Genomic DNA, 57,671 nt, shown 5'->3' with positions numbered 1-57,671 from the left:
CTTGGTCCGCAGCCCCGCGAAGGCGAACGGCTTCACCAGGTACTGCAGGGCCCCGTGCCGCATCGCCGCCTGCACGGTGGACACGTCCCGGGCCGCCGTCACCATGATCACGTCGGTCTGGTGGCCGCGCCGGCGCATCTCCCGGACGACCTCGAGGCCCGTCTCGTCGGGCAGGTAGTGGTCCAGGAGGACCAGGTCGAGCCGGGGCAGCGCGTCCAACTGGCGCAGCGCATCGGCCGCGTTGTGCGCCTCGGCGGCCACATGGAAGCCCGGCACCTTCTCGACGTAGGCGGCGTTGACCCGGGCGACCCGGGTGTCGTCGTCCACGACCAGCACCTCGATCATCCCGCCTCCTCCTCGGCATCGGCCGACACGCGCGCGGTGAGCGCCGGTTCCAGCTCCGGCTCGCTCAGGGCGTCGGGCAACACCACCGTGAACTCCGCACCCCCGCCGTTCGCTTCGCCGACCGTCGCGGCACCGCCCTGCCGTTCGGCGAGCCTGCGCACCAGGGAGAGCCCCAGTCCGCGCTTGCCGTGCGCGGGAGGCTCCTTGGTGGACCACCCCTCCGTGAAGATCAGCTCCCGCTGTTCCGCCGGGATCCCGGGACCCGTGTCGCACACCCTGAGGACGGCCGTACGGCCCTCGGTGCGCAACTCGACCTCCACGCGCGCGTGCGGCGTGCCGCCGACGGCGTCGAGCGCGTTGTCCACGAGATTGCCCAGGACCGTGACCAGCCCTCGGGGGTCGATCAGCCGGTCCGGAAGCCGGGTGCGCTCCGACACCCACAGGGCGACCCCGCGTTCGGCCGCGACGGTCGCCTTGCCGACCAACAAGGCGGCGAGCAGCGGATCCTGGATCTTCTCGGTGACCTGTTCCGCGGTCACCCGGTGGTCGCCGACCACCTCCCCGACGAACTCCACCGCGTCGTCGTACATCTCCAGTTCGAGCAGGCCAAGCAGCGTGTGCATGCGGTTGGCGTGCTCGTGGTCCTGGGCGCGCAGGGCGTCGATGAGGCCGTGCGTGGAGTCGAGTTCGCGGCCGAGCTGCTCCAGTTCGGTCCGGTCGCGCAGGGTGGCCACCGCGCCACCGTCGTCGGTCGGCATCCGGTTGGCGACCAGGACCCGCTGGCCGCGCACGGTGAGCAGGTCGGTGCCGGTCACGCGCCCGGTCAGGACATCGGTGGTGCGCCCTTCGCCCAGCGCCTCGTCGGGGGACCGGCCGACAGCCTCGTCGCCGATGCCGAGCAGGCGCCGAGCCTCGTCGTTCAGGAGACGGATACGGCCGGTCCTGTCGAGGGCGACGACACCCTCCCGGATGCCGTGCAGCATCGCCTCCCGCTCCGCCAGCAGCGCCGAGATGTCCGAGAAGGCCAGGTCCCGGGTCTGCCGCTGGACCCTGCGGGAAATCAGCCAGGCGGCCAGCGCGCCGACCGCGAGGGCGCCGCCCGCGTACGCGAACAGCCCCGGGATCGCGCTGAGCAGCCGGGCCCGCACGCTGTCGTAGGCGATACCCACCGAGACCGCCCCGACGATCCGTTGCTCGGCGTCGTACAGCGGCACCTTCCCGCGTGCGGAGCGGCCCAGGGTGCCCCTGTCGATCTCCATGACCTGCTGGCCGGCCAGGGCCTCGCTGGGGTCGGTCGAGACGTGAGCGCCGACCTCGCTCGGCGTCGTGTGCGACCAGCGCACTCCCCGCCGGTCCATCACCACGATGTACTCGGCGTGCGTGGAGCGCCGGATCCGCTCCGCCTCCCGCTGCACCGGGCCGCCGACGGTCGGCGGCGTGGTCAGGACGCCCTCGGCGATCTGCGGATCCTGGGCCGTGGTCTGGGCGATCGCCAGCGCGCGCCGCATCGCCTCCTGGTCCAGCTGCTTGCTCAGGGGCGCCAGGAAGAGCCCCGTGGCGAGCACCGCCACTCCCGCGGCGATCGCCACCTGCATCAGCAGGACCTGCGAGAACACCCGCCGGGGCAGACCGAGGCGCAGACGGCGTGCGGGAGGCGTGGGGCTCATGCCCACGACCGTACGTGGACGGGCGGGCCCGGCCGTAGGGGGTGTGGCAGGGATCTCTTGATCAAGACTTGAGGGCGGGATGTACGCGGTCCAGTACGGCCCTCAGGGCGCCAGAGGTGTCGACGTCACCTCACGCACCGACACGACGTCCATACGGGCCGGGGCACCCAGCACCGAGGCTCCACAGCTCTCCGGGCGGGGCGGCAGGGAGGCGCCCTGGGCCACGATGACGCGCCAGCGGCGGCCGTTCACGTGGGCGACGGTCACCGTCCAGCGCGGGGCCGCGCCGTCAGTCCGTACGACACTCAGCGCACCCGCCACGTACTCGCCGGCCGCCGACCGCACGGCGAGTTCGGCCGCCTGCCCCGGCTTCTCCCAGGCGGAACTTCCGCGGCAGCCCTCGACGACCACCCGCCCCTCCTGGACGCCGTGCAGGACCTCCTTGACGGCATGTGCCTCGGCCCGACCGTAGGAGTAGCCGTACGGCAGCACGAGCACCGTCGGCGAGAAGCGATGACCACCCAGATGAGTGACCTCCCAGATGCCCCGCACACCGGACGCGGCGAGCTCCGTGGCGAGGGGGCGCCCGAGCAGGGCGCAGCAGCGGTCGCGCTTGCCGTTGGTGCACACGAGCGCGAGCGGACTGCCCGTGTGCGGTGCGCCGCCCAGGGCCGAGCCGAACGTCCGGCGGTCGCCCGCGCCGAGGGCCGTGAAGTCGAGGTCGAGGAGCCTGCGCGGGTCGCGGGTCGTGGCGCTGTGCAGCCATACGTGTCCGGGCACGGTGTGGGCCGCGAACACCTGGCGTATCGGGGGAGCCCCGGGGTCGGCGTGCCGTCCCGGGCGCCGGATCAGCGCGATGCGCACGCCCGTTCCCTCGGCAGCCGCCTCCAGGGCGCGGCCCAGCGAGTGGTCCAAGTGGCTCGATGTGAGCGCCTTGGCGCCCCAAGGGCCGGGCTGTTCCAGCAGCAGCCACGTCGTCGCCGTGGCCGCCGTACCGGAAACGGGCTCGTCGAGGCTCCGGGAGACGGTTGCGCACCTACTCACGGAGGTGAGCCTAACCTGACTTTCCCCGGGGCGACTTCCGGCCTCGCTCGTGTCCTGTCGGGGTGGGGGCTAGGGCACAGGTTGAGGCGGGCGCGGGCCGACGTAGTGGCCGCTGGGACGCATGCGCAGGGGACGTTCGCCGTATTCCTCCAGGGCATGGGCGATCCAGCCCGCCGTCCGGGCGACGGCGAAGATCGTCTCGCCTGCCGTGGCGGGCATCCCGCAGGACACGGTGAGGACGGCGAGGGCCAGGTCGACGTTGGCGTGCAGCGGGGTGTGGCGGGCGGTGGTGGCGACGATGTCCCGGGCCGCGAGCAGGGCCGACTCCGCGCGCGGGACCTGCTCCAGGAGCGCGAACAGGGCACGCGCGCGTGGGTCCTCGCCCGGGTAGAGCCGGTGGCCGAGCCCCGGGATGCGACGGCCCGCGCGGAGTTCCGCCGCGATCACCGGAACCGCGTTGCCCTCCTCCAGCACGTCGAGCAGCAGGCGGTGGGCGAGTCCGCTGGCCGCACCGTGCAACGGGCCCTCGAGGACGCCGAGTCCGGCCGAGACGGCCGCGTAGGCGTGGGCGCGGGCCGAGGCGGCGACCCGGACCGCCAGCGTGGAGGCGGCCAGGTCGTGGTCGACGAGCAGGGCGAGTGCCGTGTCCAGGGCGCGCAGTGACGCCTCGTCGGCCTCGTGCCCGGTCAGCCGGCCCCACAGGCGGTGGGCCAGCGTGCCGTTGTCCTGGTGGCCGAACGGCATGGTCGGCAGGGCGGCGACGAGCGTGGGGATGAGGATGCGCGCGGTGCCCAGTACGGCCTCCTCGGACAGGTCGAAGCGCAGCGGGTCCTCGGCCGCGGCAGCTACGGCTGCGACGCGCAACCGGTCGGTGGGGGAGGCGTGTTCCGGCAGCGCGTTCACGGCACGGCTCGCCACGGCGACGGTGTCCTCGGGCGCGGTGAGAGTGACGCCGGGGGTCAGCCGCCCCGTCCACAGCCATTCGGCGACCTCTTCGTAGGAGTGGCGCGCAGCGAGTTCGATGGCGTCGACGCCTCGGAAGAAGTACCGGTCCTCCTCGATCAGCGTGATCCGGGTGCGGACGGACAGCTCACCGCCGGTGGCGGAACTCGCCGCGCTCTCCCGCCTGTTGCGCCGGGCGAGGGCCTCAACATCGGCGGCGTCGAAGGTGCTGCCGCGGCCGCCGGGTGCGCGTCTGCTGCTGAGCTGGCCGCGGCTCACGTACGCGTACACGGTCTCCGGCTTCACGCCGAGCAGTTCGGCCGTCTCCTTGGTGCTCAGCCTCCGCTCGGGGCCGCCGGGGGCGGGTTCTTGATCGCGCATGGGAGTCACCGTAGCCGCCTCCCGCATGTATGGACTGATGTATTGATTCAATCAATATTGACAGAGAAATAGTCAAGCATGGACAGTCGGGTCAAGTCCAGGGAGGAAGAACATGTCCATCAACAGGGCTGCGGCCACCCTCGTCGACGTGCCACGCGGACTCGCGGGCGTCGTCGTCACCGACACCGAGATCGGCGACGTCCGGGGGCTCGAGGGCTTCTACCACTATCGTCAGTACTCGGCCGTCGAACTCGCGCGGAGCCGCGGCTTCGAGGACGTCTGGCATCTGCTGGTCCACGGCCAGCTGCCGGACGCGGCACAGGGCTCCGCCTTCGCCGCCCGCACCGCGGCGCTGCGCCGGCTGCCCGAGGAGGTGCGGGCCGCTCTGCCCGCCGTGGCCGCGGCGAGCGGGACGTCGGGTCCGCTGGCCGGGATGCGGACGGCGCTGTCGCTGCTCGGTGCCGCGGGGGGATTCCGGCCGGTGTACGACATCGACGCGGACCGGCGTCGCGAGGACACCCTGGCCGCGTGTGCCGCCGTACCGACGCTGCTCACCGCGTTGTACCGGCTCGGGCGGGGGCTCGAACCGGTGGAGCCGCGCGAGGATCTCCCGTACGCGGCCAACTACCTGTACATGCTGACCGGTTCGGAACCGGATCCGTCCAGGGCCCGCGCGATCGAGCAATACCTCATCTCAACCATTGACCATGGATTCAATGCATCAACCTTCACCGCTCGGGTCATCGCGTCCACGGGTGCCGATGTGGCGGCGTGTCTGGTGGGGGCTGTGGGCGCGCTGTCCGGGCCGCTGCACGGTGGGGCACCCAGCCGCGCACTGGACACCCTGGACGCGATCGGTACGCCGGACCGGATCGACGGCTGGATCCGGGAACGGGTCCTGTCGGGCGAGCGGATCATGGGCTTCGGCCATGCGATCTACCGCACGGAGGACCCCCGTTCCCGGATGCTCCGGGAGATCGCGGAGGGGTTCGGCGGGCCGCGGGTCGAGTTCGCGGTCGAGGTCGAGCGCCACGTCGAGGCGATTCTCGCCGAGCTGAAGCCCGGCCGTGAACTCCACACGAACGTCGAGTTCTACGCGGGCGTGGTCATGGAACTCTGCGGCCTGCCCCGCGAGATGTTCACGCCCACCTTCGCGGCGGCGCGGGTGGTGGGCTGGAGCGCGAACATTCTGGAACAGGCGGCGGACTCGAAGATCATCCGCCCGGTGGCGCGATATGTGGGGCTGGAGGCACCGGCGGCGGTGCCTGCCGTGGGGTGACCTGAGCGATTCTCAGCTTTCGGGGATGTCCCTCTTGGCGCGAAGCAGGGTCTCCCGTGTGATGACAACGATGCGCTCGTAGTCGGCTCGTGCGGCGTCCAGGGGGAGCTCGGGGTCGAGTTCCGCGGTGGCTTCGCGCCCGATAACGGCGAAATCACCGTTACTGAGCTCGAAGATGTCGGGGCATGACTGACCGCTGGCACTACCGCGCTCGCGAGGAGAGGCCCCGACACGTCGCACGATCTTCACTGGGAGAACCCGCCTTGTAGCTCAAAGATGATGGGCTCCAGGCGTGTTGATCTCCGGGCGGTGTATCCGTCGGAGTGGAGTGGCTCCGAGCGCAGGGGTGTTCGTCGGAGTGCCCGGAGAGGAGCAAGCGACAAGATAGCGACTTTGTTGCCCGTGTGAGCGAAGGTGACACGAGACACTCGAGGAAAAAGCTCGGACTCCGCCCCGCAGCGAGCCCACGAGGCGTGCGAGGCGGGGTCAGGAAGACGGGTCGTCCGGCGGACGGCCGACCACCCACCACTCGTCCGTGTCGGTGTCGGCGAGTTCCTGGATGAGATCGTCCGTCATACGGCCCAGAGCGAACTCCTCGGAAGTTTCGGGCAGGCTCTTCCTGTGGTGCCGCGTCGCCTCCCAGTACTCACGGAAGAGCTTGTTCTGGCAGATGATGCGCAGGTGGCCGTAGAGCTCCTCCCGGGACAGGGCTCCGATCCTGTGAAAATGCAGTGCGTTGATGTAGAGCGCGTTGGCGAAGAGGTACTGGCGTTGCTTCTCCGGTGGGACGTCGGTCTCGTACGTGTCCAGGACGGCGGCCAGGGCGGGATCGTCCATGGCCTTGCAGAGCAGGTCGAAATGGAGCCGGTGCTGCTGCGTCAGTACGGCCCTCTTGCGATGACGTGCGCTCCGTGTGCTGATGGAATACGTGACGGCCGTGAACCTCGCCTTCACAGCCGAAACGATCCTCCCTATCTCCGAGCCCTGTGTGGCCATGTCAACCCCCGAATCAGGCGGCCGTCCGCCGGTCGTCGGGGTGCGGGTCGACTGCAGGGGACCGGCGAGCGGTGGGCGGCGCTTGCCGTCTCCCAGAGTGTGCCGAGCGGCTCTGATCGGCAGGGAGGCGGAGAGGCGGCGCACGGAGGGAAGCGAGGGTCGCACGCTCCGGCACCTGCCCAACGTCTGCCCCGCAAGCGCAGCTAACAATCGTTCACTTCGCCGTGTTTCTTCCTGCTCGTATCCTGGGGCCGCACTCCATCCTCCGTCGTGCGCCCGGCCATGAGCCGGTGCACGCGTCCGCTCGAGAGAGGTCGCACCTTGGGGCAGCACCGCGGTCGGCAGCAGATCCCGGTCGTCGTGCTCGCCGGATTCCTGGGCTCCGGCAAGACCACCCTCCTCAACCATCTCCTGCACCGCAGCGGAGGCAGCCGTATCGGCGCGATCGTCAACGACTTCGGGAGCGTGGAGATCGACGCCATGGCCGTGGCGGGGGCGCTCGGCGACTCCACCGTCTCGCTCGGCAACGGATGCCTGTGCTGCGCCGTCGACGCGAGTGAACTGGACTCCTATCTGGCGCGGCTCGCCTCGCCCGCCGCCGGTATCGACATCATCGTCATCGAGGCCAGCGGGCTCGCCGAACCCCGGGAACTCGTCCGGATGCTCCTCGCGAGCGAGCACCCCGGGATCGTCTACGGAGGGCTCGTCGAGGTCGTCGACGCCGCCGAGTTCGACGACACGCGCGCCCGGCACCCCGAGATCGACCGGCACCTCGCTCTCGCCGACCTCGTCGTCGTCAACAAGCTCGACCGGGCCGAGGACGGCGAGCGCGTCCTCGGTCTCGTCCACTCGCTCACGGACCGCCCCGCCGTCGTCCCCGCCACCCACGGCCGTGTCGACCCCGAGTTCCTCTTCGACTGCCAGCCCGCCGGGGAGCGCATCGGGCAGTTGTCCTTCGACGATCTGTACGACCACGGCGAGCATGAGCATGCCGGGCATCTGCACGCCGCGTACGACAGTCTGTCCTTCGTTTCCGAAGTGCCACTGGAGCCCCGCCGATTGATGGCATTCCTCGACAGCCGTCCCGAGGGGCTCTACCGGATCAAGGGGTACGTCGACTTCGGGCCGTACGACACCCGGAATCGCTACGCCGTGCACGCCGTCGGGCGGTTCCTGCGGTTCTACCCGGAGCCCTGGCCCGTCGGCGATGCCCGGCTGACGCAGCTCGTCCTCATCGGGTCCGGCATCGACGCCGCCGCCCTCGAGAAGGAACTCCGGGCGTGTCGGAACGACGCCCCACACGCCGATGAACACGGCATGTGGGGCGTCCTGCGCTACGTACGGGATCCCGAGGAGCAGGACGACGGGCGGCCGTACGACAGCGTCGGTTAGAACACCGGCCCCGCCACCACCGACACCGTCTTCGGCAGGGACACGCCCGAGCCGTCGCGGCGCGGGTCGAGTTCGGGCAGGTCGGCCGGAGTGCCGTTCTTCTGGGCCGCCCTCGCCGGGACCGGGCCCGCCCAGGCCAGGGCCAGGCAGTCCTCGCCCTTGAGGAACCGCTGGCAGCGGACACCGCCGGTTGCGCGGCCCTTGCGCGGGTACTGATCGAACGGGGTCAGCTTCGCCGTCGTCTGGACCGAGTCGTCCAGCGTGCCGCGCGAACCCGCCACCGTGAAGACCACCGCGTCCACCGCCGGGTCGACGGCCGTGAACGAGATCACCTTGGCGCCCTCGGTGAGCTTGATGCCCGCCATGCCGCCCGCCGCGCGGCCCTGCGGACGGACCTGGGAGGCCTGGTAGCGCAGCAGCTGCGCGTCGTCCGTGATGAACACCAGGTCCTCCTCGCCGGTGCGCAGCTCCACCGCGCCGACGATCCGGTCACCGTCCTTGAGTGTGATGACCTCCAACTCGTCCTTGTTGGACGGGTAGTCGGGCACCACCCGCTTGACGACACCCTGTTCCGTGCCGAGCGCCAGGCCCGGGGAGGACTCGTCGAGCGTGGTCAGGCACACCACCGTCTCGCCCTCGTCCAGGGAGACGAACTCCGACAGCGGCGCCCCGCCGGCGAGGTTCGGCGGCGCCGCCGTCTCCGGCAGTTGCGGGAGGTCGACCACGTTCACCCGCAGCAGTCGCCCTGCGGACGTCACCACGCCCACCTCGCCGCGCGCCGTCGCCGGGACCGCCGAGACGATCACGTCGTGCTTGGTGCGCTTGGCGTCGGCGTCCTCCGGGAAGGGTTCGCCGTTCGCCGTACGTGCCAGCAGACCCGTCGACGACAGGAGAACCCGGCACGGGTCGTCCGCCACCTGGAGCGGTACGGCCGCCGGCTGCGTGCCGGCGGCCTCCAGCAGGACCGTGCGCCGCTCGGTGCCGAACTTTTTGGCCACCGCGGCCAGTTCGGCGGAGACCAGCTTGCGCAGCTCGGCGTCGGACTCCAGGATCCGGGTCAGCTCGGCGATCTCCGCGGTGAGCTTCTCCTTCTCCGCCTCCAGCTCGATGCGGTCGTACTTGGTCAGACGGCGCAGGGGGGTGTCCAGGATGTACTGCGTCTGGATCTCCGACAGCGAGAAGTGCTCCATCAGGAGCTGCTTCGCCTGCGCGCTGTTCTCGCTGGAGCGGATCAGCCGGATGACCTCGTCGATGTCGATGAGGGCGGTGAGCAGGCCCTCCACCAGGTGCAGCCGGTCGCGGCGCTTGCCGCGGCGGAACTCCGAGCGGCGGCGCACGACGTCGAAGCGGTGGTCGAGGTAGACCTCGAGCAGCTCCTTGAGGCCCAGCGTGAGGGGCTGGCCGTCGACCAGGGCGACGTTGTTGATGCCGAAGGACTCCTCCATCGGCGTCAGCTTGTAGAGCTGCTCCAGGACCGCCTCCGGCACGAAGCCGTTCTTGATCTCGATGACCAGGCGCAGCCCGTGCTCACGGTCCGTGAGGTCCTTGACGTCGGCGATGCCCTGGATCTTCTTCGAGCCGACCAGGTCCTTGATCTTGGTGATGACCTTCTCCGGGCCGACCGAGAACGGCAGCTCGGTGACGACGAGGCCCTTGCGGCGCGCCGTCACGGTCTCCACGGACACCGTCGCGCGGATCCTGAACGTGCCGCGGCCCGTCTCGTAGGCGTCGCGGATCCCGGACAGGCCGACGATGCGGCCGCCGGTGGGCAGATCGGGACCCGGGACGTACTTCATCAGCGTGTCCAGGTCCGCGTTCGGGTGGCGGATCAGATGGCGCGCGGCCGCGACGACCTCGCCGAGGTTGTGCGGCGGCATGTTGGTGGCCATACCGACCGCGATGCCCGAGGTGCCGTTGACCAGCAGGTTCGGGAAGGCGGCGGGCAGGGCCACCGGCTCCTGCTCCTGGCCGTCGTAGTTGGCCGCGAAGTCGACCGTGTCCTCGTCGATGGACTCGGTCATCAGGCTCGTGGCCTCGGCCATCCGGCACTCGGTGTACCGCATGGCGGCCGGCGGGTCGTCGTTGCCCAGCGAGCCGAAGTTGCCGTGCCCGTCGACCAGCGGGACGCGCATGGAGAACGGCTGGGCCATGCGCACCAGCGCGTCGTAGATCGACGAGTCGCCGTGCGGGTGGAGCTTGCCCATGACGTCGCCGACGACGCGGGCGCACTTCACATAGCCGCGCTCGGGGCGCAGGCCCATCTCGTTCATCTGGTAGACGATGCGGCGGTGCACCGGCTTGAGGCCGTCGCGGGCGTCCGGCAGGGCACGGGAGTAGATGACCGAATACGCGTATTCGAGGTACGAGCCCTGCATCTCGTCGACGACGTCGATGTCGAGGATCCTCTCCTCGAACGGTTCGTCGGGCGGCGGGGTCTTCGTGCTGCGGCGGGCCATCGCTGCCGGCTCCTCCTGTTTTCGGGGCGCTCGCCCTGGGGCGCTCTTGCTGAAGCGTGACGCTCTTGCTGAAGCGTGAACAGAATCTGATGCGGACCATTGTGGACCGCGGGACTGACAACCTGGGCCGGGGCCCGGCGTCGACGGCCCGCCCCGGCGCCGGGACGGCTCCGCGGTGGGCCGCTCCGCGGCACGGTTTCGCAGGCTACGCGATCCGCTGTGGGCGTACGTCCCGCGGGAACTTCGCCCAGGGTGCGCAGGCTTGCATACAGTGGCAGGACTGGCAGGAAAACCGCGGTTTCGACGACCGCGTACGCGATCGAAGGGACGTACATGCCCATGGGTCACACGGCCACAGCCGAGGCAGGCTCCGGGGGCCTGACAGCGACCGAGCACCGCCTGGCCAACGGTCTGCGCGTGGTGCTCTCCGAGGACCACCTGACCCCGGTCGCGGCGGTCTGCCTCTGGTACGACGTCGGCTCCCGCCACGAAGTCAAGGGGCGCACCGGTCTGGCTCACCTCTTCGAGCACCTGATGTTCCAGGGCTCCGGACAGGTGACGGGCAACGGTCACTTCGAGCTGGTGCAGGGCGCCGGCGGGTCGCTGAACGGCACCACGAGCTTCGAGCGGACCAACTACTTCGAGACCATGCCCGCCCACCAGCTGGAGCTCGCGCTCTGGCTGGAGGCCGACCGGATGGGCTCTTTGCTGGCCGCGCTCGACGACGAGTCGATGGAGAACCAGCGCGACGTCGTCAAGAACGAGCGCAGGCAGCGCTACGACAACGTGCCCTACGGCACCGCCTTCGAGAAGCTGACCGCCCTCGCCTACCCGGAGGGCCACCCGTACCACCACACGCCGATCGGCTCGATGGCGGACCTGGACGCGGCCACCCTGGAGGACGCGCGAGCGTTCTTCCGCACGTACTACGCGCCGAACAACGCCGTGCTCTCCGTGGTCGGCGACATCGACCCGCAGCAGACCCTGGCCTGGATCGAGAAGTACTTCGGCTCGATCCCCACCCACGACGGCAAGCCCACGCCGCGTGACGGCTCGCTGCCCGACGTCATCGGCGAGCAGCTGCGCGAGGTCGTCGTGGAGGAGGTCCCGGCCCGCGCCCTGATGGCCGCCTACCGGCTCCCCGAGGACGGCACGCCCCCAGCCGATGCGGCCGACGTGGCGCTGACCATCCTGGGCGGCGGCGAGTCCTCCCGCCTGTACAACCGGCTGGTACGGCGCGACCGTACGGCGGTGGCGGCCGGCTTCGGCCTGCTGCGGCTGGCCGGGGCGCCCTCCCTGGGCTGGCTGGACGTGAAGACCTCCGGCGACGTCGAGGTGCCCGTCATCGAGACCGCCATCGACGAGGAGCTCGCCCGCTTCGCCGAGCAGGGGCCCACGCCCGAGGAGATGGAGCGCGCCCAGGCACAGTTGGAGCGCGAGTGGCTGGACCGGCTCGGCACGGTCGCGGGCCGCGCCGACGAACTGTGCCGCTACGCCGTCCTGTTCGGCGACCCGCAGCTCGCCCTCACCGCCGTGCAGCGCGTCCTCGCGGTCACCCCCGAGGAGGTCAAGCAGGTCGCCCAGGCCCGGCTGCGCCCGGACAACCGCGCGGTGCTCGTCTACGAGCCGCTGTCCGCCGAGTCCGCGGAGCACACCGAGGATCCGGGCATCCCCGAGGACCCCGAGTCCGAGGCCACCGTCGAAGCCGGCGCCGACACCACCGTTGACAAGGACCACAACGAGGAGGCGGCCAAGTGACCGAGCTCGCCGCGATGGAGTTCCACCCCCAGCCCCGCGCGGGCGAGGCGAAGCCGTGGGCCTTCCCGGCCCCCGAGCGGGGCACGCTGGACAACGGCCTGACCGTGCTGCGCTGCCACCGCCCCGGCCAGCAGGTCGTCGCCGTCGAGGTGCTCCTCGACGCGCCCCTGGACGCCGAGCCGGCCGGCTTCGACGGCGTTGCCACGATCATGGCGCGGGCTTTCTCCGAGGGCACCGACAAGCACTCCGCCGAGGAGTTCGCCGCCGAGCTGGAGCGCTGCGGCGCCACCCTCGACGCGCACGCCGACCACCCCGGCGTCCGGCTGAGCCTGGAGGTCCCCGCCTCCCGTCTCGGCAAGGCGCTCGGACTGCTCGCCGACGCCCTCAGGGCGCCCGCGTTCGCGGACAGTGAGGTCGAGCGGCTGGTCCGCAACCGCCTGGACGAGATCCCGCACGAGCTGGCCAACCCCTCCCGGCGGGCGGCCAAGGAGCTGTCCAAGGAGCTGTTCCCGGCGACCTCGCGCATGTCGCGCCCGCGCCAGGGCACCGAGGACACCGTCGAGAAGATCGACTCGGCGGCCGTCCGCTCCTACTACGAGCGGCACGTACGGCCCGCGACCGCCACCGCCGTGGTCGTCGGCGACCTCACCGGCATCGACCTGGACGAACTGCTCGGTGAGACCCTGGGCGACTGGACCGGCTCGACGTCCCAGCCGCGCCCCGTTCCGCCGGTCGGCGCCGACGACACCGGCCGCGTCGTGATCGTGGACCGTCCCGGCGCCGTCCAGACGCAGCTGCTCATCGGCCGCGTCGGCTCCGACCGGCACGACCGCGTGTGGCCCGCCCAGGTGCTCGGGACGTACTGCCTCGGTGGCACCCTCACCTCCCGCCTGGACCGCGTCCTGCGCGAGGAGAAGGGTTACACCTACGGGGTGCGCGCCTTCGGCCAGGTCCTCAGGTCCGCCCCGGACGACACGGGCGCCTCGATGCTCGCCATCAGCGGCTCCGTGGACACCCCGAACACCGGTCCGGCGCTGGCCGACCTGTGGACGGTGCTGCGCACCCTCGCCGCCGACGGCCTCACCGACGCGGAGCGCGACGTCGCCGTGCAGAACCTGGTCGGCGTGGCGCCGCTCAAGTACGAGACCGCGGCGGCCGTGGCCGGCACGCTCGCCGACCAGGTCGAGCAGTACCTGCCCGACGACTACCAGGCGACGCTGTACCAGCAGCTCGCCGCCACCGGCACCGTGGAGGCCACCGCAGCGGTCGTGAACGCCTTCCCGGTGGACCGGCTCGTCACGGTCCTCGTCGGTGACGCGGAGCAGATCAGGGAGGCCGTGGAGGCCCTCGGCATCGGCGAAGTGACCGTGGTACCGGCCGAGTAGCGCACGCGCGCGCAGGGGCCCTGGCGACCGACGGATCGTCAGGGCCCTTTCGTGTTTCCCCAGATGTCCGAATTGGGCAGAGGTTGCCTGTCTGCCCTGTGGGATGCGCTACAAAAGCCCGGATGGGTTTGGGGATTGACACTTGTCCCCCTTAGCTTCATCCGGGCTGTTCGTCAGGCAGTGCGCCGCGCCCGCGGCACCGGACAGTCATCGCCGAGTCCCCGTACGGCACGAGCCAGGGGAGCCGGGGACCCACGCAGTCCCTGGGGTGAATCGGACGCCCGCGCGCAGCGAGGGGGTCCGTAGGAGACCTTCCTGCTCCGAACCCGTCAGCTAACCCGGTAGGCGAGAGGGAAGGAAAGGACCAGTCCCTTCATGGCGTTCACCCGCGCCCCCGGGAAGCACCGCCGGCCCAGCCGGACGCGCCGCACCACCGCTCGTGCGGCGGGCGTCGCCGCTCTCGCCACCACCGGCGTCATGGGCACTCTCGCGGCCACTCCTGCGCTCGCCGCCGAGGCCCCCGCCGCACAGACCGGCCTGACCCCCGTCCTCACCCTCCGCGACTCGGTCGCGAAGCAGATCGACGCCCAGGCCGCCGCACAGCAGCAGGCCGCCGAGGAGAAGGCGGCCGAGGCGGCCGCACGCAAGGCCGCCGCGCAGAAGGCCAAGGAGGAGCGTGCCGCCAAGGTGCGCGCCGCTCGTGAGGCCGAGCGCAAGCGCCTCAACACCTTCGTGCCGCCCATCGCGCACTCGTACGTCTCCACCGGCTACCTGACCGGGGGCTCCCTGTGGTCCTCCGGCGCCCACACCGGCGTCGACTTCCACGCGGCCAGCGGGAGCACGGTCCTCGCGGTCGGCCTGGGCACGGTCGTGTCGACCGGCTGGGGCGGGGCGTACGGCAACCAGATCGTCATCAGGATGGCCGACGGGATGTACACCCAGTACGGTCACCTGTCGTCGATCGGCGTCTCTGTCGGCCAGAAGGTCGTCCCGGGCCAGCAGATCGGCCTGTCGGGTGCGACCGGCAACGTGACCGGACCGCACCTCCACTTCGAGGCCCGTACGACCCCGGAGTACGGCTCGGACGTCGACCCCGTCGCCTACCTCCGCAAGCACGGTGTGAACGTCTGACGACGCACGGCGAGACATCGAGGCCCCGGCTCCCCCGAGCCGGGGCTTTCGTCGTTTCGGACGCTCCGCTGTCCAAAAAATATCTATGGATTCCGGCCCCCGTCGGAAATTCCGGCTCATTGCAATAGAGTCGCTGAACACACCGTCGACGTTTCACGGGGATCAAGGCGGAGGTCGGTCATGCGTATTCCGGCGCACTCGGTATGCACGGCGATCCGGGACGACATCGTCGCAGGTGTCTACGAGCGCGGCAGCCGGCTAACCGAGGAAGTCCTCGCACGCCGCTACGGCGTCTCGCGCGTCCCCGTCCGGGAGGCCCTGCGCACGCTGGAGGCCGAGGGCTTCGTCGTGACCCGGCGGCACGCGGGCGCGTGCGTGGCCGAACCGACCGAGCAGGAGGCCGCCGACCTGCTGGAGTTGCGCATGCTCCTGGAGCCGCTCGGCGCCTCCCGGGCCGCCCAGCGGCGCACCGAGGCACACCTCAAAGTGCTGCGCGGCCTGGTCAGACTGGGTCAGGAGCGGGCCAGGAGGGGCAACAGCGAAGATCTGCGCTCGCTGGGGGGCTGGTTCCACGAGACACTCGCGCAGGCCTCCGGCAGTCAGTCCCTGACCTCGGTGCTCACCCGGTTGCGGTACAAGATCGCGTGGATGTACGCGGTGGAGGCGCCCGCCGGCGCTGTGGAGTCCTGGGCGGAGCACGGCGCCATCGTGGACGCCGTGGCGCGCGGCGACGGCGAGCGCGCGCGGGCGGTCACGGCGCTGCACACCGAGCGCGCGACGTCCGCGCACCGGCTGCGGCTCGCCTCCGGCGGGGAGCGTGTGAGGAATTCGCAACACCCCGTAAACATGCCGAGCCTGCGGCATTGACACGGGCGCCGTATACAAAGAGGGGATATTCGGCGAGGTGAATTTCCGTTGCCTTTTTGCGTGCGCCGTGAATTCATGGCGCACGTGTCATTCGTGTGCCCTGCGGCGCATTTGTTCGGCGTGCCGCGAAAGCGCGAAAGCCGCGTCACCCGTGCTGGGCGACGCGGCTTCCCGGTACTGCTCCGGTACGGCTCAGACGGTCTCGGGCAGTTCCTCGAGACCCTCGGCGACCAGCTTGGCCAGCCGGTCCAGGGCGATGTCCGCGCCCTCGGCGTCGGAGGCGAGGACGATCTCCTCGCCGCCCTGCGCGCCCAGGCTGAGGACGGCCAGCATGGACGCCGCGTTGACGGGGTTGCCGTCGGCCTTGGAGATCGTCACGGGGACGCCTGCGGCCGTGGCGGCTCGGACGAAGATGGAGGCGGGGCGGGCGTGGAGGCCCTCGGCCCAGCCGACGTTGACGCGGCGCTCAGCCATGGTGTGCTGCCCTTCGGTGTCAGGGTTGTCTAGACCAGTTTCCCATATGGTGAAGCATGCCCGGAGGGGTCCTTCGACCCACCCGGTGCGGAGTCGGACCGCGGCCTCGGTCCGACTCCGTTCCCCACAGACTGCCTCGCGCCAGTGTCGTTGGCGAGCCGTACTCTGGGGCCCATGCAGACCCCGGCGGACCGGCAGGACCGGCACGAGTACCCCGCCCACTGGGAGGCGGACGTGGTGCTGCGCGACGGGGGCACCGCGCGCATCCGGCCCATCACCGTCGACGACGCCGACCGCCTGGTCAGCTTCTATGAGCAGGTCTCGGACGAGTCGAAGTACTACCGCTTCTTCGCGCCGTACCCCCGACTGTCCGCCAAGGACGTCCACCGCTTCACGCACCACGACTTCGTGGACAGGGTGGGGCTCGCGGCCACCATCGGCGGCGAGTTCATCGCCACCGTGCGCTACGACCGCATCGGCGTCGACGGCGCGCCCGCCTCCGCGCCCGCCGACGAGGCCGAGGTCGCGTTCCTGGTGCAGGACGCGCACCAGGGCCGCGGGGTCGCCTCCGCGCTCCTGGAACACATCGCGGCCGTCGCCCGCGAGCGCGGCATCCGCCGGTTCGCCGCCGAGGTGCTGCCCGCCAACACCAAGATGATCAAGGTGTTCACGGACGCCGGGTACACCCAGAAGCGCAGCTTCGAGGACGGCGTCGTACGGCTGGAGTTCGACCTCGAACCCACGGACCGGTCGCTCGCCGTGCAGCGCGCGCGGGAGCAGCGCGCGGAGGCGCGGTCCGTACGACGGCTGCTCGCGCCCGGCTCCGTCGCGGTCGTCGGCGTCGGCCGCGCGCCCGGCGGGGTCGGCCGCGGGCTCCTCGGCAACATCCGGGACGCCGGGTTCACCGGGAGCCTCTACGCCGTCAACACGGCGTTCCCCGAGGGGCTGAAGGACATCGACGGCGTTCCGGCGTACCGCTCGGTGCGGGACATCGACGGCCATGTCGACCTCGCGGTGGTGGCCGTGCCGGCCGACCACGTGCCCCACGTGGTCACCGAGTGCGGCGAGCACGGGGTGCAGGGGCTGGTGGTGGTCTCCGCCGGCTACGCGGAGAGCGGGCCCGACGGACGCGAGCGGCAGCGCGAACTCGTCCGGCACGCGCGCACGTACGGCATGCGGATCATCGGGCCGAACGCCTTCGGCGTCATCAACACCTCCCCTGAGGTGCGGCTCAACGCCTCGCTCGCCCCGGAGATGCCGCGCGCCGGGAGGATCGGGCTGTTCGCCCAGTCCGGCGCCATCGGCATCGCGCTGCTGTCCCGGCTGCACCGGCGGGGCGGGGGCGTCACCGGGGTCACGGGCGTGTCCACGTTCGTGTCGTCCGGCAACCGCGCCGACGTGTCCGGCAACGACGTCATGCAGTACTGGTACGACGACCCCGACACCGACGTCGTCCTCATGTACCTGGAGTCCATCGGCAACCCGCGCAAGTTCACGCGCCTCGCCCGGCGTACGGCGGCGGCCAAGCCGCTGGTCGTGGTGCAGGGCGCGGGGTCCGCTCCGCAGGGGCACGCGGTGCGGGCGACCCGGTTGCCGCGCGCGACGGTGTCCGCGCTGCTGCGGCAGGCCGGGGTGATCCGGGTCGACACGATCACCGAGCTGGTGGACGCGGGGCTGCTGCTCGCGCGCCAGCCGCTGCCGGCCGGGCCGCGGGTGGCGATCGTCGGGAACTCCGAGTCGCTGGGGCTGCTGACGTACGACCAGTGTCTGGCGGAGGGGTTGCGGCCGTCGCGTCCGGTCGACCTCACCACGGGGGCGACGGCGGAGGACTTCCACCGGGCGCTGTCCGGGGCGCTGGCGGACGAGTCGTGCGACGCGGTGGTGGTGACGGCGATTCCGGCGATCGGGGAGGGGTCGCCGGGGGACGCGGAGCTGGCGGAGGCGTTGAGCTCGGCTTCGGCGGGGGTGCCCGGGAAGCCGGTGCTGGTGGTGCACGTGGAGCTCGGAGGGCTTGCTGAGGCGTTGTCGGCGGCGACCAGTACCGCTCCACAGGCGGTTGCGACGCCACCCGGTACCGCAGGCGGTGCCCACCGTCCCCCACTCCCGGCTTCGCCCGAGCGGGGAGACCCCCGTCGCCCTGCGGAACGACTGTCCACCGCGACAGCAGCTGACTCGCCGGGCGACCGGGAACCCTCCCGGCTCATCCCCGCCTACCCCGCCCCCGAGCGGGCCGTGCAGGCTCTCGGGGAAGCCGTCAAGTACGCGCAGTGGCGGCGGGAAGCTGTCGATCCCGGGAAAGTGCCCGAGTTCGAGGACATCGACGAGAAGGGTGCCGCCGAGCTGATCGACGGGCTGCTCGCGCGCGGCCAGGGGCTGACGCCCGGCGCCGAGGAGACATGCGAGCTGCTGGCGCGGTACGGCATCCACGTGCGCCCGGCGATCGCGGCCCCCACGCCCGACGCCGCCGCCGAAGCCGCCCGCACCCTCGGCTACCCGGTCGCCCTCAAGGCCACAGCCCCGCATCTGCGGCACCGCGCGGACCTGGGCGGCGTACGGCTCGACCTGGCGGACGAGGAGCAGCTGCGGCGTGCGTACGCCGAGTTGACCGAGCTGTTCGGGAAGCCGGTGGAGCTGCGGCCGGTGGTGCAGGCGATGGCGCCCAGGGGTGTGGACACCGTCGTACGGGCCGTCATCGATCCGGCGGCCGGTGCCGTGGTGTCCTTCGGGCTGGCCGGGGCCGCGTCGCAGCTGCTCGACGACACGGCGCACCGGCTGGTCCCGGTCACGGACCGGGAAGCGACCTCGCTGGTGCGTTCCATCCGGACGGCACCGCTCCTGTTCGGCTGGCGCGGCTCGACCCCGGTCGACACGCCCGCCATCGAGGAGCTGCTGCTACGCGTGTCCCGTCTGGTCGACGACCACCCCGAGGTGGTCGCGGTCACCCTGGAACCGGTTGTCGTGGCCCCGCACGCACTGAGCGTCCTCGGCGCCACGGTCCGCCTCGCACCTCCACCGGCCCGCGACGACCTCGGTCCCCGCACGCTCCCCGCCTACTGAGAAGAGGAGGGGGACATGGACGGCGCGCTGCGGCTGCCCGAGGGGAGCTGGTGGGACTGGGAGGTGATCGCCTGGACCGCCGCGGAGTTCCGGCCGGCCGCCGGGTACGACCCGGCCCACCACCACGGCCTGGAGCTCGTCTTCGGTGACCCCGTCCTCGTGTCCTGCCCGTCGTCCTTCCAGGACCCCGTGTTCCGCGCGCCCGCACCGGCCGAGGTGACACAGCTGTGCGGGTCCCTCGGTGAATCGCCGCCCGTCGTGGTCGCCTTCGAGGCCGACGCGGGCGGCAGCGAAACCGTCTCCTGCCTCGTCGCCGCCGGGCGGCTCGAGATCGTGCCGGGGCTCGTCGTCCGGCACACGCGCGTGGACGGTACTCCCCGCGTCCGAGACTGGCCCGGACCCCCCTTGCTCACGGATTAGGATGGTTGCCATGGCCAAGACCAGTACGACGACCCAGGGGCTGCGGGCGGCGATCGAGCGCAGCGGCTACTACCCGGCACTCGTGGCCGAGGCGGTGGAAGCCGCCGTGGGCGGCGAGCCAGTCCGGTCGTACCTGGTCCACCAGGAGACGACGTTCGACCAGAACGAGGTGCGCCGGCACGTGACCGTGCTGGTCCTCACCGGCAACCGCTTCATCGTCAGCCACACCGACGAGCAGGCCGCCGACAGCACGTCCCCGACGCCGTACGCCACGACGTCCACGGAGTCCGTGAAGCTCGGCCGGATCTCGTCGGTCGTCGTCAGCCGTGTGGTCGCCAACCCGGAGTCGTACACCCCGGGCACGCTGCCCCGTGAGGTCGTGCTGACCATCGGCTGGGGTGCCGTCTCCCGTCTCGATCTCGAGCCCGCCGCCTGCGGCGACCCCAACTGCGAGGCCGATCACGGCTACACGGGCAACTCCACGGCCGACGACCTCAGCCTGCGCGTCAGCGAGGCGGGCGACGGTCCGGACACGGTGCGCCAGACGCTCGCCTTCGCCCAGGCCGTCTCCGAGGCGACCGCGGACCTCGGCTGATGTCGGCCCAGCCCACCGTCTGGGAGGACCACCCGGAACCCCTCGCGCTCGGCTCCGCGCCCCTGCCCGAGTACGGCTCCGGCTCCCTCGCCGACCTCCTGCCCACCCTGGCCGCCGGCATGGCCGTACCCGGCATGACCGCCGCCATACCGGAACTGGCCGCGGCCGACCGGAACTGCGTCTTCCTGATCGACGGCCTGGGCTGGGAGCAGCTCCGGGCGCACCCGGAGGAGGCGCCCTTCCTGACCTCGCTGCTCGGCAGCTCGCGGGGCGGCACGGGCCGTCCGATCACCGCCGGCTACCCCGCGACCACCGCGACCTCCCTCGCCTCCATCGGCACCGGCCTGCCGCCCGGCGCCCACGGCCTGCCCGGCTACACCGTCCGTGATCCGGCCACCGGCGAGCTCATGAACCAGCTCCGCTGGCAGCCGTACACCGATCCGGGCGCCTGGCAGCCGTACCCCACCGTCTTCCAGCTCGCCCACGCGGCGGGTGTGCACGCCGCTCAGGTGTCCTCACCGACCTTCGCGAACACCCCGCTGACCAAGGTCGCGCTCAGTGGCGGAACGTTCCTCGGGCGGCTGACCGGCGAGGACCGCATGGACCTCGCCGCCGAGCAACTGGCCGCTGCCGACCGCTCTTTGGTGTACACGTACTACGCCGAACTGGACGGCGCCGGGCACCGCTACGGCGTCGCCTCCGACACCTGGCGCGGTCAGCTCATGTACGTCGACCGGCTGGTCCAGCGGCTGGCCGAGCAGCTTCCGCCACGCAGCGCGCTGTACGTCACCGCCGACCACGGCATGGTCGACGTGCCCTTCGACGAGCAGCACCGCATCGACTTCGACGAGGACTGGGAGCTGCGCGCCGGGGTCGCCCTGCTGGGCGGCGAGGGCCGGGCTCGCCACGTCTACGCGCTGCCGGGTGCCACGGACGACGTCCTGACCTGCTGGCGCGAGGTGCTCGGGGAGCAGTTCTGGGTGGCCTCGCGGGACGAGGCGATCGAGGCGGGCTGGTTCGGTCCGCGCATCGACGACCGGGTGTACGCGCGTCTCGGCGACGTGGTCGCGGCCGCTCACGACGACGTTCTGATCATCGCCTCCGAGCGGGAGCCCAAGGAGTCGGCGATGGTCGGCAACCACGGTTCGATGACCCCTGCCGAGCAGCTCGTGCCGCTGCTCGAAGTACGCTCCTGAAGCTCAGCCGACCGACTCGTTCCCGCCGAAAGGTGCTCAACCTGCCATGCCCGAGCTGGTGTTCTTCTCCGGAACGATGGACTGCGGGAAGTCGACACTGGCTCTCCAGATCGAGCACAACCGCTCGGCGCGCGGCCTGGCCGGCATGATCTTCACCCGCGACGACCGGGCGGGCGAGGGCAAGCTGTCCTCCCGGCTCGGCCTGGTCACCGACGCGGTCGAGGTCGAGGACGGCCAGGACCTGTACGCGTACCTCGTCGACCACCTCTCGCAGGGCGGCCGGGCGGACTACGTGATCGCGGACGAGGCGCAGTTCCTGGGGCCCGAGCAGATCGACCAGCTCGCGCGCGTGGTCGACGACCTGGACATCGACGTCTACGCCTTCGGCATCACGACCGACTTCCGCTCGAAGCTGTTCCCGGGCTCCCAGCGGCTGGTGGAGCTGGCCGACCGGGTCGAGGTGCTCCAGGTCGAGGCCCTGTGCTGGTGCGGCGCCCGGGCCACGCACAACGCGCGCACGATAGGCGGCGAAATGGTCGTCGAGGGCGCCCAGGTGGTCGTCGGTGACGTCGACCAGTCGGCGGACGAGGTCGGTTACGAGGTGCTGTGCCGCCGCCATCACCGGCGACGTATGACGGCCGCGTCGGCCCGGGCGGCCGCCCTGTCCCCGGACGTGCTTCCCGTGTCGCCGTCCTGAGGCTCAGCGCGGGCTCTCGATCACGGAGAAGATCGCGCCCTCCGGGTCCACGACCGTGGCGACCCGGCCGTGTTCGCTGTCGCGGGCCGGTTTCAGGACGTGGCCGCCCAGGGACGGCATCTGACGCAGCGTCTCGTCCGCGTCCTCGACCTCGAAGTACGTCAGCCAGTGCGGGCCCCGGTCCCGGGGCAGTCCGTGCCCCATGCCGTGGATGCCGGCGACCGGGCGGCCCTCGACGAGCAAAGTGACGTAGTCGAAGTCGGCGGAGACCACCGGCTCCTGCTCGTAACCGAACACCGAGTGGTAGAACTTGGCGACGCTCGCGGTCTCAAAGGTGAGCAGTTCGTTCCAGGCGGGCGTGCCGTGCACGCCGGTGACGTCCGTGCCGAGGTGCCGGGCCGCCTGCCAGAGCCCGAACACGGCGCCCGAGGGGTCGGAGGCGATCGCGAGGCGTCCGGCGTCGGCCGCGGTCAGGGGGCCGACGGCCACCGTGCCGCCGCACAGCCGTACCGTGTCGGCCGTCTGGTCCACGTAGTCCGAGGCGAGGTAGGGCGTCCAGGCGACCGGCAGATGACGGTCCGGCGGCAGCTGTCCGATGCCGGCCACCTCACGGCCGCCGAGCAGCGCCCGCACGTAGGGGCCGAGTTGTTGCGGCCCGGGCTCGAACTCCCAGCCGAACAGGGCTCCGTAGAACTCCTCGGTCATGGCCAGGCCGTGCACCATCAGACTCACCCAGCAGGGCGTGCCGAGCGTGTTCCGGGCGGGCGTCCCGCCGTTCGGTCCGGTCGACCCCCGTGCCTCGGTCATCGTCACTCGCTTCCAGGCCCCTCACGGTGGCCGTGTCGACTCTCTCCCCGGCCCCTCGTGGTGGCCGTGTCGCTTCGCTCAACGCACCCGGCTCAGGAGCCGCGCCACGCCCCGTGCCGATGCTCGCACCCTCCGTGGCGCCGAGGGCCACGGCCGCGCCGCCGGCGGCGATACTGCCGAGAGGATGCCTGGTCCGGCGTTTCCCGTCCGTTTCCGGGTCCTTGCCGCCGGGTGTCCATCAGTTGCACAGCATGTGCCCGATCCCGTACGCCTCGTGACCGAGCCCGTCCGGCCGAGCAGACTAGTCGGACCTGGACGAGGCGGCCACCCCTGACGTATGCATGGGGCCATGAAAGCCATCATCACCGCATCCCAACTCGCGGACGACTTGACCGGGGACAACCCGCCCGTACTGCTGGACGTCCGCTGGCAGTTGAGCGTGGCCAAGGCGGCGGGCGAGCCCGGCTTCGACGGCCGGGCGGAGTACGCAGCGGGGCACGTCCCGGGGGCGGTCTTCGTCGACCTGGACGAGGAACTGGCCTCGGCCCCCGGCGAGCGCGGCCGGCATCCGCTGCCCGACACGGCCGTATTCGGTACGGCGATGCGCCGCGCGGGCGTGTCGGCGGCGCGGCCGGTGGTCGTGTACGACGGCGGGCAGGGCTGGGCGGCGGCCCGTGCCTGGTGGCTGCTGCGCTGGGCGGGGCACCCGGACGTGCGGGTGCTGGACGGCGGGTTGCCGGCCTGGGAGGGGCCGCTGTCGACGGACGTACCGGCCCCGGCCGAGGGCGACTTCGAGCCCGCACCTGGGGCGGTGGGCCTGCTCGACGCGAACGGCGCCGCCGCGCTCGCCCGCTCCGGAGTGCTGCTGGACGCCCGCGCGGGAGAGCGCTACCGGGGTGACGTGGAGCCCATCGACCGGGTCGGCGGGCACATCCCGGGCGCCGTGTCCGCGCCGACGAACGAGAACGTCGGCCCGGATGGGCGGTTCCTGCCCGCCGGTGACCTGAGGGCGCGCTTCGCGTCGCTCGGCGCGTCCGGTGAGCCGGAGGTCGGCGTGTACTGCGGCTCGGGCGTCTCGGGTGCCCACGAGGTGCTGGCGCTCGCGGTCGCGGGCATCCCGGCGGCCCTGTACGTGGGTTCGTGGTCGGAGTGGTCCTCGGACCCGTCCCGGCCGGTCGCCGTCGGACCCGACCCGCAGTAGGCACGCGGAGAGGGGGCCGCTCACGGGCCCCCTCTCCGTACGCCCGTACGGGCTGCTACTCCTGCTTCTTGCGCCGCGTCCCGAAGACGATCTCGTCCCAGCTCGGCACGGCCGCGCGGCGCCCGGGGCGCACCCCGTCGGCCTCGGCCTGGCGGTCGGTGGCACCGACGAGACGGTCGCGGTGGCTGCCGACCGAGCGTGGCATGAGCACGTCCGCGTACGCGGAGCCGGCCGATGCCGCCGGAGCGGGGGGTTCCTCCGCCGCGGGTTCGGCAGGGGGCTCCTCCGCGGGTTCCGCCGGGCGCTCGGGGACGACCATGTCGCCGCGGAAGCTCGGCACCGCCTCCAACAGGCTGGTCAGCGAGTCGCGTTCGCTCGTGCTCTCCTCGGCGGGCTCGGACGCCTGCGCGGGCAGGCTCGGCCGGTCGCGATCGAGCCCACGGTCGAGTGCGCGCTCACGCGGCAGCCGGGCGATGCGCGGCACGAACGGAAAGCTCGGCTCCGGTACGGCGAGGTCGTCGGACTCACCGATCAGCGAGCGCGCCTCGTCGTCGACGGCCTGGACGAGTCGCCGGGGCGGGTCGTACGTCCAGCTCGCCGAGTGCGGTTCGCCCGCGACCCGGTAGACCAGCAGGACCTCCCAGGTGCCGTCGTCGCGGCGCCAGGAGTCCCACTGCACGGTGTCCTTCTCGGCACCGCGCAGCACCAGCCGCTCCTGGACGGCCTCGCCGAGCAGCGGACCGGAGTTCTCGCCCGGTCTGCGGACGGGGGTCTTGCGGGCCCGCTCCGCCATGAAAGCGCGCTCGGCCAGCACCGGACCCTCGAAGCGCCGCACCCGGTCGACGGGGATGCCGGCGAGCTGGGCGACCTCTTCCGCGCTCGCACCGGCACGTATACGCGCCTGGATGTCGCGGGGGCGCAGATGGCTTTCGACCTCGATCTCGATCTGGCCGAGGCGGGGGCGGTCGCCGCGCACGGCGGCACGCAGCCGCTCGTCGATCGGAAGGGTGTACTCCGTTGAGTCGGCAGCCTTCAGCACCAGCCGTGTGCCGTCATTCGAGACGGCCACGACACGCAGTTCGGGCATGGGGACCTCCCGGGTGGTGCCTGCCGACGTCACGTGCGTCGCTGCTTCCGCTAGTCGAGTGTGGCCTGCCCGGGTGCAGCCTGCCACAACCTTGCCGAGTTGCCCGGCGTGTCGGGCACGGGCCCTGGATCGCCGTTATGGCACGGTTACCTATTCGCAACGCTAAGTGACCAACTCCGTCACCCTGTGCAACTAGCCCCCTCCCGGCGGTCCGGCAAGGCCCCGGACGCCCCTGGCGGGAGACCGGACCCAGGGCTCGCAACAGTACTCCATTTGGACCACGTGCGTGGATTGGCGCGCCGTCCAACTTCTCGCGAGGGCTGCGACTTGACCGCCCGGAACCGGATTTCCGTGATCAGAAACGTGGCGTACTTCACGAATCGACCGGAAGCGGAATCGTATGTTTCGCCCGTAAGTCCCCTTCTAGTGCGCTTGGTCGGTCAAGTCCGGGAAAAGCGGGCGGGTTTCGGCGTGGCGTCGGTTACGGCCCCAGCACCCTCCGCAAGTAGTCGTTCTGGAACCGCCGTTCCGGATCCAGTCGGTCCCTCAGAGCGGTGAACTCGCCGAAGCGCGGATAGACCCCGGCGAAGTATCCGGCGTCCCGGGTGTGCACCTTGCCCCAGTGCGGGCGGCCCTCGTGCGCCGTGAAGATGCGTTCGGCCGCGGTGAAGTACGCGTGGTACGGCGTGCCCCGGAACATGTGGATCGCGACGTAGGCGGTGTCCCGGCCGGAGGCGGTGGACAGGGTGATGTCGTCGGCGGGGGCGGTGCGCACCTCCACCGGGAAGCTGACCTTGAGGCGCGAGCGGTCGACCATGGCCTTCAGCTCGCGCAGGGTCTCGACGAGCGCCTCGCGAGGGACGGCGTACTCCATCTCCACGAACCGCACCCGGCGTGGCGACGTGAAGACCTTGTAGGGGATGTCCGTGTACGTACGGGCCGACAGGGCCCTGCTGGAGATCCGGGCGATCGCCGGCACGGTCGCGGGCGCAGCCCGGCCGACCCACTGGGCCACCTGGAACACGCCGTTGGAGAGGAACTCGTCCTCGAACCAGCCGGACAGCTGCCCCACCGGCTGCTCCGGGCCGGCGCTGCGGTTGTTGCGCTTGGTGTTGGTGTTGCCGGTGTGCGGGAACCAGTAGAACTCGAAGTGCTCGTTCTCGGTCCAGAGTTGATCGAAGTCGGCGAGGACCTTCTCGAACGGCATGGGTTCCTCGCGTGCCGTCAGCAGGAAGACGGGCTCCACGGCGAACGTGATCGCGGTGACGATGCCCAGGGCGCCGAGGCCGATCCGGGCGGCGGCGAAGACGTCCGGGTTCTCCTTCGCGGAGCAGGTGAGGACCGAGCCGTCCGCCGTCACCAGCTCAAGTCCCTTGATCTGAGCGGCGATCGAGGCGGAGTCGCGGCCCGTGCCGTGGGTGCCGGTGCTGGTGGCCCCGGAGACCGTCTGCTCCATGATGTCGCCCATGTTGGTGAGCGACAGACCCTCGCGCGCCAGGGCCATGTTGAGCCTCTTGAGCGGGGTGCCCGCCTCGACCGTGACGGTCATGGCGTCCCGGTCAATGTTGCGGATACCGGTCAAGAGTTGAGGGCGGATCAAGACACCGTCGGTGGCGGCGATGGCCGTGAAGGAGTGCCCGGTGCCGACCGCCTTCACCTGCAGGCCGTCCTCGGCGGCCCGGCGCACGGCCGCGGCAAGCTCCTGCACCGAGGCGGGCATCACCTCCCGCGCGGGACGCGCGGCGACGTTGCCGCCCCAGTTACGCCACGTGCCGTTCTTCCCGCTCGCTGTGATGCTCAACGATGCCTCCCCGACCCGTGACCGGCCTGCTGAGCCGGCGGTACCCGAGGAAACCGACCGCGACCGCGACGGCCCCGGACACCGCCGGAACCCCGTACCCGGCGCGCGCGCCGGCCGAGTCGATCACCCAGCCGGCGATGGAGGAGCCGACCGCGACGCCGACGGCGAGTCCGGTGCTCACCCAGGTCATGCCTTCGGTGAGCTTCGCGCGAGGTACGTGCTCTTCGATGAGGGACATCGTCGTGATCATCGTCGGTGCGATGGACAGGCCCGCAACGAACAGCGCCACGGCCAGAAGCGGCAGGTTTCCGACCAGTAGGAGGGGGATCATACTCACGGCCATCGCGCATACGCCCAGCAGCCACCGGTGTTCCGGCTTCCCCGAGAGGCGCAGCAGCCCGAAGACCACTCCGGCTGCACAAGATCCCGCCGCGTACAGGGCCAGGACCACGCTCGCGGCGCTCTTGTGGCCGCGCTCGTCGGCGAAGGCGACGGTGACCACGTCGACCGCCCCGAAGATCGCGCCTGTGGCCACGAACGTCGCCACCAGCACCTGCAGGCCCGGGGAGTGCAGCGCCGTACCGCCGCCGTGGTGCTCGCGCGGGTGCGGCTGCGGCTCGGTGGCACGCTGGGCGGTCAGCCAGAAGACGCCGGCCGCCAGGAAGCAGGCGGCCAGCAGAGGCCCCGCCTCCGGGAACCAGGACGTGGACAGCCCGATGGAGATGATCGGTCCGAAGATGAAGCAGACCTCGTCGACCACCGACTCGAAGGAGTACGCGGTGTGCAGCTGCGGGGTACCCCGGTAGATGGCCGCCCAGCGGGCCCGGATCATCGCGCCCAGGCTCGGCACCGAGCCGATCCCGGCGGCGCAGACGAACAGCACCCAGTCCGGCCAGTCGAATTGCGCGGCGAACAGCAGCCCGGCCGCGGAGGCGAGCGCCACCAGGGTCGCGGGCCGCAGCACCCGGCGCTGCCCGTGCCGGTCGACCAGCCGGGAGATCTGCGGTCCGAGCGCGGCCGCGGACAGCGCGATGGTGGCCGACAGGGCACCCGCGAGACCGTAGCGGCCGGTCAGCTGAGAGATCATCGTGACCACGCCGATGCCCATCATCGACAGTGGCATCCGGCCGAGGAAGCCCGCGGCGGAGAAGGCCTTGGTGCCGGGTACGGCGAACAGGGCGCGATAGGGGCTGGGCACGGAGGTCTCCGGATGCGGCTCAGTAAGGTGCGAATGCGGCTGATACAGATTACAAGTTAGGTGAACCTAATGCACCTCGAATTACGGCCGGGAAAAATACTCCAAAACTGACCGAAACAGACTCATCGCCCCACCGTTTCCCGGCTGTCGGCGGCGGGTGGCAGGATCGAGACATGCCAGACGCGCTCGATGCCACCCCCTATGACGCCCTGCTCCTGCTCTCGTTCGGCGGCCCCGAAGGGCCGGACGACGTGGTCCCGTTCCTGGAGAACGTGACCCGCGGGCGCGGCATCCCCAAGGAACGCCTCAAGGAAGTCGGGCAGCACTACTTCCTGTTCGGCGGGGTCAGCCCCATCAACGGCCAGAACCGCGCCCTCCTGGACGCCCTCCGCAAGGACTTCGCCGACCACGGCCTGGACCTGCCGGTCTACTGGGGCAACCGCAACTGGGCGCCGTACCTCACGGACACCCTGCGCGAAATGGTCGCCGACGGCCGCCGACGCATCCTGGTCCTGGCCACCAGCGCCTACGCCTCCTACTCGGGCTGCCGCCAGTACCGCGAGAACCTCGCCGACGCGCTGGCCGCGCTGGAGGCCGAGGGCCTCGAACTCCCCGAGATCGACAAGCTGCGCCACTACTTCAACCACCCCGGCTTCGTCGAGCCCATGATCGAGGGAGTGCTGGCGTCGCTCGCCGACCTCCCCGAGGACGTCCGGGACACCGCCCACATCGCTTTCACCACTCACTCCATCCCGACCTCCGCCGCTGACACCTCCGGCCCGGTCGAGGACCACGGGGACGGCGGCGCGTACGTCCGCCAGCACCTGGACGTGGCCCGCCTGATCGCCGACACCGTCCGCGAGCGCACCGGCGTCGACCACCCCTGGAAGCTCGTCTACCAGTCCCGCTCCGGCGCCCCGCACATCCCGTGGCTGGAGCCCGACATCTGCGACCACCTCGAGGAGCTGCACGGCGCCGGGGTCCCGGCCGTCGTCATGGCCCCGATCGGCTTCGTCTCCGACCACATGGAGGTCCTCTACGACCTCGACACGGAGGCCACGGCCAAGGCCGCCGAACTGGGCCTGCCGGTGCGCCGCTCGGCCACCGTCGGCGCCGACCCGCGCTTCGCCGCCGCGATCCGCGAGCTGATCGTGGAGCGCGCCGGCGCGGAGAGCGGTCGCGCGGTCACGCCCTGCGCCCTCGGCACGCTCGGTGCGAGCCACAACGTGTGCCCGGTGGGCTGCTGCCCGGCCCGTGCCCCCCGTCCCGCCGCCGCGGGCGCCGACAGCCCCTACGCGTGAGGAGCCCCGTGACCGACCCCCTGCACTCGGAACTGCTCGAACTGGCCCAGGAGGCAGCCCGCCGGGCCGGCGAACTGCTCCGGGACGGCCGCCCCGCCGATCTCGCGGTCGCCGCGACCAAGTCCAGCCCTATCGACGTCGTCACCGAGATGGACATCGCGGCGGAGAAGCTGATCACCGACCTGATCGCGCGCCACCGCCCCGGGGACGGTTTCCTCGGCGAGGAGGGCGCGTCCAGCGAGGGCACGAGCGGCGTCCGCTGGGTGATCGACCCGCTCGACGGCACGGTCAACTACCTGTACGGGCTGCCGACCTGGTCGGTGTCCATCGCAGCCGAGAAGGACGGCGAGACCGTGGTCGGCGTGGTCGCCGTGCCGATGCGGGGCGAGACGTACCACGCTGTGCGCGGCGGGGGTGCCCGGGCCACCGGGGCCTGGGAGGGCGAGCGCGAGCTGGCCTGCCGCCCTGCGCCGCCCCTGGACCAGGCCCTGGTCTCCACGGGCTTCAACTACGTCCACGAGGTCCGCGCCCACCAGGCCGAGGTGGCGGCGCGGCTGATCCCGCTCCTCCGCGACATCCGCCGCGGTGGCTCGGCCGCGGTCGACCTCTGCGACCTGGCGGCGGGCCGCCTGGACGGCTACTACGAGCGCGGCCTGAACGCCTGGGACGTGGCGGCGGGCGACCTGATCGCCCGGGAGGCGGGCGCCCTGACCGGCGGACGCCCCGGAGAACGCCCGTCACGCGCCCTGACGGTCGCGGCCACTCCGGGAGTCTTCGAGCCCCTCCAGACCCTCCTGGAGGACTTCGGCGCCTGGCACGACTGACGGCGGATCGCCGCGTCGCATACGCCGGGTCCTGCCGGAGGACACGGCGTGAACGACGCCGCAAGACAGCAGCAGCGGGGCCCGGCGCTGGATTCGCCGGGCCCCGCTGCTGCCCTACGGGCTGTCAGACGCTGGTCGCGCCGACCTCCACACCGTGTTCGGCGGCGAGGCGGCGCAGGTCGTCGAGTTCGGCCTGCTCCACCTCGACGAGGAAGTCGTCGCCCTCGTCGCGAGCCCGCGACAAGTCGGACTCGGTCGTCTTTATGCGCTGCAGAAGTCCTGCGGTGAATGCGTCCATGCTGCGCCCCCTCGTCCTGGGTCGTGGGTCGGTGGCACGGGGGTGTGCCGTTCGGAAGGGGCGATCACGTCGACTGCAGGTGCCCAGCGCTGCCCGGCTGGGCGGCGACGGTGCCGGACACCCACGCCCGCCCTGCGGTAAGCGGATCGTGAGGTACCGCTTGGTGCTGCGGCACATGCAGAGCGTGATCGCGGGGTGTACATGCGGTCCTCCCCCCGCTCCCTTCCGTGGAAACCTCAACCGCGGGAGAAAATCTCGCATTCCCGCCCCGGCGACCGGATCCCTGCGGCCTTTGACCCGCCTTACAGCCGACTTATGGCCGAAAAGGGCAGGATGGAGTCACACCCTACGAAGCCCCCTGCCCGCGCGCGCCCACTGTGAGCCACGCGGGTGGACACAGGAAGGAACTGCGACGTGCGCGTACTCGTCGTCGAGGACGAGCAGCTGCTCGCCGATGCGGTGGCCACCGGACTGCGCCGGGAGGCCATGGCCGTCGACGTCGTGTACGACGGTGCGGCCGCTCTGGAGCGCATCGGCGTCAACGACTACGACGTGGTCGTCCTCGACCGCGACCTCCCGCTGGTGCACGGCGACGACGTCTGCCGCAAGCTCGTCGAACTGGGCATGCCCACGCGCGTGCTGATGCTCACCGCCTCCGGCGACGTCAGCGACCGGGTCGAGGGCCTGGAGATCGGCGCCGACGACTACCTGCCCAAGCCCTTCGCGTTCAGCGAGCTCATCGCGCGCGTGCGCGCCCTCGGCCGGCGCACCAGCGTCCCGCTGCCGCCCGTCCTGGAGCGCGCCGGGATCAAGCTCGACCCCAACCGCCGCGAGGTCTTCCGCGACGGCAAGGAGGTGCAGCTCGCGCCCAAGGAGTTCGCCGTCCTGGAGGTGCTGATGCGCAGCGAGGGCGCCGTCGTCTCCGCCGAGCAGCTCCTGGAGAAGGCCTGGGACGAGAACACCGACCCGTTCACCAACGTCGTGCGCGTCACGGTCATGACCCTGCGCCGCAAGCTGGGCGAGCCGCCCGTCATCGTCACCGTCCCCGGCTCCGGCTACCGGATCTGATGACCGTGGCCACGACACCCGCGCCGCCCCAGGCACCCCCGAAGCCCACCTGGGACCCCAGAAGGCCGCAGCCCCCGTTCCCGTGGCTGCGCCCGACCATCCGGATACGGCTCACGCTGCTGTACGGCGGCATGTTCCTGATCGCCGGCATCCTGCTGCTGTCGATCATCTATCTGCTGGCCGCGCAGGCGATCAACACGGGCAACCAGCCCCTGTTCAAGATCGTCAGTGGTACGGCGATCAAGGTCTCCAGCGACAACTGCCCCGCGATCAACACGACGAGCCTGTCCCTGGACGAGTTCAACGAGGCGATCAGCCAGTGCGTCGACCACCAGCGCCAGGTCGCACTGGACGACCTGCTCAGCCGCTCGCTGCTGGCCCTGCTGGGCCTCGCGGTGATCGCCTTCGCGTTCGGCTACGCGATGGCAGGCCGCGTGCTGACTCCGCTCGGCCGGATCACCCGTACCGCACGCGCGGTCGCGGGCTCGGACCTCTCCCGCAGGATCGAGCTGGACGGCCCGGACGACGAGCTGAAGGAGCTGGCCGACACCCTCGACGACATGCTGGACCGCCTGGAGCGCGCCTTCACGGCCCAGCAGCGCTTCGTCGGGAACGCCTCGCACGAGTTGCGCACCCCGCTCGCGATCAACCGCACGCTGCTCGAGGTGCACCTCTCCGACCCCAACGCGCCGGTGGAGCTCCAGCAGCTCGGCAAGACGCTGCTGGCCACCAACGAGCGCAGCGAGCAGCTCGTGGAGGGTCTGCTGCTGCTCGCCCGCAGCGACAACGAGATCGTGGAGCGCAAGCCCGTCGACCTCGCCGAGGTGGCCTCGCAGGCCATCGACCAGGTGCACGCCGAGGCGGAGGCCAAGGGCGTCCGGATCCGGGGCGAGTGCAGGCCCGCGGTGGTCCAGGGCAACGGTGTCCTGCTGGAGCGGATCGCGCTGAACCTGGTGCAGAACGCCGTGCGGTACAACGTGCCCGAGGCCGGGTGGGTGGAGGTCGGCACCGACGTCCAGCACGGGCAGGCGGTGCTCACCGTGTCGAACACCGGGCCGGTCGTGCCGGCGTACGAGATCGACAACCTCTTCGAGCCCTTCAGGCGGCTGCGTACGGAGCGCACGGGCAGCGACAAGGGTGTGGGCCTCGGCCTGTCGATCGTCCGGTCCGTGGCCCGGGCGCACGGCGGTCAGATCTCGGCACAGCCTCGTGAGGGGGGAGGGCTCGTGATGAGGGTCACCCTGCCTGTGTGATCCGGTCTTGGCCGGGCCCTCGACACACGCGGGGATGTTCGCTTTGCGCGGAATTTTCCAGGAGCCCTACGAGGTTGAGTGTGTGTGATCGATCACATGGGCGTTTTTCCGGCCATCTACTCTCTGTGATCATGTCCAAGGCGGAAAGCCGGGAAAATCCTGGTTTTCGGGGGTCTTGATCACGGGAAGTACAGGGTGAGACCGCCTTTGAGGTGCGACCTTCGGACCGTGTACGGTCCCCATCGCCATCCAAGCCGATCACTCTTGAGGAGTCCGGTTGGGTGTCGATTGAGTAACAGACCTTGATGTGAGGCAAAATCTCCGCCTCAGGTCGGGCACAAGTCCGGCCTCTCACGCGTTACGTGCGCTGGAGACACCGCAGACACCCAGAGGGGGAGAGCGACATGGCAACCGATTACGACACTCCACGCAAGACCGACGACGACGTCGACTCGGACAGCCTTGAAGAGCTGAAGGCCCGGCGGAACGACAAGTCCACCTCAGCAGTGGACGTCGACGAGTTCGAGGCCGCCGAAGGGCTCGAGCTGCCCGGTGCCGATCTCTCGAACGAGGAGCTCGCCGTCCGTGTCCTGCCGAAGCAGCAGGACGAGTTCACGTGCATGAGCTGCTTCCTCGTGCACCACCGCAGCCAGCTGGCCAGGGAGAAGAACGGTCAGCCGATCTGCCGCGACTGCGACTGAGGAGGGGTCGGCCGTGACTGGCTCGACCCCACCTCGGAAGCGCCGCTTCTCCCTGGGGGGAGCGGACCAAGGGCCGTCCGACGGCCCGCACGGAGCGCGTGAGGGCGAGCGGGGCTCATCCGAAGTGGGGGCCTCGCTCGAACCTGCCGACCGGGGAGACCTCCCCGTGCCGGCTGAGCAGCCGCCGCCCATCGCGAGGCGACGGGTCGCGGTCATCGGGGGCAAGGCCCGGGACCTCGCCCGGGACGGTGCCCGTATGGGCGGCAGCCGCGCCAAAGCGGGCCTGTCCTATCTCGCGGACCGGATCATCGACATCGCCCCGCGGATTCCCGTACGGGACCTCGCGACGCTGCGCCGGCAGTTCCCGGGCCTGGGGCCGGAGCAGATCGCGGACAGACTCGTGGCGGGCGCGGCGAACGCGACGTCGACGGTAGGGGCCGGTGTCGGTGCCGCCGCGATGCTGCCCGTGCCGCCCGCGATGCCCACGGAACTGGCCACGGAGATCACCGGGGTCGCGGCGATCGAGCTGAAGCTGATCGCCGAGCTCCACGAGGTCTACGGCCTGCGCCCGCCGGGCAGCCTCAAGGCCCGCAGTACCGCGTATCTGTCCTCCTGGTCGGGGGAGCGCGGGATCGACGTGCTGAAGCCGTCGTCGATCAACTTGGCCCTCGGGGGCCAGATGAAGCGCGAACTGCGCCAGCAGATCATGAAGCGGATGGTGCGTGACCTGCCGAACCTGATGCCGTTCATGGTCGGTGCGGCGGTCGGTGCGGTCATGAACCGCCGCGACACCAAGAAGCTCGCCGCCCGTATCCGCGCCGATCTGCGCAAGGCACAGGTGCCGTGGGACGAACTCCCCGAGCTGCCCCCGCTCGAGCCCCCGGCGGAACCGCTGACGATGGGCGAGATCGGCAAGGAACTGGAGCACTGAGGCCTCCGGCCCTCTCTCCGGACTTTTCGCGGAGGCTACTGAGGCGTTCCGGCCCCGCTCGCGGCGGACGCGCCGACGGCCCTCGGCCCTGTCTTCGCCCCGCGCGGCAGCCCTTAGACCGCCGCCTCCCGCGCCGCCTCGATCGCCGCCGCCAGCTTCTCCGGCTCCCGTGACGACAGGTACAGGTACGGCGTCGGGTCCGCCGGGTCGGTGACCTCGACGCGCAGCGCCCGCGGGATGTACGCGCGCAGCAGCAGGAAGGCGCGGGTGTCCGCCTTGTACGTGCGCCAGGCCCGGGCCTCCTCCGGGTCGAGCACCTCGGAGTCGCCCAGGGCCGTCACCGGGATCTTCGCCTCGCCGGCGATCAGGTGGCCGCCCACGACGCGGATGCGGAGCGAGCCGTACGAACTGGCCACCACCGCGGCCGCCGCCGTGCCGCCCACCAGGCCGCCCAGCAGCGGCAGGGTGCCGAAGGGCAGCAGGATCAGGGCGAGTGAGACGCCGACCAGAAAGCTGATCAGCCACCAGGAGCGGGGGGCGGTGAGGCGTTCTTCGTACGGGGTGGCGGAGAGCTGCATGAAGCCAAGCTTGGCACGGTGCCGGAGTGCGCCGGGAATCAGGGCGGCCTGGCGCGAAGCGCTGTCGGGTGGGGCGGTGGTGGGTGGGTGGTGGGCGGGTAAGGTCTGCGCCTGTGAGTGGTGGTTCCGCAGCTCTTCAGCCTCCCGCCGACGCCGTGAAACCGGTGCGGCATGCCGACGCACCCGCGCCTGGTGAGCTTCTCGGTGCGCATTACAGCCAGTGTTTCGGCTGTGGCGGTGAGCAGCCCCATGGACTGCATCTGGAGGCCAGGGCCGGTGAGGGCGTCAGCCTCACCGCCGAGTTCACCGTGCAGAGCGCCCACCAGGGTGCGCCCGGTCTCGCGCACGGCGGTGTGCTGACCACCGCGCTCGACGAGACGCTCGGCTCGCTGAACTGGCTCCTGCGGACCGTCGCCGTGACCGGACGGCTGGAGACCGACTTCGCGCGGCCCGTGCCGGTGGGGACGACCCTGTACCTGTCCGCCGAGGTGACCGCCGTAGCCGGGCGGAAGATCTACTCCAGCGCCGTCGGCCGGATCGACGGCCCCGACGGTCCCGTCGCCGTCCGCGCCGACGCCCTCTTCATCGAGGTCAAGGTCGACCACTTCATCGACCACGGCCGCCAGGAGGAGATCCGGGCCGCCATGAACGACCCCGACCAGATCCGGCGCGCCCGCGCCTTCGAGGTGAACCCGTGAGCCCCGAGTCCCCCGTGGACGTCCTCATCCGGCGCGTCGACCCGGACGTACCGCTGCCGGCGTACGCGCACCCCGGCGACGCGGGCGCCGATCTGCGCACCACCGAGGACTGCGAACTGAAGCCCGGTGAGCGTGCCGTCCTGCCCACGGGAGTGTCGATCGCCCTCCCGGAGGGGTACGCGGCCTTCGTGCACCCCCGTTCCGGTCTCGCCGCCCGCTGCGGTGTCGCTCTGGTGAATGCCCCAGGGACGGTTGATGCCGGGTACCGTGGGGAGATCAAGGTGATCGTGGTGAACCTCGACCCGCGCGAGTCCGTGCGGTTCGAGCGCTTCGACCGGATTGCCCAACTGGTCGTCCAGCAGGTCGAGAGGGTCCGCTTCCAGGAGGTCGCGGAGCTTCCCGACTCGGCGCGGGCCGAGGGGGGCTTCGGGTCCACCGGCGGTCATGCCGCGGTGGGCGACGTGAGCGGCACAAGCGGTCGGGCCGCCGAAGGTGGCCGGACGGGTGGGAATCGATACGCTTCGGTCGTATCCGACCGGGAAGGACAGTGACGTGTTCGGACGTCGCAAGACGAAGGGTGCCGCCGAGGGCGCGGCCGGCGAGGCCGAGCAGGTCGTCGACAGCGTCGACACCGAGGCGGACGAGGTAGAGGGCGAGCGCGTACGGCTCGAGCCGGAGCCGCGGCCCGATGGGCCCTGGGACGACTCCGAGGTGCGCGACCCGAGCGAGGGCCGCGTGGACCTCGGCGGTCTGTTCGTGCCGGGAATCGACGGCATGGAGCTGCGGGTCGAGGTCGCGGGTGACGCGATCGTCGCCGCGACGGTCGTGCTGCGCGACAGCGCCATCCAGCTGCAGGCCTTCGCCGCGCCCAAGCGCGAGGGCATCTGGGGTGAGGTGCGCGAGGAGATCGGCTCCGGCATCACCCAGCAGGGCGGCATCGTCGACGAGGTCGAGGGTCCGCTGGGCTGGGAGCTGCGCGCCCAGGTCCCGGTGCAGCTGCCGGACGGCACCGGCGGTTTCCAGGTCGTGCGGTTCGTCGGTGTGGACGGTCCGCGCTGGTTCCTGCGCGGTGTGATCTCGGGCCAGGGTGCGGTGCAGCCGCAGGCGGCCGGGATGCTGGAGCAGATCTTCCGCGACACGGTCGTGGTCCGCGGCGAGGGCCCGATGGCGCCCCGCGACCCGATCGTCCTGAAGCTGCCGAACGACGCGCAGATGGTGCCCGAGGGTGTTCAGCAGGAGGAGTCCTCGCGCTTCTCCGGCGGCATGGGCCAGCTGCAGCGCGGACCGGAGATCACCGAGGTCCGCTGAGACAGGCTGAGACAGGAGCGACAAGGGCCACACCCCTCGCGGGTGCGGCCCTTTCTCGTGCGCGGACTCTTGACGGGTCATTGGACTGTACCTATGGTCCACGGCCAACGCCTATGTTCATGAAGGCGCTCCGAGTTCACATACGAGAACGGAGTTGCTGTGCGTCGTTCCCCCCTCCTCGCGGTGGTGACCGCCCTCCTGTCCGGTGTCCTCGTGGCACCCACCGCCGCACACCGCGCCGACGCCGCCCCCACCGCCTTCGTCCACCCCGGAGTCACCGTCTCCCAGGGACAGCTGGACTTCGCCCGCGCCGAGGTCCAGGCGGGTGCCCAGCCCTGGAAGGCCGCCTACGACCAGATGACGGCGAGCAAGTACGCCGACCTGAACCGGACCCCCAAGCCCCGGGCCACCGTCGAGTGCGGCTCGTACTCCAACCCCGACTACGGGTGCACCGGCGAGCGCGAGGACGCGATCGCCGCGTACACCGACGCCCTCGCCTGGTACATCACCCGGGACGCGCGCTACGCCCAGAAGGCCATCCAGATCATGGACGCCTGGTCGGCCACCATCACCAGCCACACCAACAGCAACGCGCCCCTGCAGACCGGCTGGGCCGGCTCCTCCTGGCCCAAGGCCGCCGAGATCATCAAGTACACGTACACGGGCGGCTGGGCGAACTCCGGCCGCTTCGCGACCATGCTCCGCAACGTCTACCTCCCCGTCGTCATCAAGGGCTCCAACTCCAACGGCAACTGGGAGCTGACGATGATGGAGGCCGCCGTCGGCATCTCCGTCTTCCTCGAGGACAAGACGTCGTACGACACGGCCATGGCCAAGTTCCGTACGCGCACGGCCGCCTATGTCTACCTGTCCTCGGACGGCTCGCTGCCGAAGACCGTGCCCAGCCAGAATCTCGACACCCGGGACAAGATCGTCAACTACTGGCAGGGCCAGCCGACCTTCGTCACGGGCCTCACCCAGGAGACCTGCCGCGACTTCGTCCATACCGGATACGGCATCTCCTCGATCTCGCACGTCGCCGAGACCAGCCGGATCCAGGGCCAGGACCTGTACGGCACCGACGTCGGCGAGCGGCTGCGGCAGGCGCTCGGCTTCCAGTCGAAGTACCAGCGCGGCGAGGCCGTACCCAGCTGGCTGTGCGGCGGCTCCCTCAACCTCGGGCTCGGTCCCGTCACCGAGGTCGGCTACAACGCGCTGCACAACCGCCTGGGCATCGCCATGACCAACACCCAGGCACTGACCGAGGCGCAGCGCCCCGCGGGCAGCAACAACCTCTTCGTCGCCTGGGAGACCCTCACGCACGGCGACAACCCCAACTGACCCGAACCCGTTGATCGTCCGGGCGTCAGGCGGCGATACTGGCGCCCGGTCCACGGGAAACCGCGGACGCTGGGACACGGGGAGACAGGGAAGCGGGGGAGGCGCGATGAGCCGGGTGGCCACCGAGACCATGGTGCGCGTCGAGGACGTCCACAAGTCCTACGGCCACGGAGCCGCGGCCGTCCACGCCCTGCGCGGCGTCTCCTTCGACGTTCCGCGCGGTGAGCTGGTCGCCCTCAAGGGACGCTCGGGGTCCGGCAAGACCACACTCCTGAACGTCGTCGGCGGACTCGACACCACTGACCGCGGCCGGATCGACGTCGACGGGCAGGACCTCGCCTCCCTCGGCGAGAACGGTCTGCTGGAACTGCGCCGGGACCGGATCGGTTTCGTCTTCCAGTCGTTCGGGCTGATCCCGATTCTCACCGCCGCCGAGAACGTCGGCGTGCCGATGCGGCTGCGCCGGGCCGACCCGCGCGAGCGCGAGGAGCGCGTCGAGCTGCTGCTCTCCCTGGTCGGCCTCGCCGACCACGCGGCACAGCGGCCCGGCGAGCTGTCCGGCGGCCAGCAGCAGCGCGTCGCCATCGCCCGCGCCCTCGCCAACCGCCCCGCGCTCCTCATCGCCGACGAGCCGACCGGCCAGCTGGACGCCGAGACCGGCCTCGCGGTGATGGAGCTGCTGCGCGCCGTCGTCCACAGCGAGCGGGTCACCGCACTGGTCGCCACGCACGACGCGACCCTGCTCGGCCTCGCCGACCGGGTCCTCGAGCTGAGCGACGGCACGATCGTCGAGCACTGAGCCGCGCGACCCGTCAGGGTTGTGTCAAAGATGCCCGCTGCCCGACCCCGTGTCCCACTTGCCGGAATTGTTGGCCGTAAGGTCGACGCTGCGTAGGCAGCAGTCACCGGAAGACAATAGGACCATGGCACGCGGCAAGCTTCGGATCTACCTCGGCGCGGCACCGGGCGTGGGCAAGACCTACGCGATGCTCTCCGAGGCCCACCGGCGCGTGGAGCGCGGCACCGACTGCGTGGTGGCCTTCGTGGAGCACCACGACCGGCCGCGCACCGAGGTGATGCTGCACGGCCTCGAGCACATCCCGCGCAAGGAACTCGAGTACCGGGGGGCCGTCTTCACCGAGATGGACGTGGACGCGGTGCTGGACCGCGCTCCCAGGGTCGCCCTGGTGGACGAACTCGCCCACACCAACGTCCCCGGCTCGCGGAACACCAAGCGCTGGCAGGACGTGGAGGAGCTGCTGGCGGCCGGGATCGACGTGGTGTCGACCGTCAACATCCAGCATCTGGAGTCACTCGGCGACGTCGTCGAGTTGATCACGGGGGTACGGCAGCAGGAGACGGTTCCCGACGAGGTGGTGCGGCGGGCGGACCAGATCGAGCTGGTCGACATGTCGCCGCAGGCGCTGCGCCGTCGTATGGCGCACGGCAACATCTACCAGTCGGACAAGGTCGACGCGGCCCTGTCCAACTACTTCCGCCCCGGCAATCTGACCGCCCTGCGCGAACTGGCGCTGCTGTGGGTGGCCGACCGGGTCGACGAATACCTGAAGCAGTACCGCAGTGAACACCGGGTCTCGAAGATCTGGGGCTCGCGCGAGCGGATCGTGGTGGGCCTGACCGGCGGTCCTGAGGGGCGGACGCTGATCCGCCGGGCCGCGCGGCTCGCGGAGAAGGGCGCCGGCGGTGAGGTGCTGGCGGTCTACATCGCCCGCAGCGACGGACTGTCGGCCGGCTCCCCGAAGGAGCTCGCCGTCCAGCGCACCCTGGTCGAGGACCTCGGCGGCACCTTCCACCACGTCGTCGGCGACGACATACCCGCCGCCCTGCTGGACTTCGCACGCGGCGCCAACGCCACCCAGATCGTTCTCGGCTCCTCGCGCCGCAAGGCCTGGCAGTACGTCTTCGGGCCCGGCGTCGGCGCCACGGTCGCCCGGGAGTCGGGACCCGACATCGACGTGCACATCGTCACCCACGAGGAGGTCGCCAAGGGGCGCGGGCTGCCCGTGGCCCGGGGCGCGCGGCTCGGCCGGACCCGGATCGTCGCTGGCTGGCTGGTGGGGCTGGCCGGCCCGGTGATCATGGCGCTGCTGCTCAACAGGGTCGACCTCGGCCTCGCCAACGACATGCTGCTGTTCCTGACGCTGACGGTCGCGGCGGCCCTGCTCGGCGGCCTCCTGCCGGCCCTGGCCTCGGCCGCCTTCGGCTCCCTGCTGCTGAACTACTTCTACACACCGCCGCTGCACCGCTTCACCATCGCCGACCCCAAGAACATCGTGGCCATCGCGATCTTCGTCGGGGTCGCCGTGTCGGTGGCCTCGGTGGTGGACCTCGCGGCCCGGCGCACCCACCAGGCGGCCCGGCTGCGCGCCGAGTCGGAGATCCTCTCCTTCCTCGCCGGCAACGTGCTGCGCGGTGAGACCAGCCTGGAGGAGCTGCTCGAGCGGGTCCGGGAGACCTTCGGCATGGAGTCGGCCGCCCTGCTGGAGCGGGCCGGTGACCTCGAGCCGTGGACCTGCGCCGGCCGGGCCGGGTTCGGGCGGCCGCTGGAGCGGCCCGAGGACGCCGACGTCGACGTGCCGGCCGGCGCTCACATGGCGCTCGCCCTGACCGGCCGCGTGCTGCCCGCCGAGGACCGGCGGGTGCTCGCGGCGTTCGCCGCGCAGGCCGCCGTCGTCCTGGACCGCCGGCGCCTCCAGGAGGAGGCGTACCAGGCCCGCGCGCTGGCCGAGGGCAACCGCATCCGCACGGCCCTGCTGGCCGCCGTCAGCCACGATCTGCGCACCCCGCTGGCCGGGATCAAGGCCGCGGTCACCTCGCTGCGCTCCGACGACGTGGCGTGGTCCGAGGAGGATCGGGCGGAGCTGCTCGAAGGCATCGAGGAGGGCGCCGACCGCCTCGACCACCTGGTCGGCAATCTGCTCGACATGTCCCGGCTGCAGACCGGCACGGTCACGCCGCTCATCCGTGACATCGACCTCGACGAGGTGGTGCCGATGGCGCTGGTCGGCGTGCCCGAGGACAGCGTGGAGCTGGACGTGGGCGAGACCCTGCCCATGGTCGCCGTCGACCCCGGGCTGCTCGAGCGGGCCGTGGCCAACCTGGTGGAGAACGCCGTCAAGTACAGCCCGCCGGACCGCTCCGTGCTGGTCGCGGCGAGCGCCATCGCCGACCGGGTCGAGGTGAGGATCGCGGACCGCGGGCCCGGCGTCCCCGACGAGGCCAAGGACCGTATCTTCGAGCCGTTCCAGCGCTACGGCGACGCCCCGCGCGGCGCCGGGGTCGGTCTCGGCCTCGCGGTGGCCCGTGGCTTCGCCGAGGCGATGGGCGGCACCCTGAACGCGGAGGACACGCCCGGCGGCGGCCTCACCATGGTCCTCAGCCTCCGCGCGGCGGGATCGCGTCCCGAGGCGCTCCGGCCGGGGGAGGCCTCCGCGGTGGAAGAACCGGAAAGGCAGGTTTCATGACCCGCGTGCTGGTGGTCGACGACGAGCCGCAGATCGTGCGCGCACTGGTGATCAACCTCAAGGCCCGCAAGTACGAGGTGGACGCGGCCGCCGACGGCAGGACCGCCCTCGAACTCGCGGCCTCCCGCCATCCCGACGTGGTCGTCCTCGACCTGGGCCTGCCCGACCTGGACGGCGTCGAGGTGATCAAGGGGCTGCGCGGCTGGACCCGGGTGCCGATCCTGGTCCTGTCGGCCCGGCACACCTCCGACGAGAAGGTCGAGGCACTCGACGCGGGTGCCGACGACTACGTGACCAAGCCCTTCGGCATGGACGAGCTGCTGGCCCGGCTGCGGGCCGCCGTGCGCCGCGCCGAGCCCGTGGCCGGGGGCGCCGACGACGACGTCCTGGTGGAGACCGAGGGTTTCACGGTCGATCTGGCCGCGAAGAAGGTCAACCGGGGCGGGAAGGACGTACGGCTGACGCCTACGGAGTGGCATCTGCTGGAGGTGCTGGTCCGCAACACGGGCCGCCTGGTCAGCCAGAAGCAGCTGCTCCAGGAGGTGTGGGGCCCGTCGTACGGCACGGAGACCAACTACCTGCGCGTGTACATGGCCCAGCTCCGCAGAAAACTCGAGACGGACCCGTCCCACCCCAAGCACTTCATCACCGAGCCGGGCATGGGGTACCGGTTCGAGCGGTAGCGGGAGGGGTACGACAGCGTCGGTGCGCCCCGGTACGCTTTGGACATGAGTGCTGTTCCCCGTTCCGAAAAGCCGGTGGGCCGGTTCCGGCGCATGTTCGACCGGCTCTCCTCGTCCCAGGAGGACCTGGAGTCCGAGGAACTGCGGGAGGACACCGAGACCACGGGCTGTATCCGGATCGGCGACTGCCAGGACCGGCAGATCGTCACCGTTACTGGTACCTTGCGCACGGTCACCCTGCGACCACGCGCCGGAGTCCCCGCCCTGGAGGCCGAGCTGTTCGACGGCTCCGCGGCACTGGACGTGGTGTGGCTCGGCAGACGCTCCATCGTCGGGATAGAACCGGGGCGCAAGCTGATCGCATCGGGCCGGATCTCGATGAGCCGGGGCCGCCGCGTGCTGTTCAACCCCAAGTACGAACTGAGACCCCTCGGACGGGAGTAGCCGGTGACGTCACTCGACAAGCCGACCGAAGACGCCCAGCAGCACGATGATGCGCGGGCGGTGACCGAGGCCGCGTTGTTCGAGGCGTTCGGCGGTGTCCGGGGCATGGTCGAGACCGTCCTGCCCGGACTCCTCTTCGTCACCATCTTCACGATCAACAAGGACCTGCACTGGTCGGCGATCGCCGCCCTGGCCGTGTCGCTGGTCCTGGTCGTGGTGCGGCTGGCCATGAAGGACACCGTCAAGCACGCCTTCAGCGGCGTCTTCGGCGTCGCCTTCGGCGTGGTCTTCGCGATGATGACGGGCAACGCCAAGGACTTCTATCTGCCCGGCATGCTCTACACCCTGGGCCTGGCCGTGGCGTACGTCGTCACGACCCTCGCCGGCGTGCCCCTGATCGGCCTAATCCTGGGCCCGGTCTTCAAGGAGAACCTCTCCTGGCGCACCCGCAATCCCGGCCGCAAGAAGGCCTACGCCAAGGCGAGTTGGGCCTGGGGCCTGATCCTGCTCGCCAAGTGCGCGATCCTCTTCCCGCTGTACTGGTGGGCCGACACGACCCAGCTCGGCTGGGTCCTCGTGATCCTGAAGATCCCGCCGTTCCTGCTGGCGGTCTGGCTCACCTGGGTCTTCCTCGCGAAGGCACCGGCCCCCATCGACGTCTTCGCCGAGATGGAGGCCGAGGAGAAGGCCGAACAGGAGCGGAAAGCGGCCTTGGCCCAAGAGGGCGGCCAGACGTCGACCGGTGGCCGTCACCGCCGGTAGACCACGCTTCGCAGCCGACGAGGAGGGGCGCCCGGTGCAGCACCGGGCGCCCCTCCTCGTCGTAACCCTCGAATGAACCGTCAGTCGTCCGCGCGCCGGACCGACAGTAGGTCCTCCAGCTGCTCCTCGCGGGCCTGCGCCGCGACGAACAGCAGCTCGTCGCCCGGTTCCAGGGAGTCCTCCTTGGACGGGGTGAGCACCCGGGTGCCGCGGATGATCGTGACCAGGGACGTGTCCTCGGGCCACTCGACCTGGCCGACCTGGGTGCCGGCCAGGGCCGACTCCTCCGGCAGGGTCAGCTCCACGAGGTTGGCGTCGCCGTGGCTGAAGCGCAGCAGCCGGACCAGGTCGCCGACGCTCACCGCCTCTTCGACCAGGGCGGACATCAGACGCGGCGTGGAGACGGCGACGTCGACGCCCCAGGCCTCGTTGAACAGCCACTCGTTCTTCGGGTTGTTCACGCGGGCCACGACGCGCGGGACGCCGTACTCCGTCTTCGCCAGCAACGAGACGACCAGGTTGACCTTGTCGTCGCCCGTCGCGGCGATCACGACGTTGCAGCGCTGCAGCGCAGCCTCGTCCAGGGACGTGATCTCGCAGGCGTCGGCCAGCAGCCACTCCGCCTGCGGGACGCGCTCGACCGAGATGGCGGTCGGCGCCTTGTCGATCAGCAGGACCTCGTGGCCGTTCTCCAGCAGTTCGCCCGCGATCGAGCGGCCGACCGCGCCGGCCCCGGCAATGGCGACCCTCATCAGTGACCGCCCTCCTCTTCGGGGCCCTGCGCGAACACGGCCTCGACCTTGTCCACCTCGTCCGTCCGCATCATCACGTGCACGAGGTCGCCCTCCTGCAGCACCGTCTGCGACGTGGGCAGGATCGCCTCGCCGAGCCGGGTGACGAACGCGACACGCACGCCGGTCTCCTCCTGCAGCTTGCTGATCTTGTGGCCCACCCAGGCCGGGGAGGTGTGCACCTCGGCGAGCTGGACGCCGCCGGTGGGGTCGCGCCACAGCGGCTCGGCACCGGAGGGGAGCAGCCGGCGCAGCATCTGGTCCGCCGTCCAGCGGACCGTCGCCACGGTCGGGATGCCCAGGCGCTGGTAGACCTCGGCACGGCGGGGGTCGTAGATCCGGGCGGCGACGTTCTCCACGCCGAACATCTCACGGGCCACGCGCGCCGAGATGATGTTCGAGTTGTCACCGCTCGAGACGGCGGCGAAGGCGCCGGCCTCCTCGATGCCCGCCTCGCGCAGGGTGTCCTGGTCGAAGCCGACGCCGGTGACCCGGCGGCCACCGAATCCGGGGCCCAGCCGACGGAAGGCGGTGGGGTCCTGGTCGATCACGGCGACCGTGTGCCCCTGTTGCTCCAGGGTCTGGGCGAGAGCGGAACCCACTCTCCCGCAGCCCATGATGACGATGTGCACGACCGTCCTTCCGGTGTTCAAAAGTGACTGCTCAGCCCCATCAGGGTCTCAGACCGAGGCCCAAGCTACACACGCACCGTCCGGGCTGGGGACCCCCGTGCGAGGGTTTGCGCGATCAGCGTCGCGTGATGCTGCGCACGCTCCACAGGGTCAGGATTCCGAGACCGACGAGGGTGGCCGCGGCGCCGATCAGTTCTGCGGTCACGGGCATGGAACCTCCGGAGTACGGCGAGAGGCGGGGTTTGCCATCTAGGCACGGCGGGCATGCGCTCTTCGGAATCCGCAGTTCCTTTCGTCTCCGAGTTCACTCGTGAGGCAGATTCGGGACGGGCGGTGGGCGGCTCCCTGTTCGAAGGCCTACGATCCTCTCTCGTGTCCAAACTGACCGACGTGCCCAAACGCATCCTGATCGGGCGCGCACTGCGCAGTGACCGGCTGAGCGAGACGCTCCTGCCCAAGCGCATCGCCCTCCCGGTCTTCGCCTCCGACTCGCTGTCCTCCGTGGCGTACGCGCCCGGCGAGGTCCTGCTGGTCCTGTCCATCGCGGGTGTGTCGGCGTACCACTTCAGCCCCTGGATAGCGGTCGCTGTCGCCGTGCTGATGTTGACCGTGGTCGCCTCCTACCGGCAGAACGTGCACGCCTACCCGAGCGGTGGCGGCGACTACGAGGTGGCGACCACCAACCTCGGCCCCAAGGCAGGCCTGACCGTCGCCAGCGCGCTGCTCGTCGACTACGTCCTGACCGTCGCCGTCTCCATCTCCTCCGGCATCGAGAACCTCGGCTCCGCCGTCCCCTTCGTCGTCCAGCACAAGGTGCTGTGCGCGGTCGCCGTGATCGTGCTGCTGACGCTGATGAACCTGCGCGGCGTGAAGGAGTCGGGCACACTCTTCGCGATCCCCACGTACGTGTTCGTCACCGGCGTCTTCATCATGATCGCCTGGGGTGCCTTCCGCGGACTCGTCCTCGGCGACCTCATGCGGGCGCCGACCGCCGACTACCACATCAAGGCCGAACACCAGGGCCTCGCCAGCTTCGCCCTCGTCTTCCTGCTGCTGCGCGCCTTCTCCTCCGGCTGCGCCGCGCTTACCGGCGTGGAGGCGATCTCCAACGGCGTCCCCGCCTTCCGCAAGCCCAAGTCCAGGAACGCGGCGAGCACGCTGGCGATGATCGGCCTGCTGGCCGTGACGATGTTCTGCGGCATCATCACGCTGGCCATGACGACCAAGGTCCGCATGGCCGACAACCCGGCCGTCAACCTCCTGCACAACGGCGTCCCGGTCGGCCCGGACTATGTGCAGAACCCGGTGATCTCCCAGGTCGCCGCGGCCGTCTTCGGCAAGGGCAGCTTCCTGTTCGTCATCCTGGCCGCGGCGACGGCGCTGGTCCTCTTCCTCGCCGCCAACACCGCCTACAACGGCTTCCCGGTGCTCGGCTCGATCCTCGCCCAGGACCGCTATCTTCCCCGCCAGCTGCACACCCGCGGCGACCGTCTCGCCTTCTCCAACGGCATCGTGCTGCTCGCGGGCGCCGCCATCCTGCTGGCCGTCGTCTACGGTGCCGACTCGACCCGGCTGATCCAGCTGTACATCGTCGGCGTGTTCGTGTCCTTCACGCTCAGCCAGGTCGGCATGGTCAAGCACTGGAACCGCCACCTGGCCGTCGAGAAGGATCTGTCGAAGCGCACCCACATGATCCGCTCCCGCGCGATCAACACCTTCGGTGCCTTCCTCACCGGTCTGGTGCTGGTCGTCGTCCTGGTCACGAAGTTCACCCACGGCGCCTGGGTCGCGCTGCTCGGCATGTGCATCTTCTACGCGACGATGACCGCTATCCGTAAGCACTACGACCGGGTCTTCGAGGAGATCGCGGCTCCCGAGGGCCCGAGCGACGACAGCGTACGGCCTTCGCGCGTCCACTCGGTGGTGCTGATCTCCAAGATCCATCGACCCACTCTGCGCGCCCTGGCCTACGCCAAGCTGATGCGCTCGGACAACCTGGAGGCGCTGACCGTCAACGTCGACCCGGCGGAGACGAAGGCGCTGCGCGAGGAGTGGGAGCGGCGCGGCATCGACGTACCGCTGAAGGTCCTCGACTCCCCGTACCGGGAGATCACGCGGCCGATCATCGACTACGTCAAGGGGCTGCGCAAGGAGTCCCCGCGCGACGCGGTCTCGGTGATCATCCCGGAGTACGTGGTCGGCCACTGGTACGAGCATCTGCTGCACAACCAGAGCGCTCTGCGGCTGAAGGGCCGGCTGCTGTTCACGCCCGGCGTGATGGTGACCTCGGTGCCGTACCAGCTGCAGTCCTCCGAGGCGGCCCGTGACCGGGCCCGCAAGCGGCAGGAATGGCACGCGCCGGGCACGGTGCGGCGCGGTCCGGCGCAGGTGCGGCCGAAGGAGCCCGGCGCCAAGCACTGAGGGGTGCGGGGAGGACGTAGACTGGTGGGCTGTTGTCGGCCCGCCGAGCGGGCTGTTACCCCTTCCCTCGTCTGGAGCCACCCCGCCATGCAGGCAGAACCGAAGAAGACGCAGGCGGGGTCCCCGGCGGAGTCGCTCGTGGGTGAGGAGTACGAGGTCGAGATCGGCCCCGTCGCCCACGGCGGACACTGCATCGCGCGGACCGCGGAGGGCCAGGTGCTGTTCGTCCGGCACGCGCTGCCGGGAGAGCGAGTCCTTGCCCGCGTGACGGAGGGCGAGGAGGGTGCCCGCTTCCTGCGCGCCGACGCGGTGGCCGTCCTGGACGCCTCGAAGGACCGGGTCGAGGCGCCCTGCCCCTTCGCGGGCCCCGGACGCTGCGGCGGCTGCGACTGGCAGCACGCCAAGCCGGGCGCGCAGCGCCGCCTCAAGGGCGAGGTGATCGCCGAGCAGCTGCGGCGGCTCGCGGGCCTCACGCCCGAAGAGGCGGGCTGGGACGGCACGGTGATGCCGGCCGAGGGCGACAAGCTGCCCGCGGGCGAGGTGCCGCGGTGGCGGACGCGTGTGCAGTACGCGGTGGACGCCGAGGGCCACGCGGGGCTGCGCCGGCACCGCTCGCACGAGGTGGAGCGGATCGACCACTGCATGATCGCCGCCGAGGGCGTGAGCGAGCTGGGCGTCGAGAAGCGCGACTGGGCCGGCATGGACTCGGTGGAGGCGATCGCGGCGACGGGCTCGCAGGACCGCCAGGTGATCCTCACCCCGCGCCCCGGCGCCCGCCTGCCCCTGGTCGAGCTGGACAAGCCGGTCTCGGTCCTCCGTGTCGACGAGAAGTCCGGCGGCGTGCACCGCGTCCACGGCCGCCCCTTCGTCCGCGAACGCGCCGACGGCCGCACCTACCGCGTCGGCAACGGCGGCTTCTGGCAGGTCCACCCGAAGGCGGCGGACACCCTGGTGACGGCGGTCATGCAGGGCCTGCTGCCGCGCAAGGGCGAGATGGCGCTCGACCTCTACTGCGGCGTCGGCCTCTTCGCCGGCGCGCTGGCGGACCGGCTCGGCGAGCAGGGCGCGGTCCTCGGCATCGAGTCGGGCAAGCGGGCGGTGGAGGACGCGCGGCACAACCTCGCCGCCTTCCCGCGCGTCCGCGTCGAACAGGGCAAGGTCGAGTCGGTCCTGCCGCGCACGGGCATCACGGAGGTCGACCTGATCGTCCTGGACCCGCCCCGAGCGGGCGCCGGCCGCTCCACGGTCGCCCATCTGTCCTCCCTGGGCGCCCGCCGCATCGCCTACGTCGCCTGCGACCCGGCGGCACTGGCCAGGGACCTGGCCTACTTCCGGGACGGGGGGTACCGGGTGCGGACGCTGCGGGCGTTCGATCTGTTTCCGATGACCCATCACGTGGAGTGTGTCGCCATCCTCGAACCGGCCGCGAAGGGCTCCTGACCTGCGGTTTTGTGCGTGCGCATTATGTGCGGTGTGGGCGTTACGGGCGATATCTTGACGCTGAAATGACGCTCGTGACGCTCATTTGACGCTCGTTCTGATGGGGTGTCAGGCCCGTTGTGTCGCTGCTCAGGCGCTCTGACGGCCACTCTGTGGGGCAGGTTGGCCGCATGGGTCTGATCGACAGTGCGCTGCTACGGGCGGTGAGCGGGAACGTCCAGGCAACACTCTGCCGCCTCGAGCCGTACGATGCAGGCGACGCAGGTGCCCATCGGCTCCTGGGTAGACCTCTCTCACAGATAGCTGGCATCGGAAGGGTGACAGGCGTATGGCGGCAAACGCCGAGCACCTGAAAGCTCTCGTGCGAGCGCACGCCGAAGCCAACGACGACCTCTTCTATAGCGTCGCCCTGCAGGTGGCGGCAAAGTCCGCTCGCCAGGGGCAGGGGAGGTTCGCTGTAGAACTGCGTGAGCTGGTTGAGAGCGCGCAGCAGAAGCAGAGCAGAGCCAGCAGCCGGAATGCGGCAACCCCGGTCGTGCAGCCCCGCGGCGAGCTCACCAGCCTTCTGACAGCGGGCTACCCAGACACCCAACTTGACGACATGACCCTGGACGCGGGGCTACGAGCGTCTCTGGACCGCGTGCTGCACGAGCAGCGTCAGCGCGCCCGGCTGGAGCGTTTCGGCTTCACTCCAGTGCACCGCATCCTGCTGTCCGGCCCTCCAGGAACCGGAAAGAGCATGACCGCCGCAGCATTGGCCGGCGAGCTGAAGCTGCCGCTGTTCACCATCCGTCTGGACGGGCTGATCAGCCGGTTTATGGGCGAGACCGCAGCAAAACTGCGCCTGGTTTTCGACGCGGTCGCCCAGACACGCGCTGTCTACTTGTTCGACGAATTCGATGCCCTCGGCGCCGAGCGAGCGGCAGGCAACGACGTCGGCGAGGCCCGCAGGATCCTGAACTCTTTCCTGCTGTTCCTGGACGAGGCTCCCTCTGAGAGCCTGGTCGTCGCTGGCACCAACCACCACCAGCTTCTGGACCGGGCGCTCTTCCGCCGCTTCGACATGATCGCCACGTACGGTGCCCCCACGCCCGAGCAAGCCGTGGAGGTCATGCGCCGACGGCTAGCCGGAATGGATACAGGCACAGTACGGTGGGACGCCGTGACAGACAGTGCATCTGGTCTGAGCCATGCCGAGCTGGTCAAAGCGGCGGAAGCGGCAGCCAAGCGGGCCATCCTGGTCGGCCGAGACGTGGTGGACGAGCAGCTGCTGCTGGAAGCGCTGAGCGAGCGGCACGCCTCCCACCATGCCTGAGCCCGCAAGAGCGACCCCGCACTTGGTGGTGGCCTGGCGGGCCGCCACCCTGACCCCGCGCTCCGAACCCTCTGGCGGAGGCGGACCTGACCTAGCCCAGCGCGAAGACCGTCACGGGCACGCTGCTGCTCTGGTGGACGGCCTTGAGAAGGCCGAACGAGAGTCGGCCCAGCTCATCCACGAGACCCCCGACGCGTTCCAACCTGACGGTTTCGCCGTGCGGATCGAAGCAGCGCGTGACCACCCGCTGTCGCTGGAGCGTCTCGACGGCTCGGGCCTGACGCTCATGAGCAGCCATCCGCAGACCGACGACGCTCCACAGGATGCGCTGGTCTGGGTCCCATTCGACAAGGTCACCTCGTTCACGCAGCGGATCCACGCCTTCACCGAGGACACCGACGGGGGCAATCCCAAGCAAGCCCCCTTGGTGGCCAACATGGAGCAGATCCACCGAGCGCTTCTGGAGCACCTGTGGCAGGAGCGGCAGGACCTGCCGCCCATGGACGAGGAGCGGTGGTGGGAGCTGTGGTTTGATCCGCGGATCTCGCCGACGGATCCGGTTGTCACCCTGCGTTCCCTTGCTGGCGAGCGGCAGTGGCGCATGAGTGACCGGGCGATCCATGTGGGCGAGCGCCTTGTCGCGCATGTTGCGACGACCGGCGAGGAGCTCACGGTCCTGCTGGCCACGAACGCCTGCCCTGCCGAGATCCGCAGGCCGACCTTCGCTGAGGGCATCTACGCCGTCGACCGCGCCTTCCGCGTGGACCTCGTCGAAGATCTCGCCGATCGCATTGAGCACGCCGACCCTCAGGCCCCCGCGGTGTGCATCCTGGACACAGGCATAGCCCAGGAACATTCGCTACTCAAGCCCGCCTTGCACGAGCGGGCCTACACCGTGCTGCCAGGCAGTACACCAGCGGACCGCAGCGGACACGGTACGCAGATGGCCGGGCTCGCCCTGTTCGGGGACTTCGCTGCCGCCCTTGAGTCGAAAGGCCCAGTGGTTCTCAGCCACGGTCTGGAGTCCGTGAAGATCCTCGACGACAGCTACGTGCCGGCAAAGTCACCGCGGACCTGCGCCGAAACGACCGCTAACGCTGTAGCGACCGTCGAAATCGGCAATGGTGGTCCCGTGCCGTCCGCCCGGGTTTTCTCGATGGCCGTCACCCGACAGTCCGGGGAAGGCGAGAACGGGGTCGACGGCACAGCAACCCTGTGGTCGGCCACCCTGGATGCTCTGGCGGCGGGCACGGACGTGACTGTGCGAGACGACCGCATCGATTTGATCGGCGCACCGGATCCGGAGGCGTCGCGGCTGATCATCGTCAGCGCGGGCAACGTCCGCGGTGCTGTTCCCGATCAGATGCGCACCGAGGAAGGCACGCTGGATCCCCTGCTGCTCTCCGACCTGTCGCGTATTGAGGAACCCGCCCAGGCGCACAACGTGCTCACCGTCGGGGCCTGCACGCACCTGGATACCGTCCCGGACACTCCCTTGTTTCGCGGGTATCGGCCGCTCGTCGTCCAAGGCGGCCTGTCGCCGTTCAGCCGAACCTCCGTGGCGCTCACGAACGCAGCCATCACCAAGCCCGACATCGTCCTGGAAGGCGGCAATATGCTCGTCGCGCCGGACGATAGTTTCCTGGACCAGCACGAAGTGGTGAGCGTGGCAACCACCCACCACGACCCCGCGCGTCAGCTGACCTGGGCGAACGCCACCAGTGCTGCCACCGCACAGGCGGCAGCACTGGCCGCCACGGCGATGAGTACCTATCCCGGACTACGGCCGGAGGCGGTCCGCGCCCTGCTCGTCCACGAAGCCCAATGGACGCCGACCATGGTCGAGGAGGGCCTTTTCAAGAAGACCGGAACTCCCAGATTGGCCAAGGGTGAGGTCATGCGGCAGGTGATCCGCCGCTATGGCTGGGGCGTACCCACCGCCGAACGCATACGCAGCAGCGCCTCCAACGCCGTCACGATGATCATTCAGAACACGCTAGTGCCGTTCAAGAGGGTTAAGGGCGGGCAGGTCCGGCTGGCTGAACTCAAGCTGCACGAACTGCCATGGCCGCTGGAGCAGCTGCGCGAGCTGGCCGAGACCACTGTGGACCTGCGCGTGACGCTCGCCTACATGATCGAACCCAACCCCGGCCGGCGTGGCATGCTCGGTCGTTACAGCTACGCCTCGCACGGTTTGCGCTTCGCCATCAAGGGCCCCACCGAATCAGGCGACGCCTTCCAGAGACGGTTGGCTGAACAGGCAGAACACGAAAGTGACGGGATCGGCAACCCGAAAGCGTTCGAGTCCCACAGCCACTGGCTGGTCGGCCCCCGATTCCGCAATCTCGGCTCCCTGCACGCAGACATCTGGCGCGGATCAGCGGCCGAACTCGCCGACTGCGGCACGCTCGCGGTCTACCCGGTCGGCGGCTGGTGGAAGGCGAACAAGCGCAATGACCGAATCGGTCTCCCCGTCAGTTACGCCCTCCTGATCTCCCTGCGTACCCCGGAGGTCTCCACCGACCTGTACACCCCCATCGCAACCCAGCTTGGCGTGCCGGTCGAGGTCACTCCACACGCACAGACCGAGATTCTGGACGGCATCCCCATCCAGATGGAATTCGGCTGATAGGTGACCAGGCGGGCCCAACCCAGCGTCGGCGGCCCTGATGGTATCCGGGGCACGCTTCCGGTCATCTTGAGATCATCGGCCGCAGCCCTGCGGCCCGTCCGGTTTCCGTACGCTAGCCCTGTCAGACCTCTCCGGTACGGTGCGAGCAGCTGGGCCCTCCCAGCGGAACAACACAAGAAGGTGGCGTGTGAGCGACAAGAATCAGGAGCTGGCCGACTTCATTTGGTCGGTCGCCGACCTGCTACGGGGCGACTACAAGCGCTCCGAGTACGGCAAGGTCATCCTGCCGATGACGCTTCTACGCCGCATGGACTGCGTGATGAAGGACACCCGCGAGGCCGTATGGGCACGTGCCGAGTCCTTTGCGGGCCAAAACAAGGATGCGGTCCTGCGTGCGACAGCCGGTCGCGACTTCTACAACCTCTCCCGCCAGACCTTCGCCACCATCGGTGCGGATCCGGACACGCAGAAGGTCGAGAAGAACCTCAAAGACTTCATCGGCGGCTTCTCCTCGGAGGCCACTGAGATCCTCGACCACTATGCCTTCCATCTGCAGATTGACCGCTTGGCCAAGGCTGGACTGCTCTACCTCGTGGTCCAGAAGTTCGCTGGCATCGACCTGAGCCTCGAGGCCGTGGACAACCACAACATGGGTTACGTCTTCGAAGAGTTGATCCGCAAGTTCGCGGACGCCTCGAACGAGACCGCCGGTGAGCACTTCACCCCGCGCGAGGTCATCGAGCTGATGGTCGAGCTGCTCCTGGCTCCAGACGGCGAGCGCCTTACCGGCGCAGCGCCGGTGATCGACATCCTCGACCCTGCCTGCGGCACCGGCGGGATGCTCTCCTCGGCTCAGGACCACATCCAAGCCCTCAACCCTAACGCGCGCGTGAACGTGTTTGGGCAAGAGCTCAATGCCGAGTCGTACGCGATCTGCCGCTCTGACATGCTGCTGAAGGGTCAGGCTGCATCCAACATCCACTTCGGCAACTCCTTCACCCAGGACGGCCATGAGGATGAGCAGTTCGAGTACATGCTCGCCAACCCGCCCTTCGGCGTGGAGTGGAAGAAGGTCGAAAAGCAGGTCAAGCAGGAGCACGAGGACCGTGGCTACGACGGCCGCTTTGGTGCCGGTCTGCCTCGAATCAACGACGGCTCATTCCTCTTCCTGCAGCACATGATCCACAAGATGCGGCCGCTGAAGAAGGACGCCGAAGGTAGGGAGATCGGCGGCAGTCGCATCGCGATCGTCTTCAACGGCTCCCCGCTCTTCACCGGCGGCGCCGGCTCCGGTGAGTCCGAGATCCGCCGTTGGATCATCAGGAACAACTACCTGGAAGCGATCGTCGCCCTTCCCGATCAGCTCTTCTACAACACCGGGATCTCGACGTACGTCTGGATCGTGACCAACCGCAAGCCGAAGAACCTCAAGGACCGGATCATCCTCATCGACGCGCGGGACCAGTGGTCCAAGATGCGGAAGTCGCTGAGCAACAAGCGCAAAGAGATCAGGGAGGACCAGCGCAAGGAGATCTGCGCCTGGTACGGGGAGGCTTATCACCTGACGCGCTCCGGTGACGGCTCGCAGCACTCTGTGCCGGACAAGGTCAAAGTCTTCGACGCCGACAACTTCGGCTACCAGCGCATCACGGTGGACCGGCCGCTCAAATTGCGTTTCGAGGTCTCCGAGGATTCCCTGGACACGCTGCGGGTGGCCAAAGCAGTGGAGAAAGAGCTCGGAGAGGGTGGGCCGGAAAAGCTGGTCGCCGCGCTGAAGCCGCTGCTGGGCAGCACATGGAAGACCAAGTCTGAGGCGTGGATTGCCCTTGGCGCGGCGATGGACCAGGCCGGCATCACCTGGCCGAAGGCCAAGCCGTTCGACAAGGCAATGCGTGATGCAGTAGGTGTCCCAGATCCCGAAGGCGAAACACAGTTCATCAAGAAAGGTCAGCCTGAGCCAGATCCTGACTTGCGGAGCACTGAGAATGTCCCGTTGCGCGAGGACATCGACGTATACTTCGAGCGCGAAGTTAAGGAGCACGTCGAGGATGCGTGGATCGCAGAGTCTAAAGACCCCAAGGCCCGGGAAACCGTACGCTACCGTGTGGGCTACGAGATTCCGTTTACTCGGCACTTCTACGTGTACCAGCCGCCGAGGCCGCTCGAGGTAATCAGCGCCGAACTCAAAGCTCTCGAGGTAGAGATTCAGGGGCTTCTGGGAGAGGTGGCTCAGTGACATCTGATGTAATCGCGCCATGGCTGTCGGAATCTCGGTGGCCGACAGTCCCTATCCGTTTCGTCGCAAGACTCGGCACCGGGCATACGCCGAGCCGTAACGTGCCAGATTATTGGGAAAACTGCACAATTCCTTGGATCACGCTTGCGGACGTCTGGCAGCTTCGCAGTGGGACCGTTAACGTGATCACGGAAACGAAGGAGAAGATTAGCTATCTCGGTTTGGCCAACTCTGCCGCAGTGAGGCATTGCGCGGGTACGGTGATCCTCTCCCGTACAGCATCGGTCGGATTTTCCGCGATTATGGGAACCGACATGGCGACCACCCAGGACTTTGTCACTTGGACATGCGGCCCCGATTTGGAACCGCGGTTCCTGCTTCACGCACTTCGAGCCATGTCGCCGGACTTGAAGCGTATCGCAGCTGGATCGACGCACAAAACTATCTATATGCCCGACATCGAGCAACTGCGAGTACCGCTACCGCCTATAGACGAGCAGCGCCGCATCGCCGACTTCTTGGACGCTGAGACCGCACGTCTTGATAGGCTCAGGGACCTTCGTCGAAGTCAGCTCAACAAGCTAGACGAGTGGTACAAGGCCGAGATTTCTGAGGCAACTACTCCTGGCATCTCTTCCCCCGGAGACCGTAGCGCGTTGTGGCCGTGGCTTCCGGCGTCAATCTCTACTATCAGGCTCGGCTACTTGGCCCGAGTTCAATCGGGGGTCACGGTGCATGGCGCCCGGAAGGCGACCCCCAATGATGGCGAATATCCATACCTTCGTGTCGCGAATGTGCAGGGCGAGAAAGTAGATCTGGCAGAGGTTAAGACGATCACCATTCCCGCAGATCTGGCTCGGCGAGCAACGCTTCGAGCTGGCGACGTTGTGATGACAGAAGCTAATGGGAATCCAGACAATCTAGGCAGGGGCGCTGTCTGGAATGGTGAGATTCGAAGAATGGTGCATCAGAATCACATCTTCGCCATTCGTGTCGATCAGCGAAAGTTGATCCCGGCGTATCTATCGGCTTTGCTCGCTTCTAATCACGGACGTCGCTACTTTCGCTTCACTTCTTCGCAGGTCGGAATCGCCACTACCAGCAGCACAAAAGTAATGAACTTTCCCGTGCCAAAAATCGGTCTTGCTGAACAACAAGCAGTGGTTAACCGGTGCGAGGGTGCACGCTCAACAACGACTACTGCGGAGGAGGCTCTGACCCGCCAGCTGAGTTTGCTTGCCGAGCACCGCCAGGCCCTCGTCACCGCTGCTGTGACCGGTCGACTTGACGTGACCGCAGCTCGTCACAACGCCCCCGTGTAACACCGTCCGCCTGTCACCTACGTACGGAGCTTCATATGTCCACCGCCACGCCCCGCGCGCACGAGGCCCACACTGAGGGCGCTTTCGAGGACGCTGTCGAGGCGGCCCTGCTCCGCAGCGAGTGGGAGCGGGGTCAGGCGACGGCATACAGCCACGAGCTCGGCATCGATACTGCGGAGTTGTCAGCGTTCCTGCGTGAATCTCAACTTGAGGCGTGGGAGCGATTGATGGAGACGTACGGGGAGACGGAGGAGCACGCGATCAAGCGGTTCGCCGCGCATGTGGCCAAGCAGATAGATGAGCGCGGACTGCTGGATGTGTTGCGTCACGGGGCGGTCCAGCGCAACATCAAGCTGCGGCTGGCGTACTTCCGGCCCGCCCACACCTTGGCCGCGGGAGCGCTGGATGAGTACAACGCGAACCGGCTTACAGTGGTGCGGCAGTTCCGTTACTCCGCTGCGGAGCCAACCAAGTCCGTGGACCTCGCGTTCTTCGTGAACGGACTCCCCGTCGCGTCGGCCGAGCTGAAGAATCCCCTCACTGGGCAGTCGGTCGAGGATGCGAAGCGGCAGTACCGCGCCGACCGCGACCCGAACGAGCTGTTCTTCGCCCGTCGCAGCTTGGTGCACTTTGCGGTTGATCCCGACCTGGTGTTCCTGACCACGCGCCTGGCCGGGGCGAGGACGCGGTTCCTTCCGTTCAACATGGGCACCGGCGGTCCGGGCAGCATCGGAGGCGCAGGAAACCCGCCGGCTGCTCCCAGGGCGGAGTACGCGGTCTCCTACCTGTTCGAGCAGGTGATGCAGCGCGACAACTGGCTCGATCTGCTGCACCGGTATCTGCATGTGGAGGACGAGGCGGCCAAGGCCGGCAAAGCCCCCCGCTACCGTCCCGGCTCCGCACACAAGCAGCCGTTGATCTTCCCGCGGTTCCACCAGTGGCACGCAGTGCGGAAGCTGACGAACCACGCGGCCACTCACGGTGCGGGCGAAAACTATTTGATCCAGCACTCGGCAGGATCGGGCAAGTCG

At 69.9% G+C, this 57,671-nt stretch carries 50 protein-coding genes and 1 riboswitch (2 of these 51 cut by a window edge); of the genes, 34 read left to right on the top strand and 16 right to left on the bottom strand.

Annotation, left to right across the window (positions count from 1 at the left end):
* The 4 genes from IEZ19_RS07260 to IEZ19_RS07245 all read right to left on the bottom strand — a co-directional run.
* A protein-coding gene (locus IEZ19_RS07260) for a response regulator (protein ID WP_189310227.1) crosses the window boundary here: on the bottom strand, window positions 1-345 show its 5' portion. 336 nt of this gene lie to the left of the window's left edge; only the first 345 of its 681 coding nucleotides appear in the window; its start codon is at window positions 343-345; the stop codon falls past the left edge of the window.
* Window positions 342-2,012, bottom strand: a complete 1,671-nt coding sequence (locus IEZ19_RS07255) for an ATP-binding protein (RefSeq protein WP_189310225.1) — start codon at window positions 2,010-2,012, stop codon at window positions 342-344. Before IEZ19_RS07255 ends, IEZ19_RS07260 begins: the two co-directional genes overlap by 4 nt.
* 102 nt (window positions 2,013-2,114) lie before the next feature.
* Window positions 2,115-3,056: a ferredoxin family protein gene (locus IEZ19_RS07250; RefSeq protein ID WP_189310223.1), complete on the bottom strand. Its 942-nt coding sequence runs from the start codon at window positions 3,054-3,056 to the stop codon at window positions 2,115-2,117.
* Between the two features lie 69 nt (window positions 3,057-3,125).
* Window positions 3,126-4,379 (bottom strand): citrate synthase family protein, encoded by a 1,254-nt coding sequence (locus IEZ19_RS07245; protein ID WP_189310221.1) that lies wholly within the window; start codon window positions 4,377-4,379, stop codon window positions 3,126-3,128.
* A 112-nt stretch (window positions 4,380-4,491) separates the two neighbouring features.
* On the opposite strand from IEZ19_RS07245, the gene IEZ19_RS07240 reads away from it, so the two are divergent.
* Window positions 4,492-5,658: a citrate synthase/methylcitrate synthase gene (locus IEZ19_RS07240; RefSeq protein WP_189310219.1), complete on the top strand. Its 1,167-nt coding sequence runs from the start codon at window positions 4,492-4,494 to the stop codon at window positions 5,656-5,658.
* Window positions 5,659-5,670: 12 nt separating this feature from the next.
* Here the strand turns inward: IEZ19_RS07240 and IEZ19_RS07235 are convergent, their stop codons facing one another.
* Both IEZ19_RS07235 and IEZ19_RS07230 read right to left on the bottom strand, forming a co-directional pair.
* Window positions 5,671-5,907, bottom strand: coding sequence for a hypothetical protein (locus IEZ19_RS07235; RefSeq protein ID WP_189310217.1), 237 nt, complete (start codon window positions 5,905-5,907; stop codon window positions 5,671-5,673).
* Window positions 5,908-6,144: 237 nt separating this feature from the next.
* Window positions 6,145-6,654, bottom strand: coding sequence for a DUF6082 family protein (locus IEZ19_RS07230; protein ID WP_189310215.1), 510 nt, complete (start codon window positions 6,652-6,654; stop codon window positions 6,145-6,147).
* Between the two features lie 321 nt (window positions 6,655-6,975).
* Between IEZ19_RS07230 and IEZ19_RS07225 the strand changes: the two genes are divergently transcribed.
* Window positions 6,976-8,046 carry a CobW family GTP-binding protein gene (locus IEZ19_RS07225; RefSeq protein WP_229840017.1) on the top strand — a complete coding sequence of 357 codons (1,071 nt, stop codon included), beginning with the start codon at window positions 6,976-6,978 and terminating at the stop codon, window positions 8,044-8,046.
* Here IEZ19_RS07225 and IEZ19_RS07220 read toward each other — a convergent pair.
* On the bottom strand, window positions 8,043-10,502 hold the full coding sequence (locus IEZ19_RS07220) for a DNA gyrase/topoisomerase IV subunit A (RefSeq protein WP_189310212.1): 2,460 nt from the start codon (window positions 10,500-10,502) through the stop codon (window positions 8,043-8,045). The genes IEZ19_RS07225 and IEZ19_RS07220 overlap by 4 nt on opposite strands.
* Before the next feature lie 333 nt (window positions 10,503-10,835).
* Between IEZ19_RS07220 and IEZ19_RS07215 the strand changes: the two genes are divergently transcribed.
* The 4 genes from IEZ19_RS07215 (at window position 10,836) to IEZ19_RS07200 (ending at window position 15,643) form a co-directional block, all read left to right on the top strand.
* The gene (locus tag IEZ19_RS07215) at window positions 10,836-12,260 is read left to right on the top strand and encodes a M16 family metallopeptidase (protein WP_189310211.1); all 1,425 of its coding nucleotides are present in this window, start codon (window positions 10,836-10,838) and stop codon (window positions 12,258-12,260) included.
* The gene (locus tag IEZ19_RS07210; protein WP_189310208.1) at window positions 12,257-13,645 is read left to right on the top strand and encodes a M16 family metallopeptidase; all 1,389 of its coding nucleotides are present in this window, start codon (window positions 12,257-12,259) and stop codon (window positions 13,643-13,645) included. Before IEZ19_RS07215 ends, IEZ19_RS07210 begins: the two co-directional genes overlap by 4 nt.
* Window positions 13,646-13,846: 201 nt before the next feature.
* Window positions 13,847-14,008, top strand: a riboswitch (cyclic di-AMP (ydaO/yuaA leader).
* A 12-nt stretch (window positions 14,009-14,020) separates the two neighbouring features.
* On the top strand, window positions 14,021-14,776 hold the full coding sequence (locus tag IEZ19_RS07205; RefSeq protein WP_189310206.1) for a M23 family metallopeptidase: 756 nt from the start codon (window positions 14,021-14,023) through the stop codon (window positions 14,774-14,776).
* A gap of 180 nt (window positions 14,777-14,956) precedes the next feature.
* On the top strand, window positions 14,957-15,643 hold the full coding sequence (locus IEZ19_RS07200; RefSeq protein ID WP_189310205.1) for a GntR family transcriptional regulator: 687 nt from the start codon (window positions 14,957-14,959) through the stop codon (window positions 15,641-15,643).
* Window positions 15,644-15,835: 192 nt separating this feature from the next.
* On the opposite strand, the gene IEZ19_RS07195 is transcribed toward IEZ19_RS07200, so the two are convergent.
* A complete protein-coding gene (locus IEZ19_RS07195) occupies window positions 15,836-16,117 on the bottom strand; it encodes an HPr family phosphocarrier protein (protein WP_189310203.1) in 282 nt (93 codons plus the stop codon).
* A 174-nt stretch (window positions 16,118-16,291) separates the two neighbouring features.
* Here IEZ19_RS07195 and IEZ19_RS07190 point away from each other — a divergent pair, with 174 nt between their 5' ends.
* The 5 genes from IEZ19_RS07190 to IEZ19_RS07170 are packed head-to-tail and all read left to right on the top strand — an operon-like array spanning window position 16,292 to window position 22,082.
* On the top strand, window positions 16,292-19,174 hold the full coding sequence (locus IEZ19_RS07190) for a bifunctional acetate--CoA ligase family protein/GNAT family N-acetyltransferase (protein WP_189310201.1): 2,883 nt from the start codon (window positions 16,292-16,294) through the stop codon (window positions 19,172-19,174).
* A 15-nt stretch (window positions 19,175-19,189) separates the two neighbouring features.
* A complete protein-coding gene (locus IEZ19_RS07185) occupies window positions 19,190-19,594 on the top strand; it encodes a hypothetical protein (protein WP_189310199.1) in 405 nt (134 codons plus the stop codon).
* Between the two features lie 10 nt (window positions 19,595-19,604).
* Window positions 19,605-20,189, top strand: a complete 585-nt coding sequence (locus tag IEZ19_RS07180) for a DUF5998 family protein (protein ID WP_189310196.1) — start codon at window positions 19,605-19,607, stop codon at window positions 20,187-20,189.
* Window positions 20,189-21,385 carry an alkaline phosphatase family protein gene (locus tag IEZ19_RS07175; RefSeq protein WP_189310194.1) on the top strand — a complete coding sequence of 399 codons (1,197 nt, stop codon included), beginning with the start codon at window positions 20,189-20,191 and terminating at the stop codon, window positions 21,383-21,385. The genes IEZ19_RS07180 and IEZ19_RS07175 overlap by 1 nt, the downstream gene beginning before the upstream one ends.
* 46 nt (window positions 21,386-21,431) lie before the next feature.
* Window positions 21,432-22,082 (top strand): thymidine kinase, encoded by a 651-nt coding sequence (locus IEZ19_RS07170; RefSeq protein ID WP_189310192.1) that lies wholly within the window; start codon window positions 21,432-21,434, stop codon window positions 22,080-22,082.
* 3 nt (window positions 22,083-22,085) lie between these two features.
* Here IEZ19_RS07170 and IEZ19_RS07165 read toward each other — a convergent pair whose 3' ends face one another.
* Window positions 22,086-22,889 (bottom strand): VOC family protein, encoded by an 804-nt coding sequence (locus tag IEZ19_RS07165; protein WP_189310190.1) that lies wholly within the window; start codon window positions 22,887-22,889, stop codon window positions 22,086-22,088.
* A 349-nt stretch (window positions 22,890-23,238) separates the two neighbouring features.
* On the opposite strand from IEZ19_RS07165, the gene IEZ19_RS07160 reads away from it, so the two are divergent.
* The gene (locus tag IEZ19_RS07160; RefSeq protein WP_189310188.1) at window positions 23,239-24,090 is read left to right on the top strand and encodes a sulfurtransferase; all 852 of its coding nucleotides are present in this window, start codon (window positions 23,239-23,241) and stop codon (window positions 24,088-24,090) included.
* Between the two features lie 55 nt (window positions 24,091-24,145).
* Here the strand turns inward: IEZ19_RS07160 and sepH are convergent, their stop codons facing one another.
* The 3 genes from sepH to IEZ19_RS07145 form a co-directional block, all read right to left on the bottom strand.
* Window positions 24,146-25,177 (bottom strand): septation protein SepH, encoded by a 1,032-nt coding sequence (gene sepH / locus IEZ19_RS07155; protein WP_189310186.1) that lies wholly within the window; start codon window positions 25,175-25,177, stop codon window positions 24,146-24,148.
* 481 nt (window positions 25,178-25,658) lie between these two features.
* Entirely contained in the window at window positions 25,659-26,978 is a 1,320-nt protein-coding gene (locus tag IEZ19_RS07150; RefSeq protein ID WP_189310184.1) for a D-arabinono-1,4-lactone oxidase, read from the bottom strand.
* Entirely contained in the window at window positions 26,938-28,176 is a 1,239-nt protein-coding gene (locus IEZ19_RS07145; protein ID WP_189310182.1) for an MFS transporter, read from the bottom strand. Before IEZ19_RS07145 ends, IEZ19_RS07150 begins: the two co-directional genes overlap by 41 nt.
* Before the next feature lie 173 nt (window positions 28,177-28,349).
* Between IEZ19_RS07145 and IEZ19_RS07140 the strand changes: the two genes are divergently transcribed.
* Together IEZ19_RS07140 and IEZ19_RS07135 are read left to right on the top strand one after the other, a co-directional pair.
* On the top strand, window positions 28,350-29,477 hold the full coding sequence (locus IEZ19_RS07140) for a ferrochelatase (protein ID WP_189310179.1): 1,128 nt from the start codon (window positions 28,350-28,352) through the stop codon (window positions 29,475-29,477).
* 8 nt (window positions 29,478-29,485) lie between these two features.
* Window positions 29,486-30,301 carry an inositol monophosphatase family protein gene (locus IEZ19_RS07135; protein WP_189310177.1) on the top strand — a complete coding sequence of 272 codons (816 nt, stop codon included), beginning with the start codon at window positions 29,486-29,488 and terminating at the stop codon, window positions 30,299-30,301.
* Between the two features lie 124 nt (window positions 30,302-30,425).
* Here IEZ19_RS07135 and IEZ19_RS07130 read toward each other — a convergent pair whose 3' ends face one another.
* Window positions 30,426-30,599, bottom strand: coding sequence for a hypothetical protein (locus tag IEZ19_RS07130; RefSeq protein WP_189310176.1), 174 nt, complete (start codon window positions 30,597-30,599; stop codon window positions 30,426-30,428).
* Window positions 30,600-31,013: 414 nt separating this feature from the next.
* Between IEZ19_RS07130 and IEZ19_RS07125 the strand changes: the two genes are divergently transcribed.
* From IEZ19_RS07125 to IEZ19_RS07110, 4 genes are all read left to right on the top strand, one after another.
* Window positions 31,014-31,667, top strand: a complete 654-nt coding sequence (locus IEZ19_RS07125) for a response regulator transcription factor (protein WP_189310174.1) — start codon at window positions 31,014-31,016, stop codon at window positions 31,665-31,667.
* A gap of 5 nt (window positions 31,668-31,672) precedes the next feature.
* Entirely contained in the window at window positions 31,673-32,920 is a 1,248-nt protein-coding gene (locus tag IEZ19_RS07120; protein WP_189310172.1) for a sensor histidine kinase, read from the top strand.
* A 404-nt stretch (window positions 32,921-33,324) separates the two neighbouring features.
* Window positions 33,325-33,621, top strand: coding sequence for a DUF4193 domain-containing protein (locus tag IEZ19_RS07115; protein WP_005481602.1), 297 nt, complete (start codon window positions 33,325-33,327; stop codon window positions 33,619-33,621).
* Window positions 33,622-33,634: 13 nt separating this feature from the next.
* Window positions 33,635-34,552: a hypothetical protein gene (locus IEZ19_RS07110; protein WP_189310170.1), complete on the top strand. Its 918-nt coding sequence runs from the start codon at window positions 33,635-33,637 to the stop codon at window positions 34,550-34,552.
* A gap of 113 nt (window positions 34,553-34,665) precedes the next feature.
* On the opposite strand, the gene IEZ19_RS07105 is transcribed toward IEZ19_RS07110, so the two are convergent.
* On the bottom strand, window positions 34,666-35,130 hold the full coding sequence (locus IEZ19_RS07105) for a DUF3093 domain-containing protein (RefSeq protein ID WP_189310168.1): 465 nt from the start codon (window positions 35,128-35,130) through the stop codon (window positions 34,666-34,668).
* A gap of 113 nt (window positions 35,131-35,243) precedes the next feature.
* On the opposite strand from IEZ19_RS07105, the gene IEZ19_RS07100 reads away from it, so the two are divergent.
* From IEZ19_RS07100 to IEZ19_RS07060, 9 genes are all read left to right on the top strand, one after another.
* Window positions 35,244-35,828, top strand: coding sequence for a PaaI family thioesterase (locus IEZ19_RS07100; RefSeq protein WP_189310166.1), 585 nt, complete (start codon window positions 35,244-35,246; stop codon window positions 35,826-35,828).
* Entirely contained in the window at window positions 35,825-36,379 is a 555-nt protein-coding gene (gene dut, locus IEZ19_RS07095; RefSeq protein WP_189310164.1) for a dUTP diphosphatase, read from the top strand. Before IEZ19_RS07100 ends, dut begins: the two co-directional genes overlap by 4 nt.
* A 1-nt stretch (window position 36,380) precedes the next feature.
* Window positions 36,381-37,136, top strand: a complete 756-nt coding sequence (locus tag IEZ19_RS07090) for a DUF3710 domain-containing protein (protein WP_189310163.1) — start codon at window positions 36,381-36,383, stop codon at window positions 37,134-37,136.
* 159 nt (window positions 37,137-37,295) lie between these two features.
* Window positions 37,296-38,477, top strand: coding sequence for an alginate lyase family protein (locus IEZ19_RS07085; protein WP_189310162.1), 1,182 nt, complete (start codon window positions 37,296-37,298; stop codon window positions 38,475-38,477).
* A 106-nt stretch (window positions 38,478-38,583) separates the two neighbouring features.
* Entirely contained in the window at window positions 38,584-39,276 is a 693-nt protein-coding gene (locus IEZ19_RS07080) for an ABC transporter ATP-binding protein (protein WP_189310160.1), read from the top strand.
* Window positions 39,277-39,400: 124 nt separating this feature from the next.
* A complete protein-coding gene (locus tag IEZ19_RS07075; protein ID WP_189310158.1) occupies window positions 39,401-41,962 on the top strand; it encodes an ATP-binding protein in 2,562 nt (853 codons plus the stop codon).
* Window positions 41,959-42,645: a response regulator gene (locus IEZ19_RS07070; protein WP_189310156.1), complete on the top strand. Its 687-nt coding sequence runs from the start codon at window positions 41,959-41,961 to the stop codon at window positions 42,643-42,645. The genes IEZ19_RS07075 and IEZ19_RS07070 overlap by 4 nt, the downstream gene beginning before the upstream one ends.
* A 45-nt stretch (window positions 42,646-42,690) precedes the next feature.
* Window positions 42,691-43,089 carry an OB-fold nucleic acid binding domain-containing protein gene (locus tag IEZ19_RS07065; RefSeq protein WP_189310155.1) on the top strand — a complete coding sequence of 133 codons (399 nt, stop codon included), beginning with the start codon at window positions 42,691-42,693 and terminating at the stop codon, window positions 43,087-43,089.
* Between the two features lie 3 nt (window positions 43,090-43,092).
* Window positions 43,093-43,851: a DUF3159 domain-containing protein gene (locus tag IEZ19_RS07060; RefSeq protein WP_189310153.1), complete on the top strand. Its 759-nt coding sequence runs from the start codon at window positions 43,093-43,095 to the stop codon at window positions 43,849-43,851.
* A gap of 80 nt (window positions 43,852-43,931) precedes the next feature.
* Here IEZ19_RS07060 and IEZ19_RS07055 read toward each other — a convergent pair whose 3' ends face one another.
* Window positions 43,932-44,603 (bottom strand): potassium channel family protein, encoded by a 672-nt coding sequence (locus IEZ19_RS07055; RefSeq protein WP_189310151.1) that lies wholly within the window; start codon window positions 44,601-44,603, stop codon window positions 43,932-43,934.
* Window positions 44,603-45,274 (bottom strand): potassium channel family protein, encoded by a 672-nt coding sequence (locus IEZ19_RS07050; RefSeq protein ID WP_189310149.1) that lies wholly within the window; start codon window positions 45,272-45,274, stop codon window positions 44,603-44,605. The genes IEZ19_RS07055 and IEZ19_RS07050 overlap by 1 nt, the downstream gene beginning before the upstream one ends.
* Window positions 45,275-45,646: 372 nt before the next feature.
* On the opposite strand from IEZ19_RS07050, the gene IEZ19_RS07045 reads away from it, so the two are divergent.
* The 7 genes from IEZ19_RS07045 to IEZ19_RS07015 form a co-directional block, all read left to right on the top strand.
* Window positions 45,647-47,695, top strand: a complete 2,049-nt coding sequence (locus IEZ19_RS07045; RefSeq protein WP_189310147.1) for an APC family permease — start codon at window positions 45,647-45,649, stop codon at window positions 47,693-47,695.
* 87 nt (window positions 47,696-47,782) lie between these two features.
* Window positions 47,783-49,135, top strand: a complete 1,353-nt coding sequence (locus tag IEZ19_RS07040) for a class I SAM-dependent RNA methyltransferase (protein WP_189310145.1) — start codon at window positions 47,783-47,785, stop codon at window positions 49,133-49,135.
* 328 nt (window positions 49,136-49,463) lie between these two features.
* On the top strand, window positions 49,464-50,450 hold the full coding sequence (locus IEZ19_RS07035) for an AAA family ATPase (protein WP_189310143.1): 987 nt from the start codon (window positions 49,464-49,466) through the stop codon (window positions 50,448-50,450).
* A 133-nt stretch (window positions 50,451-50,583) separates the two neighbouring features.
* Window positions 50,584-53,079, top strand: coding sequence for a S8 family peptidase (locus tag IEZ19_RS07030; protein ID WP_189310141.1), 2,496 nt, complete (start codon window positions 50,584-50,586; stop codon window positions 53,077-53,079).
* A 190-nt stretch (window positions 53,080-53,269) separates the two neighbouring features.
* A complete protein-coding gene (locus IEZ19_RS07025; protein WP_189310139.1) occupies window positions 53,270-55,318 on the top strand; it encodes a type I restriction-modification system subunit M in 2,049 nt (682 codons plus the stop codon).
* Window positions 55,315-56,640: a restriction endonuclease subunit S gene (locus IEZ19_RS07020; protein WP_189310138.1), complete on the top strand. Its 1,326-nt coding sequence runs from the start codon at window positions 55,315-55,317 to the stop codon at window positions 56,638-56,640. Before IEZ19_RS07025 ends, IEZ19_RS07020 begins: the two co-directional genes overlap by 4 nt.
* 35 nt (window positions 56,641-56,675) lie before the next feature.
* Window positions 56,676-57,671, top strand: the 5' portion of a protein-coding gene (locus IEZ19_RS07015) for a type I restriction endonuclease subunit R (protein WP_189310136.1). It continues 2,235 nt past the right edge of the window; the window shows 996 of its 3,231 coding nt (coding positions 1-996); the start codon lies at window positions 56,676-56,678; its stop codon lies off the right edge, out of view.

Origin of the sequence: Streptomyces brasiliensis (assembly GCF_014647875.1) — a bacterium.
Lineage (GTDB): Bacteria > Actinomycetota > Actinomycetes > Streptomycetales > Streptomycetaceae > Streptomyces > Streptomyces brasiliensis.
This window is presented reverse-complemented; position numbering and strand designations above follow the sequence as displayed.

What these genes read in the sequence shown, in the direction of transcription:
- IEZ19_RS07115 (WP_005481602.1), top strand. Translation starts at nt 33,325, where the DNA reads ATGGCAACCGATTACGACACTCCACGCAAGACCGACGACGACGTCGAC.
- IEZ19_RS07040 (WP_189310145.1), top strand. Translation starts at nt 47,783, where the DNA reads ATGCAGGCAGAACCGAAGAAGACGCAGGCGGGGTCCCCGGCGGAGTCG.
- IEZ19_RS07230 (WP_189310215.1), bottom strand. Translation starts at nt 6,654, where the DNA reads ATGGCCACACAGGGCTCGGAGATAGGGAGGATCGTTTCGGCTGTGAAG.
- IEZ19_RS07175 (WP_189310194.1), top strand. Translation starts at nt 20,189, where the DNA reads ATGTCGGCCCAGCCCACCGTCTGGGAGGACCACCCGGAACCCCTCGCG.
- IEZ19_RS07240 (WP_189310219.1), top strand. Translation starts at nt 4,492, where the DNA reads ATGTCCATCAACAGGGCTGCGGCCACCCTCGTCGACGTGCCACGCGGA.
- IEZ19_RS07160 (WP_189310188.1), top strand. Translation starts at nt 23,239, where the DNA reads ATGAAAGCCATCATCACCGCATCCCAACTCGCGGACGACTTGACCGGG.
- IEZ19_RS07255 (WP_189310225.1), bottom strand. Translation starts at nt 2,012, where the DNA reads ATGAGCCCCACGCCTCCCGCACGCCGTCTGCGCCTCGGTCTGCCCCGG.
- IEZ19_RS07055 (WP_189310151.1), bottom strand. Translation starts at nt 44,603, where the DNA reads ATGAGGGTCGCCATTGCCGGGGCCGGCGCGGTCGGCCGCTCGATCGCG.
- IEZ19_RS07130 (WP_189310176.1), bottom strand. Translation starts at nt 30,599, where the DNA reads ATGGACGCATTCACCGCAGGACTTCTGCAGCGCATAAAGACGACCGAG.
- IEZ19_RS07140 (WP_189310179.1), top strand. Translation starts at nt 28,350, where the DNA reads ATGCCAGACGCGCTCGATGCCACCCCCTATGACGCCCTGCTCCTGCTC.
- IEZ19_RS07195 (WP_189310203.1), bottom strand. Translation starts at nt 16,117, where the DNA reads ATGGCTGAGCGCCGCGTCAACGTCGGCTGGGCCGAGGGCCTCCACGCC.
- IEZ19_RS07215 (WP_189310211.1), top strand. Translation starts at nt 10,836, where the DNA reads ATGCCCATGGGTCACACGGCCACAGCCGAGGCAGGCTCCGGGGGCCTG.
- IEZ19_RS07070 (WP_189310156.1), top strand. Translation starts at nt 41,959, where the DNA reads ATGACCCGCGTGCTGGTGGTCGACGACGAGCCGCAGATCGTGCGCGCA.
- IEZ19_RS07080 (WP_189310160.1), top strand. Translation starts at nt 38,584, where the DNA reads ATGAGCCGGGTGGCCACCGAGACCATGGTGCGCGTCGAGGACGTCCAC.
- IEZ19_RS07180 (WP_189310196.1), top strand. Translation starts at nt 19,605, where the DNA reads ATGGCCAAGACCAGTACGACGACCCAGGGGCTGCGGGCGGCGATCGAG.
- IEZ19_RS07165 (WP_189310190.1), bottom strand. Translation starts at nt 22,889, where the DNA reads ATGACCGAGGCACGGGGGTCGACCGGACCGAACGGCGGGACGCCCGCC.
- IEZ19_RS07035 (WP_189310143.1), top strand. Translation starts at nt 49,464, where the DNA reads ATGGCGGCAAACGCCGAGCACCTGAAAGCTCTCGTGCGAGCGCACGCC.
- IEZ19_RS07245 (WP_189310221.1), bottom strand. Translation starts at nt 4,379, where the DNA reads ATGCGCGATCAAGAACCCGCCCCCGGCGGCCCCGAGCGGAGGCTGAGC.
- IEZ19_RS07220 (WP_189310212.1), bottom strand. Translation starts at nt 10,502, where the DNA reads ATGGCCCGCCGCAGCACGAAGACCCCGCCGCCCGACGAACCGTTCGAG.
- IEZ19_RS07205 (WP_189310206.1), top strand. Translation starts at nt 14,021, where the DNA reads ATGGCGTTCACCCGCGCCCCCGGGAAGCACCGCCGGCCCAGCCGGACG.
- IEZ19_RS07105 (WP_189310168.1), bottom strand. Translation starts at nt 35,130, where the DNA reads ATGCAGCTCTCCGCCACCCCGTACGAAGAACGCCTCACCGCCCCCCGC.
- IEZ19_RS07065 (WP_189310155.1), top strand. Translation starts at nt 42,691, where the DNA reads ATGAGTGCTGTTCCCCGTTCCGAAAAGCCGGTGGGCCGGTTCCGGCGC.
- IEZ19_RS07185 (WP_189310199.1), top strand. Translation starts at nt 19,190, where the DNA reads ATGGACGGCGCGCTGCGGCTGCCCGAGGGGAGCTGGTGGGACTGGGAG.
- IEZ19_RS07200 (WP_189310205.1), top strand. Translation starts at nt 14,957, where the DNA reads ATGCGTATTCCGGCGCACTCGGTATGCACGGCGATCCGGGACGACATC.
- IEZ19_RS07190 (WP_189310201.1), top strand. Translation starts at nt 16,292, where the DNA reads ATGCAGACCCCGGCGGACCGGCAGGACCGGCACGAGTACCCCGCCCAC.
- sepH (WP_189310186.1), bottom strand. Translation starts at nt 25,177, where the DNA reads ATGCCCGAACTGCGTGTCGTGGCCGTCTCGAATGACGGCACACGGCTG.
- IEZ19_RS07170 (WP_189310192.1), top strand. Translation starts at nt 21,432, where the DNA reads ATGCCCGAGCTGGTGTTCTTCTCCGGAACGATGGACTGCGGGAAGTCG.
- IEZ19_RS07075 (WP_189310158.1), top strand. Translation starts at nt 39,401, where the DNA reads ATGGCACGCGGCAAGCTTCGGATCTACCTCGGCGCGGCACCGGGCGTG.